Annotated in this window: 55 protein-coding genes (1 of these 55 running past the window's edge); 24 read left to right on the top strand and 31 right to left on the bottom strand. The window is 66.4% G+C overall.

What is annotated here, in order from left to right; genetic code table 11:
* The 3 genes in view from ssuD to EBS11_RS06220 are tightly spaced (at most 21 nt apart) and all read left to right on the top strand, a layout consistent with a single transcriptional unit that may run on beyond the window.
* Positions 1-722, top strand: the 3' portion of a protein-coding gene (gene ssuD, locus EBS11_RS06230) for an FMNH2-dependent alkanesulfonate monooxygenase (protein ID WP_290601353.1). Its footprint begins 439 nt before the window's first position; 722 of the gene's 1,161 nt are visible here — the last part of the coding sequence; the start codon falls outside the window, past its left edge; its stop codon occupies positions 720-722.
* Position 723: 1 nt separating this feature from the next.
* Positions 724-1,515, top strand: coding sequence for an aliphatic sulfonate ABC transporter permease SsuC (gene ssuC, locus EBS11_RS06225; RefSeq protein WP_290601352.1), 792 nt, complete (start codon positions 724-726; stop codon positions 1,513-1,515).
* Between the two features lie 21 nt (positions 1,516-1,536).
* Positions 1,537-2,367 (top strand): ATP-binding cassette domain-containing protein, encoded by an 831-nt coding sequence (locus EBS11_RS06220; RefSeq protein ID WP_290601351.1) that lies wholly within the window; start codon positions 1,537-1,539, stop codon positions 2,365-2,367.
* Here EBS11_RS06220 and EBS11_RS06215 read toward each other — a convergent pair.
* Complete coding sequence (locus EBS11_RS06215; protein WP_290601350.1) at positions 2,324-3,034, bottom strand: HAD-IA family hydrolase; 711 nt, start codon at positions 3,032-3,034, stop codon at positions 2,324-2,326. The genes EBS11_RS06220 and EBS11_RS06215 overlap by 44 nt on opposite strands.
* Positions 3,035-3,101: 67 nt before the next feature.
* Here EBS11_RS06215 and EBS11_RS06210 point away from each other — a divergent pair, with 67 nt between their 5' ends.
* Entirely contained in the window at positions 3,102-3,593 is a 492-nt protein-coding gene (locus tag EBS11_RS06210) for a hypothetical protein (RefSeq protein ID WP_290601349.1), read from the top strand.
* Between the two features lie 19 nt (positions 3,594-3,612).
* Here the strand turns inward: EBS11_RS06210 and EBS11_RS06205 are convergent, their stop codons facing one another.
* Entirely contained in the window at positions 3,613-4,068 is a 456-nt protein-coding gene (locus tag EBS11_RS06205) for an META domain-containing protein (RefSeq protein ID WP_290601347.1), read from the bottom strand.
* Between the two features lie 149 nt (positions 4,069-4,217).
* Here EBS11_RS06205 and EBS11_RS06200 point away from each other — a divergent pair, with 149 nt between their 5' ends.
* The 5 genes from EBS11_RS06200 to EBS11_RS06180 all read left to right on the top strand — a co-directional run bounded on the left by EBS11_RS06200 (position 4,218) and on the right by EBS11_RS06180 (position 9,369).
* Positions 4,218-5,159: a hypothetical protein gene (locus EBS11_RS06200; RefSeq protein WP_290601346.1), complete on the top strand. Its 942-nt coding sequence runs from the start codon at positions 4,218-4,220 to the stop codon at positions 5,157-5,159.
* Positions 5,156-6,631, top strand: a complete 1,476-nt coding sequence (locus EBS11_RS06195) for a PLP-dependent aminotransferase family protein (protein WP_290601344.1) — start codon at positions 5,156-5,158, stop codon at positions 6,629-6,631. Before EBS11_RS06200 ends, EBS11_RS06195 begins: the two co-directional genes overlap by 4 nt.
* 177 nt (positions 6,632-6,808) lie before the next feature.
* The gene (locus tag EBS11_RS06190) at positions 6,809-7,951 is read left to right on the top strand and encodes a benzoate/H(+) symporter BenE family transporter (RefSeq protein ID WP_290601474.1); all 1,143 of its coding nucleotides are present in this window, start codon (positions 6,809-6,811) and stop codon (positions 7,949-7,951) included.
* 96 nt (positions 7,952-8,047) lie between these two features.
* The gene (locus tag EBS11_RS06185; protein ID WP_290601343.1) at positions 8,048-8,794 is read left to right on the top strand and encodes a CPBP family intramembrane glutamic endopeptidase; all 747 of its coding nucleotides are present in this window, start codon (positions 8,048-8,050) and stop codon (positions 8,792-8,794) included.
* A 32-nt stretch (positions 8,795-8,826) separates the two neighbouring features.
* The gene (locus EBS11_RS06180) at positions 8,827-9,369 is read left to right on the top strand and encodes a gamma carbonic anhydrase family protein (protein WP_290601341.1); all 543 of its coding nucleotides are present in this window, start codon (positions 8,827-8,829) and stop codon (positions 9,367-9,369) included.
* A gap of 9 nt (positions 9,370-9,378) precedes the next feature.
* Here EBS11_RS06180 and EBS11_RS06175 read toward each other — a convergent pair whose 3' ends face one another.
* The 9 genes from EBS11_RS06175 to EBS11_RS06135 all read right to left on the bottom strand — a co-directional run bounded on the left by EBS11_RS06175 (position 9,379) and on the right by EBS11_RS06135 (position 16,195).
* The gene (locus EBS11_RS06175) at positions 9,379-9,732 is read right to left on the bottom strand and encodes a hypothetical protein (RefSeq protein ID WP_290601340.1); all 354 of its coding nucleotides are present in this window, start codon (positions 9,730-9,732) and stop codon (positions 9,379-9,381) included.
* Positions 9,714-10,109: a helix-turn-helix domain-containing protein gene (locus EBS11_RS06170; RefSeq protein WP_290601339.1), complete on the bottom strand. Its 396-nt coding sequence runs from the start codon at positions 10,107-10,109 to the stop codon at positions 9,714-9,716. The genes EBS11_RS06175 and EBS11_RS06170 overlap by 19 nt, the downstream gene beginning before the upstream one ends.
* A 72-nt stretch (positions 10,110-10,181) precedes the next feature.
* Positions 10,182-11,102 (bottom strand): fatty acid desaturase, encoded by a 921-nt coding sequence (locus tag EBS11_RS06165; RefSeq protein ID WP_290601338.1) that lies wholly within the window; start codon positions 11,100-11,102, stop codon positions 10,182-10,184.
* Entirely contained in the window at positions 11,102-11,419 is a 318-nt protein-coding gene (locus EBS11_RS06160; protein WP_290601337.1) for a DUF3144 domain-containing protein, read from the bottom strand. The genes EBS11_RS06165 and EBS11_RS06160 overlap by 1 nt, the downstream gene beginning before the upstream one ends.
* A 67-nt stretch (positions 11,420-11,486) precedes the next feature.
* Complete coding sequence (locus EBS11_RS06155) at positions 11,487-11,987, bottom strand: gluconokinase (RefSeq protein ID WP_290601336.1); 501 nt, start codon at positions 11,985-11,987, stop codon at positions 11,487-11,489.
* A gap of 2 nt (positions 11,988-11,989) precedes the next feature.
* Complete coding sequence (locus tag EBS11_RS06150; protein WP_290601335.1) at positions 11,990-12,493, bottom strand: OmpA family protein; 504 nt, start codon at positions 12,491-12,493, stop codon at positions 11,990-11,992.
* A gap of 17 nt (positions 12,494-12,510) precedes the next feature.
* Positions 12,511-13,776 (bottom strand): diguanylate cyclase, encoded by a 1,266-nt coding sequence (locus EBS11_RS06145; RefSeq protein ID WP_290601334.1) that lies wholly within the window; start codon positions 13,774-13,776, stop codon positions 12,511-12,513.
* On the bottom strand, positions 13,773-14,348 hold the full coding sequence (locus EBS11_RS06140) for a YfiR family protein (RefSeq protein WP_290601333.1): 576 nt from the start codon (positions 14,346-14,348) through the stop codon (positions 13,773-13,775). The genes EBS11_RS06145 and EBS11_RS06140 overlap by 4 nt, the downstream gene beginning before the upstream one ends.
* 194 nt (positions 14,349-14,542) lie before the next feature.
* A complete protein-coding gene (locus EBS11_RS06135; RefSeq protein ID WP_290601332.1) occupies positions 14,543-16,195 on the bottom strand; it encodes a Na+/H+ antiporter in 1,653 nt (550 codons plus the stop codon).
* A gap of 190 nt (positions 16,196-16,385) precedes the next feature.
* On the opposite strand from EBS11_RS06135, the gene EBS11_RS06130 reads away from it, so the two are divergent.
* The 4 genes from EBS11_RS06130 (at position 16,386) to EBS11_RS06115 (ending at position 21,353) form a co-directional block, all read left to right on the top strand.
* Complete coding sequence (locus tag EBS11_RS06130) at positions 16,386-17,687, top strand: cytochrome c (protein ID WP_290601330.1); 1,302 nt, start codon at positions 16,386-16,388, stop codon at positions 17,685-17,687.
* A 16-nt stretch (positions 17,688-17,703) separates the two neighbouring features.
* Entirely contained in the window at positions 17,704-18,174 is a 471-nt protein-coding gene (locus EBS11_RS06125) for a (2Fe-2S)-binding protein (RefSeq protein WP_290601328.1), read from the top strand.
* Entirely contained in the window at positions 18,167-20,497 is a 2,331-nt protein-coding gene (locus tag EBS11_RS06120) for a molybdopterin cofactor-binding domain-containing protein (protein ID WP_290601327.1), read from the top strand. The genes EBS11_RS06125 and EBS11_RS06120 overlap by 8 nt, the downstream gene beginning before the upstream one ends.
* Positions 20,498-20,687: 190 nt before the next feature.
* Positions 20,688-21,353, top strand: a complete 666-nt coding sequence (locus EBS11_RS06115) for an alpha/beta hydrolase (RefSeq protein WP_290601326.1) — start codon at positions 20,688-20,690, stop codon at positions 21,351-21,353.
* 7 nt (positions 21,354-21,360) lie between these two features.
* Here the strand turns inward: EBS11_RS06115 and fghA are convergent, their stop codons facing one another.
* The 5 genes from fghA to EBS11_RS06090 all read right to left on the bottom strand — a co-directional run bounded on the left by fghA (position 21,361) and on the right by EBS11_RS06090 (position 24,545).
* On the bottom strand, positions 21,361-22,230 hold the full coding sequence (fghA, locus tag EBS11_RS06110; protein ID WP_290601325.1) for an S-formylglutathione hydrolase: 870 nt from the start codon (positions 22,228-22,230) through the stop codon (positions 21,361-21,363).
* A 56-nt stretch (positions 22,231-22,286) separates the two neighbouring features.
* Positions 22,287-23,150 (bottom strand): NAD-dependent protein deacetylase, encoded by an 864-nt coding sequence (locus EBS11_RS06105; RefSeq protein WP_290601323.1) that lies wholly within the window; start codon positions 23,148-23,150, stop codon positions 22,287-22,289.
* A gap of 50 nt (positions 23,151-23,200) precedes the next feature.
* The gene (lepB, locus tag EBS11_RS06100) at positions 23,201-23,872 is read right to left on the bottom strand and encodes a signal peptidase I (RefSeq protein WP_290601322.1); all 672 of its coding nucleotides are present in this window, start codon (positions 23,870-23,872) and stop codon (positions 23,201-23,203) included.
* A 179-nt stretch (positions 23,873-24,051) separates the two neighbouring features.
* Entirely contained in the window at positions 24,052-24,297 is a 246-nt protein-coding gene (locus EBS11_RS06095) for a hypothetical protein (RefSeq protein WP_290601321.1), read from the bottom strand.
* The gene (locus EBS11_RS06090) at positions 24,294-24,545 is read right to left on the bottom strand and encodes a hypothetical protein (RefSeq protein ID WP_290601320.1); all 252 of its coding nucleotides are present in this window, start codon (positions 24,543-24,545) and stop codon (positions 24,294-24,296) included. The genes EBS11_RS06095 and EBS11_RS06090 overlap by 4 nt, the downstream gene beginning before the upstream one ends.
* Before the next feature lie 242 nt (positions 24,546-24,787).
* Between EBS11_RS06090 and EBS11_RS06085 the strand changes: the two genes are divergently transcribed.
* Positions 24,788-25,180 (top strand): VOC family protein, encoded by a 393-nt coding sequence (locus EBS11_RS06085; RefSeq protein WP_290601319.1) that lies wholly within the window; start codon positions 24,788-24,790, stop codon positions 25,178-25,180.
* 1 nt (position 25,181) lies between these two features.
* Here EBS11_RS06085 and EBS11_RS06080 read toward each other — a convergent pair whose 3' ends face one another.
* Entirely contained in the window at positions 25,182-25,766 is a 585-nt protein-coding gene (locus tag EBS11_RS06080) for a DinB family protein (RefSeq protein ID WP_290601317.1), read from the bottom strand.
* Positions 25,767-25,928: 162 nt separating this feature from the next.
* Here EBS11_RS06080 and EBS11_RS06075 point away from each other — a divergent pair, with 162 nt between their 5' ends.
* Positions 25,929-26,915 carry an HDOD domain-containing protein gene (locus EBS11_RS06075; RefSeq protein ID WP_290601316.1) on the top strand — a complete coding sequence of 329 codons (987 nt, stop codon included), beginning with the start codon at positions 25,929-25,931 and terminating at the stop codon, positions 26,913-26,915.
* 39 nt (positions 26,916-26,954) lie between these two features.
* Here EBS11_RS06075 and EBS11_RS06070 read toward each other — a convergent pair whose 3' ends face one another.
* From EBS11_RS06070 to EBS11_RS06035, 8 genes are all read right to left on the bottom strand, one after another.
* Positions 26,955-27,656, bottom strand: a complete 702-nt coding sequence (locus EBS11_RS06070) for an ABC transporter ATP-binding protein (protein ID WP_290601315.1) — start codon at positions 27,654-27,656, stop codon at positions 26,955-26,957.
* A complete protein-coding gene (locus EBS11_RS06065) occupies positions 27,649-28,362 on the bottom strand; it encodes an ABC transporter ATP-binding protein (RefSeq protein ID WP_290601313.1) in 714 nt (237 codons plus the stop codon). The genes EBS11_RS06070 and EBS11_RS06065 overlap by 8 nt, the downstream gene beginning before the upstream one ends.
* Positions 28,355-29,329, bottom strand: coding sequence for a branched-chain amino acid ABC transporter permease (locus EBS11_RS06060; RefSeq protein ID WP_290601312.1), 975 nt, complete (start codon positions 29,327-29,329; stop codon positions 28,355-28,357). The genes EBS11_RS06065 and EBS11_RS06060 overlap by 8 nt, the downstream gene beginning before the upstream one ends.
* Positions 29,326-30,198 (bottom strand): branched-chain amino acid ABC transporter permease, encoded by an 873-nt coding sequence (locus EBS11_RS06055; protein WP_290601311.1) that lies wholly within the window; start codon positions 30,196-30,198, stop codon positions 29,326-29,328. Before EBS11_RS06055 ends, EBS11_RS06060 begins: the two co-directional genes overlap by 4 nt.
* Before the next feature lie 100 nt (positions 30,199-30,298).
* Entirely contained in the window at positions 30,299-31,465 is a 1,167-nt protein-coding gene (locus EBS11_RS06050; protein WP_290601309.1) for an ABC transporter substrate-binding protein, read from the bottom strand.
* Between the two features lie 103 nt (positions 31,466-31,568).
* A complete protein-coding gene (locus EBS11_RS06045) occupies positions 31,569-33,110 on the bottom strand; it encodes an AMP-binding protein (protein ID WP_290601307.1) in 1,542 nt (513 codons plus the stop codon).
* 11 nt (positions 33,111-33,121) lie between these two features.
* On the bottom strand, positions 33,122-34,276 hold the full coding sequence (locus tag EBS11_RS06040) for an acyl-CoA dehydrogenase family protein (RefSeq protein ID WP_290601306.1): 1,155 nt from the start codon (positions 34,274-34,276) through the stop codon (positions 33,122-33,124).
* A gap of 55 nt (positions 34,277-34,331) precedes the next feature.
* Positions 34,332-35,156, bottom strand: coding sequence for an IclR family transcriptional regulator (locus EBS11_RS06035; protein WP_290601304.1), 825 nt, complete (start codon positions 35,154-35,156; stop codon positions 34,332-34,334).
* 277 nt (positions 35,157-35,433) lie between these two features.
* Here EBS11_RS06035 and EBS11_RS06030 point away from each other — a divergent pair, with 277 nt between their 5' ends.
* Together EBS11_RS06030 and EBS11_RS06025 are read left to right on the top strand one after the other, a co-directional pair.
* Positions 35,434-37,431, top strand: coding sequence for a TonB-dependent receptor (locus tag EBS11_RS06030; protein WP_290601302.1), 1,998 nt, complete (start codon positions 35,434-35,436; stop codon positions 37,429-37,431).
* Positions 37,432-37,464: 33 nt separating this feature from the next.
* On the top strand, positions 37,465-38,004 hold the full coding sequence (locus tag EBS11_RS06025; RefSeq protein WP_290601300.1) for a molybdopterin-dependent oxidoreductase: 540 nt from the start codon (positions 37,465-37,467) through the stop codon (positions 38,002-38,004).
* 53 nt (positions 38,005-38,057) lie between these two features.
* On the opposite strand, the gene EBS11_RS06020 is transcribed toward EBS11_RS06025, so the two are convergent.
* The 3 genes from EBS11_RS06020 to EBS11_RS06010 are packed head-to-tail and all read right to left on the bottom strand — an operon-like array spanning position 38,058 to position 40,947.
* On the bottom strand, positions 38,058-38,987 hold the full coding sequence (locus EBS11_RS06020) for an alpha/beta hydrolase (protein WP_290601298.1): 930 nt from the start codon (positions 38,985-38,987) through the stop codon (positions 38,058-38,060).
* Positions 38,984-39,850, bottom strand: coding sequence for an alpha/beta hydrolase (locus EBS11_RS06015; RefSeq protein ID WP_290601296.1), 867 nt, complete (start codon positions 39,848-39,850; stop codon positions 38,984-38,986). The genes EBS11_RS06020 and EBS11_RS06015 overlap by 4 nt, the downstream gene beginning before the upstream one ends.
* 35 nt (positions 39,851-39,885) lie before the next feature.
* The gene (locus EBS11_RS06010) at positions 39,886-40,947 is read right to left on the bottom strand and encodes a sugar phosphate isomerase/epimerase (protein WP_290601294.1); all 1,062 of its coding nucleotides are present in this window, start codon (positions 40,945-40,947) and stop codon (positions 39,886-39,888) included.
* A 140-nt stretch (positions 40,948-41,087) separates the two neighbouring features.
* Between EBS11_RS06010 and EBS11_RS06005 the strand changes: the two genes are divergently transcribed.
* Entirely contained in the window at positions 41,088-41,687 is a 600-nt protein-coding gene (locus tag EBS11_RS06005) for a TetR/AcrR family transcriptional regulator (protein ID WP_290601293.1), read from the top strand.
* Positions 41,688-41,712: 25 nt separating this feature from the next.
* Here EBS11_RS06005 and EBS11_RS06000 read toward each other — a convergent pair whose 3' ends face one another.
* Positions 41,713-42,084, bottom strand: coding sequence for a flagellar basal body protein (locus tag EBS11_RS06000; protein ID WP_290601292.1), 372 nt, complete (start codon positions 42,082-42,084; stop codon positions 41,713-41,715).
* A gap of 266 nt (positions 42,085-42,350) precedes the next feature.
* Here EBS11_RS06000 and EBS11_RS05995 point away from each other — a divergent pair, with 266 nt between their 5' ends.
* The 6 genes from EBS11_RS05995 to EBS11_RS05970 all read left to right on the top strand — a co-directional run bounded on the left by EBS11_RS05995 (position 42,351) and on the right by EBS11_RS05970 (position 50,989).
* Positions 42,351-43,457: a CocE/NonD family hydrolase gene (locus tag EBS11_RS05995; protein ID WP_290601290.1), complete on the top strand. Its 1,107-nt coding sequence runs from the start codon at positions 42,351-42,353 to the stop codon at positions 43,455-43,457.
* 112 nt (positions 43,458-43,569) lie between these two features.
* Positions 43,570-45,093: an NYN domain-containing protein gene (locus tag EBS11_RS05990; RefSeq protein ID WP_290601289.1), complete on the top strand. Its 1,524-nt coding sequence runs from the start codon at positions 43,570-43,572 to the stop codon at positions 45,091-45,093.
* A gap of 163 nt (positions 45,094-45,256) precedes the next feature.
* Complete coding sequence (locus EBS11_RS05985; RefSeq protein ID WP_290601287.1) at positions 45,257-45,874, top strand: hemolysin III family protein; 618 nt, start codon at positions 45,257-45,259, stop codon at positions 45,872-45,874.
* An 80-nt stretch (positions 45,875-45,954) separates the two neighbouring features.
* Positions 45,955-46,836 carry a LysR family transcriptional regulator gene (locus tag EBS11_RS05980; protein WP_290601286.1) on the top strand — a complete coding sequence of 294 codons (882 nt, stop codon included), beginning with the start codon at positions 45,955-45,957 and terminating at the stop codon, positions 46,834-46,836.
* A 79-nt stretch (positions 46,837-46,915) separates the two neighbouring features.
* A complete protein-coding gene (locus EBS11_RS05975; RefSeq protein WP_290601284.1) occupies positions 46,916-47,980 on the top strand; it encodes a hypothetical protein in 1,065 nt (354 codons plus the stop codon).
* Between the two features lie 567 nt (positions 47,981-48,547).
* Positions 48,548-50,989, top strand: coding sequence for a membrane-bound PQQ-dependent dehydrogenase, glucose/quinate/shikimate family (locus tag EBS11_RS05970; RefSeq protein WP_290601283.1), 2,442 nt, complete (start codon positions 48,548-48,550; stop codon positions 50,987-50,989).
* A 61-nt stretch (positions 50,990-51,050) separates the two neighbouring features.
* Here the strand turns inward: EBS11_RS05970 and EBS11_RS05965 are convergent, their stop codons facing one another.
* Entirely contained in the window at positions 51,051-53,927 is a 2,877-nt protein-coding gene (locus tag EBS11_RS05965; RefSeq protein WP_290601281.1) for an EAL domain-containing protein, read from the bottom strand.
* Positions 53,928-54,079: 152 nt separating this feature from the next.
* Positions 54,080-54,650 (bottom strand): transferase spermidine synthase (locus EBS11_RS05960; RefSeq protein WP_290601279.1); only part of this gene is annotated, 571 nt, incomplete at its 5' end.

Raw genomic sequence — 54,650 nt, 5'->3', positions numbered from 1 at the left:
GCGGCGCGGCCGGCTACGATTTCGAGGGCAAGCATATCCAGGTGAAGGGCGCGAAAACCCTGTATCCGCCCGTGCAGAAGCCGTATCCGCCCCTGTATTTCGGCGGCTCGTCGGAACCGGCGCATGAACTGGCGGCCGAGCAGATGGACGTGTATCTGACGTGGGGCGAGCCGCCCGCCGCCGTGGCGGAAAAGATCGCCGACATCCGCGCGCGCGCGGCGAAACGAGGCCGCACGGTGCGCTTCGGCATCCGCCTGCACGTGATCGTGCGCGAAACCAACGAGGCGGCCTGGCGCGCGGCCGATGAACTGATCAGCCACCTGGACGACGAGGTCATCGCCAAGGCGCAGGCGGCGTTCGGTAAGATGGATTCCGTGGGCCAGCAGCGCATGGCGGCCCTGCACGGCGGACGGCGCGACAAGCTGGAAGTGTCGCCCAACCTGTGGGCCGGCGTGGGCCTGGTGCGCGGCGGCGCGGGCACGGCCCTGGTGGGCGACGGCCCGACGGTGGTGGCGCGCATGCAGGAATATGCGGATCTGGGCATCGATACCTTCATTTTCTCCGGCTATCCGCACCTGGAAGAGTCGTACCGCTTCGCCGAACTGGTATTCCCCCTGCTGGGCAAGGGCAAGGCCGTGGGCGAACAATCCTTGAGCGGGCCCTTCGGCGAAATCATGGCCAGCAATATCGTGCCGGCGGCGCCGCAGAAGAAGGCGGCCTGAGATGGCGGCCAGTTCCATACAAGGGGCCGGTGCCGCGCCCTGGCGCAATGCCCTGGCGCCATGGGCTTTGCCCGTGGCGCTGCTGCTGGCCTGGCAGCTGGCGGCGCAGTGGGGCTGGCTGTCGAGCCGCATCCTGCCCGAGCCGTGGGCCGTGGCGAAAGCCTTCTGGCACCTGGCCGCCTCGGGCGAGCTGTGGCTGCACCTGAAGACGAGCTTGTGGCGCGCCACCGTGGGTTTTGCCGTCGGCGCGGGACTGGGCCTGCTGCTGGGGCTGTTGACGGGCAGCTTCCGCCACGCGGAAACCCTGCTCGACACGACCCTGCAAATGGTGCGCAACATCCCGGCCCTGGCCCTGATCCCGCTGGTGATCCTGTGGTTCGGCATCGACGAGACGGCGAAACTGTTCCTGCTGGCCGTCGGCGTGTTCTTTCCCGTCTACCTGAACACCTTCCACGGCATCCGCTCGGCCGACCAGGGCCTGATCGAGATGGCGAAAAGCTATGGCCTGTCCGGCTGGCCGTTGTACCGCGACGTGATCCTGCCGGCCGCCATGCCATCCATCCTGGTCGGCGTGCGTTTTTCGCTCGGTCTCGTGTGGGTGCTGCTGATCGTCGCCGAAACCATCTCGGCGCAGGCGGGCATCGGCTACATGACCATGAATGCCCGTGAATTCCTGCAAACGGACGTGGTGCTGGTGGGGATTTTGCTGTACGCCCTGCTGGGCAAGCTGGCGGACCTGTTCTCGCGCCGCCTGGAACGCCACTGCCTGCGCTGGAATCCCGCCTACCGATAGTGACTGAAGAAAGAGGACACCATGCTGCTCGCCCCCATCCAGATCGAAACGGACTTTTTGTCGCACTTCGTGCAGTACGACCCGGCCAGCGCGCCGCCGCAGGCGAGGGAAGCGCCACCGGTGCCCTTGGAGCGGCGCGGCGTGCCGCTGGCCCTGACGAAGCTGAGCAAGTCCTATACCAGCCGTCCCGTACTGAAAAACGTCGACCTGCAGCTGGAAGCGGGCGAGTTCGTCGCCATCGTGGGACGCAGCGGCTGCGGCAAGAGTACCTTGCTGCGCTCCATCGCGGGCCTGGAAAGCATCGATGAAGGCAGTCTCACGGTCGGCGCGGGCATCGGCGCGCCCGACATCCGCATCATGTTCCAGGAGCCGCGCCTGCTGCCGTGGAAATCGGTGCTCGATAACGTGGCCCTGGGCCTGCCCCGTTCCGTCGGCGCGGCGGCCGCCTCGCTGTGGACGGTGGGCCTGGCCGAGCGGGCGGACGACTGGCCGGCGGCCCTGTCCGGCGGGCAGAAGCAGCGCGTGGCGCTGGCGCGCGCCCTCGTGCACGAGCCGCAGCTGCTCTTGCTCGATGAGCCGCTGGGCGCGCTCGACGCCCTCACGCGCATCGAGATGCAGCAGCTGATCGAGTCGCTATGGCTGGCGCGGGGTTTTACGGCCGTGCTGGTGACGCATGACGTGGCCGAAGCCGTGGCCCTGGCCGACCGCGTCCTGCTGATCGAGGAGGGGCAGATTACCCTCGATGTGCAGGTGGACCTGCCGCGCCCCCGCCAGCGCGGCACGGCGGCCTTCGCCGCGCTGGAGCAGGCTATCTTGTCGCGGGTGCTGCAGCCGACTCCGACAGCACGATGAAGCCGTCGCCATCGGCCGTTGCGACGATGCTGTCGTAGCTGTCGATGACGGGATGGCGCGTGGCCAGCGGATGCGCGTGCGTGGCCGTGACCACCATGACTTGCGCGCCGGCCGCTTCGCCCGCCTCGATGCCGACGGAGGCATCCTCGAACACCAGGCAATCCCCGGGCGCCACGCCCAGTTTTTCCGCCGCCAGCAAATAGCAATCGGGTTTCGGCTTGCCCGCCTTGACGTCTTCCGCCGTCACCATGACGGCCGGTATGGGCATGCCGGCCGCTTTCAGGCGGGCCGTGGCCAGCGCGCGCGGCGCCGACGTGACGATGGCCCACTGCGCGGGCGGCAGCGACGTCAAAAAGCGCAGCGCGCCCGCGATTTCAATGATTCCCTCCACATCGACGATTTCCGCATCCGTGATGCCCTGCGACTCGCGCTGCGCGTCGACGCCCGGCAAGGCCAGTCTGGCGATGGTGTCGACGGAGCGCGCGCCGTGGATGGTGGGCAGGAAGGCCGCCACGTCGAGGCCCTGGCGCTGCGCCCACGTGCCCCAGATGCGTTCGGCGGCGGCGATGGAATTGATGACGGTGCCGTCCATGTCGAAAAGAAAAGCGCGGTAGCGGCCGGCGGCCGATGGCGGGGGAACTGCAGACGGCGAGGGCAGGGCGGGCATGGATTCCTTCCAGGCGGGTGGGGTGGCGCTTTTTTTGCAAGTGCCCATTGTAGAGTGAAAGTGTAATATGCGTGCGGTGCTGCATTCAACGCATCGGCCATCCTGGCTCGAACGGCAGCGACAAGGACAAGGGTGGATAGTGGCAATCGAATTTTCGTTGGAAGCGGATGCGCAGCTGGAACAGGGAGCATTGACCGATGTTCTGACGCGCTGCGGGGCGCAGGAATTCAAACGGACCGACAGAGGCTTCAATGGCTGGTTCCCCGATTCGGGCCTGAATTTCTATGTCCGCATCAGGAGCGTCGAGCAGGAGCTGGGGAGCGCTAGCCCGGAAGCGGTGCTTGCTGAATTTCTGCCGTCGCCGCAGGACTGGCGGGTGGAATACAGGATCAATTTTCGCTACAACAGCGGCGAGTACGACGCCTGCCGCAATACGTTGCGCGAGGTCGTTGCCTGCCTGGTCGAATCCAGCCCCTGCAAATTCGTCGTCTCATGTCAGTACGAGAATGTGTACTGCCTGCGTAATCAGGGGGGGCTGGAAATCTTCAAGGTCATTTGACCTGCCGCCGGATGACCGCCTACAGGTAGACCGATTCAAACTTGGCCACGGGCGCGCCGTCCTTGAGCAGGATCAGATACTCGCCATCGAAGCGGTAGCCCGTCACGCTGTTCAGATTCGCCAGCACGGCGCTTTCCAGCTGCATCACGGGCGGCGGGCACGCCATGCGCGTGCCTGCCAGCTGCGTGAAGCGCAGGGCCGTGCCGGCCAGGGTGTAGCCGCCCATGACCTGGTTGCAGCCCGTGAAACCGTGCACCTTGCCTTCATCGGTGAGGGTGATGCGCACTTCGCGTTCTTGTTCCGGCGCCATCGTCACGGCGGCGCCATCGAGTTCCGTCAGCTTCCAGTAGGTATTCGTCAGGCTGTAGCTGGGCGTCAGGCCGCTGTCGGGCGGGGCGCTGTCCGGCGTGGCGGCGCAGCCGCCCGCCATGGCGATGGCGGCGGCAAGGGAAAGAGAGGTCAGGCGAGGCAGCATGGAAGGCTCCTGTGAATGAGAACAGCCGCCAGACTAGCAGCTTTCCCGTGCCGGCCCGCGTACGGCAGCGGCGGATGTTTCCATTTTGCCAGTACTGGCATTACACTCATGCTTTCTGCTGTATTCACTTTGATCGGGGAGCCTGGCCGATGCTGCAAGCGCAAGCGCTGGATAATCGACTCGTCGCCACCAGTGCCGACGACGTGCTGGTCGACCGCATCGTGCCCGGCGCGCCGCTGGTGATCGCCTTTGGCTTTGTTTCGTGGACGACGCGCCCCGCCTTCGATTTCTACGGGCGCCTGCGCAAGCTGGAGCAGGCCAGCGGCCAGCACCTGAACAAGATTCTCGTGCGCGATTCGGGCAATGCCTGGTACCACCGCTGCATCGCGGGCCTGGGCGATCACGTGGACGAATCGGCGCAGACCCTGCGCGAGCTGGTACGCAGCATCGCGCCCAGCCAGGTCACCACCATCGGCCAGTCCATGGGCGCGTATGCGGCCGTCATGTATGGCTTGCTGCTCGAGGTGCAGCAGATCGTCGCCTTCGGCCCGCTATCCTTTCTCGACGTGGAGCAGGCGCATTTGTACCATGAGCTGCGCTGGCTGTCCGTGATGGAGTCGCTGGCGCAGGACCCGCCGCCTTCGGGCCATTACGACCTGGCGGCCCTGTGCCGCGCCCGGGCGACGCCGCACACGCACATGCACCTGGTGTTCGGCACGCGGCCGGACGCGGCCAATGCTGGCGCGGGCGCCAGCGAATCGGTGAACCTCGACGCCATGCACGCGCAGCGCCTGGCGCCCTTTGGCCGCTGCACCCTGCATCCGTTTCCCCATTCGGGCCACGCGGTGGTGCAGCACCTGATCGACACGAAGCGGATCAACGGCTTGCTGGCCGCATGCATACTCGGTCTCGCCCTGGCGCCGGAGCCCATGCCGGAAATCAGCCGCGCATGGCAGGACTGGGTGGCGGAAAACCTGCGCCTGGGCTGCGCCGGCGCCCAGCTGGTGGCGGTGCTGCAGCAGCACGGCTTTTCGCACGCCAGCAGCGTGGCCGCCGTGGCAGCCGCCGGCGCCGCGCCGACAGCGCCATGACGCCGCGGTTCGAACTCGAGACCCTGAAAATCCGCCTCGCCGCGCCTGAACTGGCGGCGCTCGACCTGCGCGTGCGCGTGCAGCGCGCGCTGCGCCAGCTGATGCTCGATGGTGTGCTGGCGCCCGGCCTGCGCCTGCCGGCCACGCGCGCGCTGGCGCAGTCGCTGGGCGTGTCGCGCGATACGGTGGAACTGGCCTACGCGCAGCTGCGCCTGGACGGCTATGTGCGGCGGCAGGCGGGATCGGGCAGTTTTGTTTCGGCCTCGATCGGCGCGAGCTTGCTGGGCAAGCCTGCGAACGGGCTGGCGCCCGTGTCCGCGCAGCCGGTGGCGCTCAGCGCGCGCGGCGCGCAGATCCTCGCCAGCGGCGGCGTGACCGACCAGCAGCGCGTGCAGGCGTTCGCCACAGGCTTGCCGGAAACGCGGGCCTTCCCCGTCGACGTGTGGGAGCGGCTGCGACGCCAGGCCGCCGGCGAACACCGTGCCAGCGTGCTGCTGCACGGCGACCCGCAAGGCGCCGAACCTTTGCGCCAGGCCATCGCCGACTATGTCAACCTGGAGCGGGGCGCGCGGGCCACGGCCGGCCAGGTGCTGGTGCTGAGCAGCACGCGCCAGGCCCTGTACCTGTGCGCGCAGGTGCTGGCGGACGCGCACGGCCCCATCCTGATGGAAGATCCCGGCTATTTCGGCGCGCGCAAGGCCTTCGAGCTGGCGCAGCTGCGCGTGGTGCCCGTGCCCGTCGATGCGCAGGGCCTGCGCATGGACCGCCTGCGCGCCGATACGAGCGGCGCCAATACCGTGTACGTCACGCCGTCGCACCAGTACCCGACGGGCGTCACCCTGGCGCTGGAGCGCCGCCTGGACCTGGTCGCCTGGGCCGCCGAACGCCAGGGCTGGATCATCGAGGACGACTACGACAGCCAGTTCCATTACGCGGGCTTGCCGACGGCCTGCGTGCAGGGGCTCGATGCACGCCAGCGCACGATTTACCTGGGCACCTTCGCCAAGTCGCTGTACCCGGGCCTGCGCCTTGGCTACATGGTGCTGCCGCCCGCGCTGGTGAAACCGATGACGCACGCGCGCAGCATCCTCGATGGCCACACGCCGCAGCTGGACCAGCTGACCCTGGCCCGCTTCATCGCGGACGGCCATTTTGCCGCCCATCTGCGCGCCATGCGCAAAATCTACGCCGTGCGCCGCGATGCGATGGCGCAGGCCGTGCAGCGGCACCTGGCCCACGTCGTGACGGCGCAGCTGCCGCCGGGCGGCCTGCAGATGCCGTGCCGGCTGCGCGAGGGCAGGGACGAGCTGGAGACGATCCGCCTGGCGGCGCAGGCGGGCATCGTGCTGCCGGGCCTGAGCCGCCTGTACGCGACGCCGCCGCAGCAGGGCGGCTGGCTGCTGGGCTTTGCGGCCCTGACCCCGCACGACATCGACAGCGGCATCGCCCGCCTGGCACGCGCGCTGGACTGACACCGTCGAAGTGGTCTGCCGTATCTGCTGGAATTGGCCTGCTTGGGCAGGCCATCTGGCCGCTACCATGCTCCCTTTCAATGGCAGGGAGGCATCCGCATGACAACAAACGCAACAAGCACTGCAAGTTCCACCGTGGCGGACGGGCTGCGCTGGCACGATCTCGTTTCGCCGGCCATGGCGGCCTGCATTTCCGTCCTCGTCAACTATGGCGGCACCTTCGTGCTGGTGTTCCAGGCGGCGCAGCTGGCCCAGCTGAGCGCGGCGCAGACGGCATCCTGGGTCTGGTCGCTGAGCATCGGCGTGGGCGTGACGGGCATCTGGCTCAGCTACCGCTACCGCGCACCCATCATCACGGCCTGGTCCACGCCCGGCGTGGCCTTCCTGGCCACCGTCATGCCGCATACGCCGTATGCGGAAGTGATCGGCGCCTACATGCTGTCGGCCATCGCCTTCATCCTGCTGGGCCTGTCCGGCGCCTTCGAGCGCCTGGTGCGGTTGATTCCTGGTGGCATCGCCGCCGGCTTGCTGGCCGGCATACTGCTGCAGTTCGGCGTGAATGCCTTCGGCGGCGCCAGCGCCGATCCCGTGCTGGTGGCCGTGCTGCTGCTGTCGTATGCGCTGCTGCGCCGGTTTACGGCGCGCTATGCCGTGGTGGGCATCATGCTCATCGGGGTGGCCTGGCTGCTGGCGCAGGGGCGCATCGACGTGCAGGGCATCGAGCTGGCGCTGGCCGCGCCCGTGCTGGAGATGCCGCGCTTTTCCCTGTCGGCCCTGCTGGGCGTGGCGCTGCCCCTGTTCCTGATCACCCTGACGGGGCAATACATGCCCGGCATGCTGGTGCTGCGCAACGACGGCTACCGCGTCAGCGCCAATCCCATCCTGGCGGTGACGGGACTCGGCTCGCTGCTCATGGCGCCGTTTGGCGCGCATGCCTTCAACGTGGCCGCCATCACGGCCGCCATCTGCACGGGCAAGGATGCGCATGCGGAGCCATCGAAGCGCTATGTGGCGGGACTGGCCTGCGGCGTGCTGTACATCACGGTGGGCATCTTCGGCGTGACCCTGGCCAGCCTGTTCATGGTCTTGCCGCGCACCTTCATCGCCACCCTGGCGGGACTGGCCCTGCTGGGCGCCATCGGCAACAGCCTGGCGCAGGCCATGGCGGACGCGCGCACGCGCGAGACGGCGCTGATCACCTTTCTCGCCACGGCGGCCAACGTGACCCTGCTGGGCGTGGGCGGCGCCCTGTGGGGCCTGGTAGCGGGGCTGGCGGCGCATGGGCTGATGCATGGCTGGCGCAAGCCGGTGGCGTACTGAGCGGAGAAATCGGCGATTTTTTGTCCATTTTGCCGGCCGCCGCATACAATTGCTGCCGTTCGTGCCGGTTGGCACCTTGCTATCGATTGTATCTGCATGCTGTCCGAATTCACTTCCCTGGCGCCCTACCTGCTGGCGATTGCGCCCGCCGGTCTCGTCTGCGCCGCCTTGCTGCTGGTGTTGCCACGTACTGGGCAACGGCCGGTGCCGCTGCTGCGCGTGATCGTGCACATCCTGTTTTTCGTGCTGGCGCGCGATGCCATGACGGCGCACGGCTACTGGCAGGTGGCGGCGGGCGGCCTGCGCTTCACGGCGCCGCCGCCGATCCTGCTGGCGCTGGGCGCCATGTCGCTGGCCCTGGTGGCAAGTACGTGCTGGCTGGAAAGCGAGGCGCGCCGCCAGATCCGCTGGTGCGGCACGCTGCCGCTCCTGTCCGTGCTGCAGGGTGTGGCGGGCGCCGCCCTGATCGTCGCGCTGGCGACGGGCTTGAAAGCCCTGTTCGGCCTGCCGTCGCTGCCGCCCGTGCCCGCTTCCGCATGGCCCTTGCTGCTGGGCTTTGCGCTGGCGGCCAACTGTTACGAGGAATTGCTGTTTCGGGGCTTGCTGCAGCAGCAATTGCGCGCCTGGCTGCCCGCCTGGCGCGCGGCGCTCGCGTCGGGCCTGCTGTTTGGCCTGTGCCACGCCTTTCTCGCCACCACCGTGACGCAGGTGGGCGCGCCCATCCTCGTGTTTACCGTGATCGAGGGCGTGGTGGCGGGACTGGTATATTGCCGTGCCGGCTTGCTGGGCGCATCCCTGGCCCATGGCCTGGCGATTTTCGCGCTGGCCGCCGGCTGGGTGTGAATGTTTATTTATTAATGAAAAGCGAGAAAGCGATGCCTGTCAGTTCCTACCTGAATACCCGTCCCGTGCTGGGCGAGCGCGTGTACCTGCATGACACGGCGCAAGTGATTGGCGATGTGCAGATCGGCGACGACTGTTCCATCTGGTGCAACAGCGTGCTGCGGGGCGACGTCAACCGCATCGTCATCGGCGAAGGCAGCAATATCCAGGATTTTTCCATGGGCCATGTGTCGCACAGGAATGCGGCCAAGCCGGATGGTTCACCGTTGACCATCGGCAAGTACGTGACCATCGGCCACTCCGTGATCTTGCACGGTTGCACCATCGGCGACGAGTGTCTGATCGGCATGGGCAGCATCGTCATGGATGACGTGGTGGTGGAAAAGCACGTGATGCTGGGCGCGGGCAGCCTCGTGTCGCCGGGCAAGGTGCTGGAAAGCGGCCACCTGTACGTGGGCCGTCCCGCCGTCAAGGTGCGCCCCCTTACCGAGGCCGAGATCGCCTACCTGCGCTATTCGGCCGAGCATTACGTGCGCGTGAAGAACAATTACCTGGCGGGCAGCGAGCCCGCCTGAGGCGCCGTCCTAGCGCGCGGCTGCCGCATTGATGCGCGCGGCCATGGCGCGCGCGTCGGCGACCCCCAGCACCAGGCGGGCCCACTTTTCGTCCTGCAGCTCGATCACCAGCGGCTGCGTGCCGCGCGTCATGAAGACGAACTGGCGGTCGCCGCCCTTGTGGTAGGTGCCCGCTGAAATGACGCCCGGCAAGCCGGTGCCCGGCGCGCGCAAGCCCAGTGCCGTGCCGCGGAAGCCGTCGTCGTCGGTAGCGCCGCGGACATGGCGCAGGGGAATGCGCAGATTGCCCTGGAAGGACGCCAGCTTTTCCCACAGGGCCAGGCGGACGGTCAGTGCATCATCGTTCAATTCGAGGGTGGGCATGGTGTTTCCTTGCTTGGGTGGTTGAGGTGGCTTAACAGGCGTTCGCCCAGCAGGCGGGCCGTATCGGCGCCCGTTTCCTGCACGGCGGCACGGCATTGTTCCGTGATGGCGGCATCCGACGGCGCCAGTTCCTTCAGCGCGATGATCAACAAATCCACCGCTTCTTCCCGCGCGGGCCAGCCGGCTTGCAGCGCCTGGGCCAGCACGCGCTCGAACAGGTGGTGCTTGGAGCCGAATGCCTTGTACAGGCTGCCGCGCAGCAGGCCGGTCGCCTTCACCAGGTCATCGATGGATGCGGCGTTGTAGCCGAGCTGGCCAAACACAGTGGCGGCCTGGGCTACGACGGTTACTTCTTCAAAGTTGCGTGGTCTGGCCATGTTCGGTCCGCAAAGGGGATGGGGCGGCATGCCCTGTCCATGGCCTAACTATAGGCATTGGTGAACGATTGGTCAATAACTATTTTGCTGGTGCCATGGCCGCAGTTCCGGCCGCGGCGCCAGGTCTTGCGGCAGGCGCAGGTCGGACACCAGGCCCATGCGCCGCCACAGCAGCAGCACCCACCAGCCCGGGTCCCACTCGCCCGGCAGCAGGCCCAGGCGGGCCGAGCCGGGATAGGCATGGTGGTTGTTGTGCCAGCATTCGCCCATGGTCAGCAAGGAGGCGAGGCGGATGTTGTGGCCCTGCACGGCGGCGCCGTCGACGTGGAAATGCCGCTGGCCATGGTTGTGCGCGAAGTAGCCGATCAGCCAGTGGCCCAGCACCCCGGCGCTGACCCGGGCGCAGACGCCCCAGCAGGCCAGGCCCCAGCCGCCCCACAGGTACAGCGCGATGGCCCACGGCAGTTGCTGCAGCATCCAGGTTCTTTCCAGAAAACGATAAAAGCGGTCGTGCGCGATGCGCGCTTCGATGCGGATCCGCGGCGAATGGTCGAGTTCCAGGCGGCAGTGAAGTTGCCACCAGGCATCGCGCCAGAAGCCGCCGCCGTGGCGCAGGTAGGGGTGGCAGGCGGGCAGGCGCTGGGCGTAGTCGCGCAGTTCGTGCTGGCGCAGCAGGCCCAGCGGGCCGCCGAGGCCCACCAGCACGCCCAGGTAGACGAGCAGGTATTCCAGCCAGAGGGGACAGCGGTAGCTGTCGTGGATGAGTTTGCGGTGGCTGCCCAGGGAGTGGCCGAACAGCAGGACGGTGGCCGTGCTGGCGAGGAACAGCGCCAGGCCGGTCCAGCTGAAGGCGAGGGTGGCGCCCAGCACGGCACCGGCCAGCATGGCCGCCAGCCACAGCGATGTCACGGGCGCGTAGCGCACGGCACCATGGAGCACGCTGTCGGCGCGGGGCGCGCTGGCGCGGTGGCCCGCCAGGCTGGCCCTCGGCATCAGCCCTTGGGGGCGGCCGACGGTTGCGTGTACTTGTCGAAATTGGCGATGTAGTCGTTGAAGTTATCCGTCAGCATGCGCTTGTACTGTTCCGTGAAGAAGGCCACGGCGTCATCCTTCTCCTGCTGCATCTTGACCACGTCGTTGGTCTTGCTGGCAACGAGGAAGGCGTTGAAGCGGGCTGCCGCGTACAGCAGCGAGGTGGCCACTTCGTTGCCGCGGCTCTGTTCGCACTGCTCGTTGGCAAGGGCGATGATCTGGTCGGCGCGTTCCCAGAATTCCGGGCCTGGGGCTGGTTTGGTGCTGGCTGTGGTCATAACTATCCTTCATGAAAGTGCGCGTCAGTCTACACAGCGGGCCGCTGGCTGTCCAGCGCGCGGCGCGTCAGGGCGTTTGCAGGATCTGCCCGACCAGCACGGCGGGCGGCTGGCGGATGTCGAGCACGATGCCCGCCTCGTCCGGCTGCAGGGGTTGCAGGGTGGCTAGCTGGCTGTCGAGCAGGCTGGGCGGCATGAAGTGGCCGGGCCGCTGCATGCGGCGTTCCAGCACGTCGCGCGGCCCGTCCAGGTGGGCGAAGCGCAGGGCCGGGTCGCCCCGGCGCAGCACGTCGCGGTAGGCCCGCTTCAGGGCCGAGCAGGACACGACGAGGCCGCTGCCCTGGGCGCGGGCCGAGGCGATGCGCTCGCGCAGGGCGTCCAGCCAGCCGGCCCGGTCGGCGTCGTCGAGGGGGATGCCGGCGGCCATTTTCGCCACGTTTTCCGGCGGATGCACGTCGTCGCCTTCCACGTAGGGCACGCCCAGCGCGCCGGCCAGCGCACTGCCGACGGCGCTCTTGCCGCAGCCGGACACGCCCATCACGACCCAGCGCGCGGCGGGTGGCGCCATGCTCACGGCGCCGTGACGATGATGGTGACGCGGCGGTTTTCCGCCTGGCCCGCCTTGGTGGCGTTCGAGGCCACGGGCTTGCTCATGCCCAGTCCCTTGACGATGAGGTTGTTGCGCGGAATGCCTGCCACGCCCATCGCATCGGCCACCACGTTGGCGCGCGCCAGCGACAGCTTGTTGTTCAGCGCTTCGGCGCCCTCGTTGTCCGTATGGCCTTCCACGCGCATGTGCGTGATGCCCACTTTCAGCAGGGCGGCGCTGATTTTCTGGATGGCAACCCGGCTCGGCGCCGTCAGGCTGGAAGCGGCGAAATCGAACAGCAGCTTGTCGGTAAAGCTCAGTTCCCAGCCCTCATCCGTCTGCACGAAGCCTTGCTCCGTCAGGGTGGCGACCTGTTCGGCATTGAACGGCGATTTCTTGGCCGGCGTGCTTTGGCAGGCGGCCAGCAGGCCCAGCATGAGCATGGCGAGGAAGCCGAGGCGGAATTGCTTGAAGAGGAATGGCATGGTGTTGCTCCTTGCGGTCAGGGGTGAGTGTGGGGCAGGCGCGCCACCTGGCGCGTGCCGCGCTGGGCCTGCTTGGCGCGGTACATGGCTTCGTCCGCCGCGCCCACGAGCGAGGCGGCGTCGATGGCGTGGTCGGGAAAGACGGCCACGCCGATGGTGAGGGAACTGACGATGCTGTTGCCCGTGGGCAGTTCGATGGCTTGCGCCATGGCGGCGATGATGTTGTCGGCGATGTGCATGGCATCGCTGCTGTTGCGCAGGGGCTTGAGCAGGATGGCGAACTCGTCGCCGCCCAGGCGCGCCACCAGGTCGCCTTCGCGCAGCTGCTGCTTGATGCGCGCGGCGATCGTCACCAGCACGCGGTCGCCCGAGGCGTGGCCGAAGGTATCGTTGATGTACTTGAAGCGGTCGCTGTCGAGGAACAGCACGGCCACCTTGCCATTGCCGACGCGCGCTTCGATGATGGCGCGTTCCAGCTCCGCTTCCATGAAGGCGCGGTTCGACAGGCCCGTCAGGCTGTCGTGGTTGGCGCGGTGCGACAGCGAGGCGTTTTCCTTCTGTAAATGGCTTTGCCATGCTTCCAGTTCGTCGAGCAGGGCGTTGAAGTCGTCATTGATCTGGTTCAGCTCGGCAATGTTGGCCGGCGGCACGCGCAACTCGAACGAACGGTCGCGCCGCACGCGGTGCGCCGTTTCCGCCAGGTGGCGCAGGGGCGCCGTGATTTCCGTTTCCATGCGGCGCGACAGGCGCACGGCGACGATCAGGCTCAGCGCCAGGCAGGCCAGCAGGCAGGACAGGCCGCTGAGCAGGAAGGGCAGCAGGCTGCGGCTGTGCGGTATCAGCTTGATGCTGCCGATCACCTGTTCATCGTGGGCGATGGGGAAGGTCAGCGAGTCGGGCAGCATCCAGCCCGTCAGGGTGCGTTCGATGAAGTAGCGCGTGCCGTGCTCGCCCCGTTCCCAGCGGGCCAGCACCTTGCCATCCCGGTCGCTGACCTGGGCCTGGTCGATGTCTTCATTGACGCCGATCAAGGCCAGCGCTTCCTTGGCGGCCATGGGGTCGCCGAAGACGACGGCCGCTTCCACCGTGTAGCTCATCGAGCGCGCCACGAGGCGCAGGTTCTGGTCCGAATACACGCGCAGGGCCAGCAGCGCCACGGCCGTCAGGGTCAGGCCGGCCGCCAGCACGGCGATCAGCGACACGCTCAGGTGGGCGCGCCGCAGCACGCTGTCGAGCGTGGGCCGCGGCAGGCGGGCCAGCTTGCCGTTCAGGCGCGCGTTCATGGCTGAGGTCCCTTGCGACGTGCAATTTGCAAGGCGTTCGGATGCACGCGCAGGCCGCTGCGGGCGATGGAGTCGAGGTTGACGTCAAAGCCGATCTGCGCCTCGGTCAGGCGCAGGCAGAACATGGTGCCCACGGGGCAAGCGGCCCCCGGTTCGCTGACGGACAGGATGGGCTTGCCAATGATCTGCGCCAGAAGCTGGTCGCGCTCGCTGTCGGGTAGGCTGCCCATGTAGACGACGTCGCATTCGTTGACGGCGCCGGCCGCCGGCTGGACCTTGACGCGGATGCGCTGGCCCACGCTGGATGCTGGCTTGTCGACGATGGCCGAGCCGTAGTGGGGCGCGCCCACCATGCAGACGCGCACTTCGGGGCGCGCCACGGGCCAGCGCACGTAGCTGATGATGCCGAACAGGACCTGGGCCACTTCGGCAGGGCGCCTGGCGTCGGGCGCCGCGCTGCCCTGGGCCCACGCGGCCTGCGATGCCAGCACGGTGCAGGCAAGCGCCAGCAGCACGGCGGCAAGCAGGGCGGGCGGCGCGGCGCGCTGCCGGTGGCAAGGGGAAGAGGGCACGGCGTCGTGTGTCTTTATTCAGGTCGGGTTGGCTACGCGTATTGCTACTCATCAACACAGACTGTACGGAACTGCGTGCGGAAAGTAAATCGCTGATGCCCTATAACCTTGCATTATAAACACTAATGCAAAAACTTGCATTCTTTGCCATGAGAATGTCCCGGCATCATGAAAAATACCGGGCCGGACTGTCTCTATTCTTCCAATGTCGCTTCCAGCAGGTCGATTTCGCGCAGCAGGCGCAAGTGGATGGTGTCATCCAGCTCGCCCGAGATGCGGCGGCGGAACAGTTCGTCCCGCTCCGCATTCAGCGCTTCCAGGCGCAGCGCCCGTTCGGCCTTGGCCAGTTCCTGCATGCGCGTCGCTTCGTCGTTGCTGCTTTCGCCATACGCGAGGCGGCGCCGGTAGGCTTCGATCAGGCGGTTGGCCGCTTCCGTGACGACTTGCTGCTTGCCATCCTTGTCGATGCCGGCGCAGACTTTTTCCAGCCGCGCGATGGCCGCTTCGGCGGCGGCGGCGCGCGCATTGCGCTCTTCCGTGGAACGCCGCGCGGGCGGGGCGAACACGAGGCCCTTGGTCAGCAGGGGCAGGGTGACGCTGGCCAGCAGCAGCGACAGCAGGATCACGCCCATGGCCAGGAAGATGACGAGGTCGCGCGCGGGGAAACGGTTGCCGTCAGGCAAGAACAGGGGCAGGGTCAGGATGCCGGCCAGCGTCAGCGCGCCGCGCACGCCCGCGAACGAGGCCACCAGCAGCAGGCGCAGGCTGGGACGCGCCAGCAGGGCCGCTTCCTTCGATTCGCCCGCTACTTTCTTGTTGTGTTTGAACAAGGTCAGCTTCATCGAGATGAAGACCCAGACGAAGCGCATGAAGGTCAGTCCCACCGTGATGGCGACGACGAACAGGGGCAGTTTCCAGGCGCTGCCGGCGCCCACTTCGATGGAGGCGGCGGGCAGGCCGGCCACGGTGGCAGGCAATTGCGCGCCCAGCATGACGAAGATGGCGCCATTCAGGACCAGTTGCACGGTATCCCACACGGCCTTGCGCTGCGTGCGCGTGGCGGCCAGGGGACGGCCGATCAGGTCGGCGTAATGCATGGACACGCCCGCCGTGGCGGCGGCGAGGATGCCGGAACCGTGGATCTGCTCGGCGCCCAGGTAGGCGGCAAACGGGATCAGGATGCTGATGAGGATCTGCAGGCCCGGCTCTTCGCCAACCTTGCTCACCAGCCATTTATTCGCCAGGCCCACGCCCCAGGAGATGGCCAGGCCGATGACGATGCCGCCGCCCGCTTCCTGCAGGAAACTCAGCGAGGCGGCGCCGATGGAAAAGCCGCCCGTCATCATGGCGCCCACGGCAAACGTGAAGCAGACGAGGCCGGAAGCGTCGTTCAGCAGCGATTCGCCTTCCAGGATATGCATCAGGCGCGGCGGGATCGGGTTGCCGGCCGCGATGGCCGACACGGCCACGGGGTCCGTCGGCGACAGGATGGCGCCCAGGGCGAAGGCGACGGCCAGGGGCACGCTGGGGATGAGCCAGTCGATGAAGAAGCCCATGCCCAGCACGGTAAACAGCACCAGGCCGATGGCCAGCATCAGGATGGAGCGCGCATCGGAAAAGAAGGCGCCCTTGGGAATGCGCCAGCCGTCGAGAAACAGCAGGGGCGGAATGAAGAGCAGGAAGAAGATGTCGGGATCGAGCGGCACTTGCACGCCGAACATGGCCAGGCCCGTGCCGCCGGCGATCTGGATCAGGGGCAGGGGCAGCTTGACCCAGCGCGAACGGGCGATGAAGCCGCACAGGACGACGGTCAGGACCAGGATGAGGATGATGGTAACGGTATGCATGGGGGGCAGGAAGGCGGGGAGCGTGCTGAAAAGGTGATTATAAGGGGCAGCCCGCTGATGGGGCCGCCTGCGTGTCATTGCGTACATACAACAAGTCACAATCGCGGTAAGATTGTCATTGTGGCCCTGTTGCCGCCGCCAGCCGCTGGCGGCAGGGTCCGCCTTGCTTTCACTCTGACGGGTCCCTGTTTTGTTCAAAAAGATTTTCACCGGCCTGCTGCTCCTGCTCGCCCTGCTCATTGCCGCGGCGCTGGCCGCATATTTATATTACTGGCGTCCCGCGCTGGCACCCATCGACCCGCCCGCCGCCACGGCGTTTTCGCCGCAGGTGGTGGACAAGGGCCGCATCCTGGCCGGCATGGGCAATTGCGCCGCCTGCCATACGGCCACGGGCGGCGCAGCATTTGCGGGCGGCCACGGCCTGGCCACGCCGTTTGGCACGATTTATGCCACGAATATCACGCCCGACCCGCAGACGGGCATCGGCCGCTGGTCGCTTGCCGCCTTCCAGCGGGCCATGCGCGAAGGCGTGGGCCGCGACGGGGGCCACCTGTATCCCGTCTTTCCCTACACGCATTTCAACGGCGTCTCGGACGGGGACCTGACGGCCCTGTACGCCTACTTCATGACGCGTCCGCCCGTGTACGCCGTGGCGCCAGCCAATACCGTGCCCTTTCCCCTCAACCTGCGGCCCCTGCAGGCGGGCTGGAAGTTGCTTTACTTCAAGCCTGCCAGCTACCGGCTGGACCCTGCGCAAGGGCTGGACTGGAACCGGGGCCGCTACCTGGCCGAGGGCCTGGCCCATTGCGCCGCCTGCCACACCCCGCGCAATGCGCTGGGCGCCGAGATCGCCGGCGCGTCCTACCTGGGCGCGGCCATCGACCACTGGTATGCGCCGCCCCTGACCAGCGCCAATACGGCGCCGCTGCCGTGGACGCGCGAGGAACTGTATGCCTTCCTGCGCACGGGCGCGACGGCACTGCACGGCGTGGCGGCAGGACCCATGTCGGCCGTCGTGCACGAGGGCATGGGCGCGTCGCCGGACAGCGACATCCGCGCCCTGTCCGTGTATTTTGCCGGCGTGGCCGGCGCTGACGGGCGCAAGGTGGATGCCGATGCCGTGATCGAGGCCGGCATCACCCGCTCGCAGCGCGTCAGCCTCGTCGACAACGACCGCGGCGCCAGCCTGTACGTGGCCGCCTGCGCATCGTGCCACTCGAACAGCAACGGCCAGCCCGTGGCATGGCGCCCGGAACTGAGCCTGAACAGCGCCGTCAGCGCGCCCGACCCTGCCAACCTGGTGCAGGTGATCCTGCACGGCATCGGCAAGGACGCGGGCATGCCCGGCGTGCTGATGCCCGGTTTTGCCGCCTCGCTGACGGACAACGACGTGGCCCAGCTGGCGGCCTATTTGCGCCGCAGCCGCAGCCACCAGCCGGCCTGGACGAACCTGGAAGCGGCCGTGGCGCGCGCGCGTGCCGCGGGCCAGTAATTATTGAAAGTTTCTTATGTATACAATTACCGTGAATGGCCAGCCTTTCGGCACTGAGGTCGATGGCGAGACGCCCCTGCTGTGGGTGCTGCGTGACGAAGCCCATTTGAAAGGCACCAAGTTTGGCTGCGGCATCGGCATGTGCGGCGCCTGCACCGTGCACGTGGATGGCCGCGCCATGCGCTCGTGCATCACGCCCATTTCCGCCGTGGCCGGTTCGGCCATCACCACCATCGAAGGCCTGTCGCCGGACGGCACGCACCCGCTGCAAAAGGCGTGGATCGCCACGCAGGCGCCCCAGTGCGGCTATTGCCAGTCGGGCCAGATCATGCAGGCGGCCACCTTGCTGAAAGACTATCCGCAGCCGACGGACGCGAACATCGATGCCGTCATGAGCGGCAACCTGTGCCGTTGCATGGCGTACGTGCGCATCCGCAAGGCCATCAAGCTGGCGGCCGGCATGCAGGCGGAGGCGCCGCATGCTTGAGTTTCCAGGCAAACTGCCGAAAGAGGGCGGCGCCGGCCGTTCGCCCTCGCCGGGCCGGCGCGGCTTCCTGATCGCCGCCGCCGGCACGGGCTTTACGCTCGCCTTCCTGCGCGCCGACAGCTCCCTGGCGGCCGGCAAGGGGGCGCAGGCGCCGCAGGCCAGGGCGACCGCGCCCGTGTTCGATCCCAGTATCTGGTTCCAGATCGACCGCGACGGCATGATCACCGTCAATATCGCCAAGGCGGAAATGGGCCAGCATATCGGCACGGCCCTGGCGCGCATCGTGGCCGACGAGCTGGAAGCGGACTGGAGCAAGGTGCGCCTGCATTACGTCGACACGGACCCGAAATGGGGCTTGATGGTGACGGGCGGCAGCTGGTCCGTCTGGCAGAATTTCGATCCGCTCAGCCGTGCCGGCGCGGCCGGACGCATCGCGCTGGTCGAGGAGGGCGCGCGGCTGCTGCGCGTGCCCGTGTCCGCCTGCCATGCGAAACTGGGCGTGGTACATGGCCGCGGGCGCTCGATCAGCTATGGCGAGATCGTGCGCCGAGGCAAGCTGGCGCGCCAGTACACGCCCGCGCAACTGAAGGCCATCGTGCTCAAGACGCCGCAGCAGCGCAGCCTGATCGGCCAGCCCGTGCAGGCGCTGGACATCCCGGCCAAGACGAATGGCACGGCCGTGTACGGCATCGATGCGCACGTGGACGGCATGCTGTACGCGAGGCCGAAGATCCCGCCCACGCGCTACGGTTCGAAAGTGGTGTCCATCGACGACTCGGCCGCGAAAAAGGTGCCGGGCTACCTGCACTCGGCTGCCCTGCAGGACCCCAGCGGCACCGTGCCCGGCTGGGTCATGGTGTATGCGCAGTCGTACGCCGCCGCCCTGCGCGCGGCCGACCTGGTGCAGGTGAAATGGCGGGCCGGTGCGGCGTCGCACGTGTCGGAGCAGGATATCCTCGGCTATGCGGGCAAGCAGCTGGCCGATGCCACCCTGGGCGCCCGCGTCGTCGACGATGACGGCGTGGAGCAGGCGTTCAAGGATGCCAGCCTGAAGCTGGAACGCCACTACACGACGAGTACGGTACTGCATTTCCAGCTGGAACCGGTGAATGCGCTGGCGCAGGAAATCGACGGCGTCTGGCACATTCACGCGGGTAACCAGTGGCAGTCGCTTATTTTGCCCGTGCTGGCCCAGGCCTTGAAGGTGCCGGAAGACAAGGTCATGCTGCATACCTATCTGCTGGGCGGCGGCTTCGGCCGGCGTTTGAACGGCGACTATTGCGTGCCGGCCGCGCTGGCCGCGCAAGCCGTGGGGCGGCCCGTCAAGATGATCTGCACGCGCGCCGACGATGCGCGCTTCGATTCGCCCCGTTCGCCCTCGGTGCAGCATGTGCGCATGGCGTTCGATGCCGCCGGCAAGGTGTCGGCCATGGTGCACGAGGCGAGCGCGGGCTGGCCCACCCAGGCGATGATCCCCGCCTTCCTGGCCAAGGACAAGGACGGCCACCCGTATGACCCGTTCGCCATCGCCGGTGCCGACCACTGGTACACGGTGGGCGCGCAGCGCGTGCGGGCCGTGTCGAACGACCTGGCCAACAGCAGTTTCCGCCCCGGCTGGCTGCGTTCCGTGGGGCCGGGCTGGACGAATTGGGCTGTGGAAAGTTTCATGGACGAGGCGGCGCAGGCGGCGAAGGTCGATCCCCTGGCCTTCCGCCTGTCCTTGCTGCAGGCCACGGGACGCAACGCGGGCAGTGCGCCGAATGCCGTCGGCGGCGCCGCGCGCCTGGCCCACGTGCTGCGGCGGGCGGCGGAAAAGGCGGGCTGGGGCACGGCCATGCCGCCCGACACGGGCCTGGGCATCGCCGCCACGTTCGGCCAGGAACGCGACATGCCCACCTGGACGGCCTGCGTCGCCAGGGTCAAAGTGGACCGCAGCACTTGCATGGTGAAAGTCGAAAAACTCACGATGGTGATCGACGCGGGCACCATCGTTGATCCGGACGGCGCGCTGGCGCAGGCGGAAGGGGGCGCCCTGTGGGGCGTGAGCATGGCCCTGCATGAAGGCACGGCCTTCCTGAACGGGCAGGTGAAGGATACCAACCTGAATACCTACACACCCCTGCGCATGGCCGACGTGCCCGAACTCGATATCGAGTTTGTTGTCAGTACGGCAACGGCGACGGGCCTGGGCGAGCCGCCCACCACGGCCGTGGCGCCCGCCATCGGCAATGCCATCTTTGCCGCCGTGGCGTCGCGCGTGCGGCATCTGCCGATCCGCCCGGAAGCCGTGCTGAAGGGGCTCGACCGGCACGGCGCCGTCTGACCTCGCCGCGTGGCCTGCCATGCGCGAACGGCCGCATACGGGGCCGCGCAGGAACGGCCGCAGGCTGCTACACTGAGGACTGCCGCTGCGGGCATGCATTCATGCCCGTCCCGGCAAGATCAGCTGGACCACCAGCCCGATAGCCGGCGCGACAGCGCGGCTACAGACCAGCCCGATAGCGGAGGCAGCCATGCAAGAACAATTTGTCAGCATTACGGCGGATGAACTTCAGATGGACGGCGTGCTTGAATTGCCGGAACGCCCGGTGGGCATCGTCCTGTTTGCCCATGGCGCCGGCGCCGATAGCGACTATCTGGGCGCTTCCAGCCATGCCACGTCCCAGGATTTCCTGCGGGCAGGCATCGCCACCTTGCGCTTTGACCAGGCCGGCGTCGGCCCTGGCGGCGGCAGCAATGGCCATGCCTACTTCGTGCGCAGCGATATCGTCCTGCTGGCGCGCCAGCTGGAAAAGGCCCTGGGCTGGCTGCAGGTGGACCCGTCCACGCGGCGCCTGCCCTGCGGCCTGTACGGCTACGGTACCAGCGCGGCCGTCGTGATGCAGCTGGCGGCCTGGCGCAGCGCGGACATCGCCGCGCTGGCCGTCTGCGATGGCCAGGTGGAAATGGCAGGCAAGGCGGCGCTGGAAAACGTGCGCGTGCCTTCCCTGCTCATCGTGGGCGGGCGCGATCCCGACGTGGCGGGACTGAACCGCATGGCCTTTGCCACCTTGCGCTGCGACAAACAACTGGAACAGATCGCCGCGCCCGGCGGCCCCGACACGCGGCACCAGGCGGCCGTGCTGGCCACGGACTGGTACACGCGCCACTTCAACGGGCATACCAGCACGGCGCTGTAGGCACCGTTCAGGGAAGGGTGCGCAGATTGTGCGCATGGAAGCGCAGATGCTCTTCCATGAAAGTGGCGATGAAGTAATAGCCATGGTCGTAGCCGGCCTGGCGGCGCAGCTGCAAGGGCTGGCCCGCGTCGCGGCATGCCGCCTCGAACACTTCCGGATACAGTTGATCTGGCAGGAATTTGTCGGCCAGGCCCTGGTCGATCAAGATGCCGTTAGGAAATAGCGCCGGCTTGCCCGACAGGCTGCGCATCAGCGCGCTGGCGTCGTACTGCTGCCAGCTGGCAGCGTCGCTGCCCAGGTAGCCCGTGAATGCTTTCTTGCCCCACGGACATTGGCTTGGCGCGGCGATGGGGGCAAAGGCGGACACGGAACGGAACAGTTGCGGATTGCGCAAGGCCAGCACCAGGGCGCCATGGCCGCCCATCGAATGGCCGAAAATACCCGTGCGCTGCGCGTCGATCGCCAGTTCCTGCTCCAGCAGGGCGCGCAATTCCAGGATGTAGCTGTACATGCGGTAGTGGCTGCTCCATGGCGCCTCGGTGGCATCGACGTAAAAGCCGGCGCCCGCGCCGAAATCCCAGGCATCCGTCTCGCCCGCGATACCCGCGCCGCGGGGGCTGGTGTCGGGCGCGATCAGGATCAGGCCTTCCTCGGCCGCCACGCGCTGGGCGCCGCCCTTGATCATGAAAGTTTCTTCGGTGCAAGTCAGTCCCGCCAGGTAGAACAGGGCGGGGCGCCTGGCGGTAGCCACGGCACCGGGGACGGTGTCCGGAATGAAGGCCGAAAAACGCATGGGCAAGCCGATGGTTTGCGCGTCGTGGCGATAAAAACGTTGTACGCCGCCAAAACAGGCGTGTTCACTCAACAGTTCCAGCATGAATTCTCCTCGTCAATCCCACAGTATAGCCAGAGCGGCATGCCGCCGGGCGCGGATCAGCCCAGCATGGCCGCTAACGCTGGCAAGATGTCCTGTGCCGGCGCTTCCGTCTTGAACGCGAGCAAATGATCGGCGCGCGTCATGCCCAGGTTGATGGCGGCCACGGGTTTGCCCGTTTCGGCCGCCATGCGGCACAGGCGAAAGCTGGAATACACCATGACGGACGAGCCGATCACCAGCAGGGCGCCGGCTTCGCGCATCTTGCGTTCGGCCTCGGCGGCCCGCGCGGCCGGCACGCCGTCGCCGAAGAACACCACGTCCGGCTGCAGGGTGCCGCCGCAGTGCGGGCAGCGTGGTACATGGAAAGTGGCCAGCTGCGACGGCTCCAGCAGCGCGTCGCCATCGGGCGCCGGCGTGGCCGTGGCGCCCAGCAGTTGCGGATTGTCGTGTTCCAGCATGTCCTGGATCGTGCTGCGTGGAAAGTCGGCGCGGCAAGCGAGGCAGACGACGGCATGGATGCTGCCGTGCAGCTCCGTCACGGCCGTGCTGCCCGCCTGCTGGTGCAGGCCATCCACGTTTTGCGTGACGAGGCTGCCAATTTGCCGGCGCTGCGCCAGCCGGGCGATGGCCAGGTGGCCGGGATTCGGCGCGGCGCGCGCCAGGACCGGCCAGCCCACCATGCTGCGGGCCCAGTAGCGGCGCTGCACGGTTTCCTGGCGGCGAAAATCGGGTCCCTGCACGGGCGCATTGCCGCGCCGCACGCCGTCCGGGTCGCGGTAGTCGGGGATGCCCGACGCCGTGCTGATGCCGGCGCCCGTCAGCAGCAGCGCATCCGGGTGGCGCTGCAGGAATTGGGCCAGCTGGTCGAGGGCATGGTGCGTGCTGGCGGGCCGCTGGCTGGCGAGGGAAAAGGTGGACATGATGCGCCATGCTAACCGAAAAGCACGGCGCCGTTGCGAGGCGACGGTTTTTATTCCAGCTTCATGCCGAAGCGCTGCAGGCGGGGCTGCCAATGCTCCTGGATGTTGGCCGACACGAGGATGCGTTCAGCCTTGCCGATCAGCAATTCACGGGGCACGAAGCCGAAATAGCGCGAATCGGCGCTGTTGTCGCGGTTGTCTCCCAACATGAGGAAATGGTCGGCCGGCACCGTCACGGGGCCGAAGCTGCGCGCCGCGCCGGTGAGCTGCGGCAAGACCTGGATGCGGTGCTGCTCGGTACTGTTGCGTTCGCTGATGCGCTGCGCCGTCAACTGGCCCAGCTGGGCGATGGTTTCGGGCGCCGTGTCGAGCGCCGTGTACAGGGCGGGCTGGCCGTTGATGACCAGCTGTTCGTTGCGCATTTCCACCGTATCGCCGGGCAGCGCGATGATGCGCTTGATCAAACGCGTACCATCTTTCGGCGAAGAAAAAGTGACGATGTCGCCCCGCTGCGGCTCGCCCAGGCGCTGCAGCACGATATCGGTCAGCGGCACTTTCAGGTTGAAGGCCAGGCGGTTGACGAAGACCACGTCGCCTTCGAGCAGGTTGGGGCGCATGGACGCCGACGGGATCGGATTCCAGTCCGCCACGGCCGTGCGGAACACGCCGAACAGCAGCAGAAACATCAAAAAGCCTTTGTTGGCGCGCATCCAAGTTTTCATCGTGTCTCGCTTTCGGCCTGTGCCTGTGATCGTTGGGAAAGGCGCCAGCGGTGCTGGCGTCCTGTTCACGATGCACGGCGAGGCTGAAGCCAGTCTTAAATGGGGCGGCAGCGCAGGCAAAAGGCAGGCATGGCGTGCGCGATGGCGTGACTGCTGTTGCGTGAACGCATCATCCTGCCTCAGGGGGGCTGGCATGGCGCATGCGTGTCGTCGCTGCCGTTCTGCAGGCGCTTGCCGTGCATGTCATCCCACAGCTCGCCCAGCGCCACCAGCAAGCCGCCGGCGACCAGGGGGATGGCCACCAGCCAGGGAAGGCTGTCGAGCCAGGGACCCAGCAGGATGGCCGAGGCCACGGCGATGACGATGGCGCTGCTCCAGAAGCGGCGCGGATGCTGGAGCGTGAACAGGTAGCGAAGATCGTTCATAAATCCTCCTTGGTGAGCAGGCGGAACAGCCGGGCGGCCAGGATGCTGCTGACGGCAACGACGATGCAGCCATCCAGGAAAAACCACACCTTGCCGACCAGGTGCATGCCCTGCACGAGATAGGCGGGCAGTGCCTGCGCTTCCGCCCACTGCGTCATGCGTGCCAGCACGATAGCGGCGAGAAAGATGGCGACGGCCAATGTCAGCACCAGCAGCACATGTTCGAACAGGCGTCGCCGCAATTTCATGTTGGACTTGGCAAGGTTTGGAAGATTCCCGAACCTTGACGTTAGCAGTCCACTATCGTCCGGCTTTGCGCTGGCACAAAGTCGCGGCCGATAGGGTAGCAGTCGCGTGGGTGCCGGGAAATGCGGCTTTTCAGCCCGTGGCGTTGCCGTTGCGCCGCATGGCGGCTGCTCTGAAGGAGGGGCGCCTTATAATCAGGCGGCGCACCCTGGCGCGTACCCGATCGAACTCACGAAGGAGCGGCATGCTGTCCCATATTTGCCTCGGCACCAACGACTTTCCCCGCGCCTACGCGTTCTACACGGCCCTGCTGGCGGAGCTGGAGCTGGTCGAAAAATTTCATGACCCTAGCAAGCCCTGGGCCGGCTGGATGAAGCAGGACGCGCCGCGGCCCCTGTTCGTGCTGGGCGCGCCCCATGACGGCTTGCCGGCGACTCCCGGCAATGGGCAGATGACGGCCTTGCTGGCGGCCAGCCGCGCCCAGGTGGACCGCTGTTACCAGGCCGCGCTGGCGCAAGGCGCCGCCTGCGAGGGGCCGCCGGGCCTGCGGCCCCATTATCACGCCCATTATTATGGCGCCTACTTCCGCGACCTCGATGGCAACAAGCTGTGCGTCTGCTGCCACGGCGAGGAATAGGTCAGCGCAGGCCCCAGATGTCGTCTTCCGTCCAGCCCAGTTCCGCAAAATCCTGTGCCCGTTCGTCCGCTTCGCCGGCGCAGAAGAATTCATCGAGCTGCGGCGGCGCCACGCGGGTGCCGGCCAGCATGGCGTGCACCTGGCCCCGGTGATGGATCTGGTGCTGGAACAGGTGCGCCAGCAGGCGCAGGCGCGTGTCGACTTGCGGCGTGTCGCGCAGGATCGTCACGGGCCGCGCCAGGTCCGCATCGCACAGGCTGCGGCAATGCGCGATGAGGCGCGCATCCGAGGCGCGCTGCGCCGCATGCAGTGCGGCGCAATCGCTGAACGGTTCGTCCTGTGCAAAGAAGACATAGCAGTCCGGATGCGGCGCGTCGCCGCGCAGCTCGCGCTCGAGCGCATCGAGATAGAACCAGTCGCAGGTGAGGATGTGATTCAGGGTGAACTGGATGGTGGGGAAGAAGCTGACCCGCGTGGCCTGGAATTCGGCGCCGGTCAGCTGCCCGCACGCTGCCAGCAGGCGGTGGTTGGCCCAGGCGTTGTTATATGCCTGGCTGGTGACGTAGCGGGCCAGCATGTTGCTCATGATTTTCCTTGCAAAAGCAGGGGGACCTGCGGGAGCACTACTGTAGCAGCTTGCGGGCGGAGGACGAGGCTGCTCACGCCTGCCGCGCCGGTGCGGCCGGCATCAAGTAAAATCGCGGGGCGGATGTCGCGATAATGATGCATATAAGGCAGTATTGGCAAAATGGGCTGGATAGGAAAACTACTCAACGGCGGCGACGCAAAAAACAAGCCGGCGCCAGCCACCACGGCGGCGCAGCCCGAGGCGGCGCGGCAGCCCGCCACCAGCGCTGAAATCGATGCCGTCTATTACCGCTGGCTGGCGGCCGCGGGGGCGACGCAGGCTGCGCCACAGGAGGAACAGCAGATTCTGGACGCATTGATGCGCCTGGCCAGTGAACCGGTCGCCGGCGCTGCGCTGGTGCCGCGCATTCCGGCCATCATCCCGCAGCTGATGCGGACCTTGCAGGACGAAAACATGAGCGCGGCCGAGCTGTCGCGCCAGCTGGCCCAGGACGTGCCGCTGGTGGCCGAGGTCTACCGTGAAGCAAACCGGCCCTGCTACCATTCGCGCTACAACGCCAGCCCGTCGATCAACAACATGGAAGGCGCCATCATGCTGCTGGGGCAGAACGGCATGCGCATGCTGCTGGCCCGCGTCGCCTTCCGCCCCATCGTCAGCATGCAGAGCGGCGGGCTGACCATCCGCACGGCGCCGCTGATCTGGCGCCAGTCCGAGAAATGCGCGCTGGCGGCCAACCTGCTCGCGCCTGCGCTGCAGGCCAACGCCTTCGACGCCTATCTGGCGGGACTGATGGCCAATGTGGGCCTGGTGGTGGCGTTCCGCCTGATCGACCAGATGCATGCGCCCGATGCCTTGCCGCAGTCGGACGCCTTCATTGCCCAGGTGTTTGCGCAAGCGCGCATCCTGTCGGCACGGATCGCCGAATTGTGGGAGTTCCCGGAGTCCGTCACCCGCGCGATTGGCCAGGCCGATGCCCACGCCGATGCCGATCCGCAGGCGCTAGCGCTGGCGCAGGGCGAGCGCTTGAGCAAGCTGCGCATACTCGTTGATACGGGCCGCTTCCCCGCCGACGATCCCTTCGTGACGGCAGGACTGGGCAGGGGCGACCTGCAGGTGTTCGACAAACTGGCCGACGACGGGGATTGACGGCCGCCGGCCAGTCAGGCCCCGCGCCGGGCGAGCCGCTCAGCGCGCGAAATACAGGGCGTGCAGGTGCTCCAGGTCGACGTCGGCGGCGGCCTGCGACAGCGCCACCTTGCCGCTTTGCATCAGGTAGACGTGATCGGCCACGCCGACGGCGCGCGCCGTGTTCTGCTCCACTAGAATGATGGTGCGCCGGCCGTCGTTCAGGCGCGCGAGGATCTCGAACAGCTCGTTGACCACCAGCGGCGCCAGGCCCAGCGACGGCTCGTCGATGATCAGCAGCGACGGGTCCGACATCAGCCCCCGCGCCATCGCCAGCATCTGCGCCTCGCCGCCGGAGAGGGAGCCGGCCAGCTGGCGGCGCCGCTCGTGCAGGCGGGGAAACATGGCGTAGGCTTCGGCCAGGCGGGCCGGCATGTGGCTGCGGTGTTCCTTGGGGAAGGCGCCCATGATCAGGTTTTCTTCCACGCTCATGTCGCGGAAGGTCATGCGCCCCTCGGGGATCATGGTGACCCTCGCGTCGCTCATCTTCCACGTGGGCGTGCCGTTGATGGGCGTGCCATCGAGCGTGATGCTGCCCGCGCCCACGGGCAGCAAGCCCATGATGGCGCGCAGCAGGGTCGTCTTGCCGGCGCCGTTCGGGCCGATGATGGTGGTCAGCTTGCCCTGCGGGATGGACAGCGACACGTCCCACAGCACGTTGATGGCGCCGTAGCCGGCGCGCAGTTTATTGACTTCAAGCATGCGCGGCTCCCGTATAGCTTTCGATGACGGCCGGGTCGCGGAACACGCAATCGGGCGTGCCGTCGGCGATCAGCTGGCCAAAATTGAGCACGGCCACGCGCTGGCACAGATTGCTGATGGTTTCGATATCGTGCTCGATCATGACGATGCCCACGCCAAACTGCGCATGCAAATCCTTCAGCATGCCCATGAAGCGGCGCTTGCCGTTCGTTTCCAGGCCCGCCAGCACTTCGTCGAGCAGCAGCAGTTTGGGGTTGGTCGCCAGCGCCTTGGCCACTTCCAGCGCCTTCAGTTCCGTCAGCGCCAGTTCGCTGGCCGCGTCGCGCTGCGCCTTGTCCAGCAGGCTCGTAAATTCCAGGATGGTGTCGATCTTGTGCATGTCCACCTTGCCCGTGCCGAAGCGCTGCGCCACGACGAGGTTTTCGCGCACCGTCAGTTCATGCATGGGTTGCGGAATCTGGAAGGTGCGGCCCAGTCCCAGGCGGGCGCGCTGGTACATGGGCGTGGCCATGATGTCGCGCCCCTCGAAGCGGATGCTGCCGCCGGTGGGGCGCACCAGGCCGGAAATGGCGTTGAACAGGGTGGTCTTGCCGGCGCCGTTCGCGCCCACCAGGCCGATCACGTCGTGGCTGCCCACCTTCAGGGTGACGGAATCGACGGCCGTCAGGCCGCCAAAGCGCACGGAGACATTATCGAGTTCAAGCATGTGCTTTCTCCTTGGCGTTGAACGCGTTTTTCAGCCATTTCTGCAGCAGCGGCAGCAGGCCGTTCGGGCTGAAGACGATCATCGCCACCAGCAGCACGCCCAGCACCAGCTGGTGCCCGGTGGGGATCAGCGACTTGAAAATGAGTTGGTCGACGAGGTAGACCACCACGGCGCCCAGCACGGGGCCGAGGATGGTGCGGTAGCCGCCGAAGATGGCCGCCACGATGGGCAAGGTCACCCACAGGCTGTTGAAGGCGTAGTCCGGTTCGAGGAAATTGATGTAATGGGCGTTGAAGGCGCCGAACAGGCCCGCCATGAAGGCCGACACGAGCAGCATGGCGCCCTTCAGCAAGGTGCTGTTGACGCCGACGACGCGCGTGGCGTCTTCGCTGTCGTGCATGGCGCGCAGGGCGATGCCGTAGTGGCTGGCGCGGATGCGGCTGTAGGCGAAGGCGCATGCCACCACCAGGGTCAGCACCACCAGGTAGGCGCCCGTCTTGCTGGCCAGGTCGAAGCCGAGGACGGCGGGCAGGGCCGGGATGTTGTTGATGCCGCCGGCGCCGCCCGTGACGGAACTCCATTCCGTGGCGAGGATGCGGAAGATATGCGCGTAGGCGAGGATGGCCAGGGCAAAATACGGTCCGCGCAGGCGCAGCACGGGCAGCATGATGACGGCGGCGATGGCCGCGCCCGCGCCGCCCAGCAGCATGGCGGCAAACACGGGCACGCCCAGTTTGACGGTGGTCAAGGCGGAGACGTAGGCGCCCACGCCGAAGAAGGCCGCATGGCCGAAGCTGACCATGCCGCCCAGGTTCCCCAGCAGGGCCCAGGACATGGCCACGCCGCCGATGATCAGGGCCGCCACCACCATGCTCATGACATACTGGTTGGCGCCCAGCGCCAGCGGCACGGCGACATACGCGGCCAGCAGCAGGCCCGCCGTTGCAATGACTGTCGAACGCTTCATCCGCGCCTCCGTTGTGCGCCGAACAGACCGTTCGGCATGATGAACAGGACCAGCAGGAACAGCACCATGCCGGACAATTCCTGCAGGGCGGAGCTGGCCAGGGTGACGGTCAGCGCTTCGGCCACGCCCAGCAGCACGGCGGCGATCAGCACGCCGGGGATGGAGCCGATGCCGGCCAGTACCGTGATGATGAAGGCTTTCACCGTCAGCGCGCCGCCGTAGGCCGGCTGGATCACGCCATAGCTGAACAGGGCCACGCCGGCGAAGGCGGCCAGGATGCCGGCGACGAGAAACGACACCAGTTCCGTGCGGCCCGGGTCGATGCCCATCAGCTTGGCCGCGTCGCGGTTGCTGGAGACGGCGCGCACGGCGCGGCCATACCAGCTGGTGGACAGCCAGCGCCACAGGGCCGCCATCAGCACCAGGCTGACGCCAAAGAAGATCACTTCGCTGCGCATGCTGAAGAAAGGGCCGATTTCAAAGCCTTCCTGCAGCCAGCTCGACGACGTGGAGCGGATGTCGGCCTTCCATACCAGCAAAATGAAATTGGTGAGGATGACGCCGATGCCGTAGGTGAGGATCAGCGAATTGATTTCACGGTCTTTCCTGATGCGGCTGACGATCAGGTAGACGCCCACGGACGTCAGGCTGACGATCACCAGCGCGATGGGAATGGCGAACATGGGACCCAGGCCCAGGCCGGATTCCACGCTGTAGGCGATGTAGGCGGCCAGCAGCACCAGTTCGCCGTGCGCCAGGTTGATCACTTTCATGGTGCCGAACACCAGCGCCAGACCCAGCGCGATGAGGGCATAGGAGCCGCCCTGCAGCAGGCCCGAATACAGGGCCTGCAAGATTAATTCTGTCATGTCGTCATCCCGTCAGGCAGGCCGGCGCATCGCGCGCGACGCGTGGCGCTGCCGTTCATCGGTGCGTGCCGTGGCACGCGCGTGTGCAGCGGGAGGCTGCTTACCAGGGCACGGCGGGGTAGTTCAGCTTGCCCGTGGCGTGTTCCTTCGGCCAGACGATCACCACCTTCTTGTCCTGGTGCTGCGCCATGCGGTGCACGAAGTTCTGGTTGTCGCCATTGGCGGCGAACTGCACCCGGCCGATCAGGGTTTCGCGGTCCGTCTTGCGCATTTCCTCGGCCACGCCGCCCTTCTTGAGCGTGCCCTTGTCGGCCGCGCGCGCGATGGCCTCGAACAGCAGCATCGACTGCACATAGCCGAACTGGCCCAGGTAATCCGGTTCCTTCTTGTACAGCTGCTTGTAGGCGTCGCTGAAGGCCTTGCCGTCGGCCGTCTTGAATTCCGTGGGGAAGGGCAGCAGGGCCGTGCCGAAGACGTTCGGCATCAGGTCGGGGAAGTCGGCCGCCATCTTCGGCGTGGCCAGCGACCACACGCCCACCATGGCCTTGATCTTCGGCTTGAGCACGCGGGCGGCGCGGATGATGCCCACGTAGTCGTTTTCATAGCCGACCATGGCCACCACTTCGGACTTGTCCTGCAGCTTGATCTTGTTGATGATGGGCTTGAAATCGGTAATGGCCGGGTCGAACGAGTGCGTCGTCACCTTCACGCCCCTGGCGGCCAGGGCCTTTTCCACATCCTTCGCCAGGCCCGTGGTGGCATCCTTGGTCGAATACACGATGGAGACGGACTTGGCACCCACGTCGGCAAGCAGGCCCAGCATGGCTTTTTCGTAGCCGGCCGTGTTATTGATGCGGAAAAAATTCTTGCGCCCGCTGGCCACCAGGCTGTCGTCCACGCCGCCCGAGGTGATGTAGACGAGGCCCAGCTTGTTCGCCGTGTCCGAGGCGGGCGAGATATTGTTCGAGCCGTAGCCGCCCGTGATGGCCACCACGCCCTGGCTGGCCAGCTTTTCCACGGCGGCGATGGCCTTGGCCGGCGCCGATTCGTCATCGACGGTGACGATCTTGATCTTGTGCTTGCCGTTGGTCTTGTTGAACACTTCGGCCGCGACCATGATCCCTTCCTGCATGCCGGCGCCGACGCGCGCCAGGTTGCCCGTCAGGGGGATTTCCGCGCCGACGAGGAATTCGTCGGCGCTGGCCTGCGTCATCCAGGCGCCGGCAATCAGTGCTGCCATGGCGATGCGTGTGTATGTGCGTTTCATCGTGTCTCCTCCGGTGATGTGGCCGGCGCCAGGATCGGCGCCGGCGAAGCTGCCCGCGTGGGTTTTATTGTCGGGTCTCTTGAAACCAACTGCAATGCTGAATTTACTGCCTTTCCTGGGCCATCTGCCGCAGTTGTCCTTTTAATATCTTGCCGGTGGCCGCCGCCGGCAGGGCTTCCATGACGATGATGGCCGACGGACATTTGTAGGGCGACAGGGTGTGCGCCAGCCAGGCTTGCAGGGCTTCCACCGTGGCGGGCTGGCGCTGGTCGATTTCGACGTAGGCGATGACGTCTTCGTTGCCGTCGGCCAGGCTGCGCCCCACGACGGCCGACTGCACCACGGACGGGTGGGCGTTCAGGGCCGTTTCCACTTCCAGCGGATACACATTGAAGCCGGAGCGGATGATCAGTTCCTTGGTGCGTCCCACGATGAACAGGGCGCCATCGCGCTCCTGGCGCGCCATGTCGCCCGTGTTGAGCCAGCCGCCGTCGCGCATGGTGGCCGCCGTCATGGCCGGTTCGCGGTAGTAGCCGGCCATGACGTTCGGCCCGCGTATCCACAGTTCGCCCGCCTCGCCCGGCGCCACGTCGACGCCGTCGAGGCTGACGACGCGCACTTCCACGCCGGGAATCGGCGTGCCGACGGAATCGTCCATGCGCGGCGCTTCCAGGCGCGTCTGGCTGATGGTGGGCGCGCTTTCCGTCATGCCGTAGCCATTGTGCAGCGCGGTGCCCAGCAGCTTTTCCACGTCGTGCTTGAGCGACGGCGCCAGCGGCGAGCCGCCCGCATACGCAAAGCGCAGCCGCGTGGGCAGCGGCGTATCGGCGCCGCCCAGCGTTTGCAGCAGCTTGGCGTACATGGCGGGCACGCCCTGCACGATGGTCAGCTCGTCGTCCTTCAGGGCCGAGAGCAGGCCGTCGACGGAAAAGCGCGGCACCAGGTACAGGGCGGCGCCCGCATACAGGGTACCCAGGGCCACGGAAGCGAGGCCATATACGTGCGAAATGGGCAGCACGCCATAGGCGCGGTCGCTGCGCGTCAAGCCCCGCAAGGTGCTGGAGACGGCGGCGATGAACAGCAGGTTGCGGTGCGTCAGCATCACGCCCTTGGACTGACCCGTGGTGCCCGTCGTGTAGATCAGCGCGGCCACCTGCTCGTTGCCGGGGACGCAGGCTTCCGCGATGGCAGCGTCGTTCAATTCGCCCGCCAGCAGCTCGCCCATGCCTTCGACGGTGACGGCGCTGGCCGCGCCCAGACGTGCGGCGTGCGCGGCCGCTTCCGGCGAAGCGCCGGCCAGGAACAGCACGCGCCGGGCGCTGGAATGCCCGGCGATGGTGTCGATCTCGCGCGCCGACAGGCGGGCATTGACGTTGACGATCCAGGCGTCGATGCTGGCGGCCGCGAAGATCAGCGCCACCTGCAGCGCGCCATTCTCGCCCACCACCATCAGGCGGTCGCCGGCGCGCACGTCCAGCTCGCGCAGCAGCCGTGCCGCATTTTCCACACCGTGCTGCAGCTGGGCGTAGGTCCAGCTGCGGCCGTTTTCATGCAGCGCCGGCGCGTGGGGCGTGCGCGCGGCCCAGTGGGCGGGAATGGCCGACAGGCGCGCCGGCAAGCCGGCCAGCAGGGCGGGAATGTCCATCGCGGCCTCCTTCACTTTTGCGCTGCCTTGATCATGTTGCGGGCGATGACGATCTGCTGGATCTGCGTCGTGCCTTCGTAGATGCGGAACAGGCGCACGTCGCGGTAGAAGCGCTCGGCCGCGTATTCGCTGATGTAGCCGGCGCCGCCGTGGATCTGCACGGAGCGGTCGGCCACGCGGCCGCACATTTCGGAGGCGAACAGCTTGCAGCACGACGCTTCCGTCGAAATGTCTTCCTTGTTGTCGCGCCGGCGCGCGGCGTCGAGCACCATGCTGCGCGCCGCGTAGATTTCCGCCTTGCTGTCGGCCAGCATGGCCTGGATCAGCTGGAATTCCGCGATGGGTTGGCCGAACTGCTGGCGCTCCATGGCGTAGGCCAGGGCGTCGGCCAGCATGCGTTCGGCCGCGCCCACGCAGACGGCGGCGATGTGCAGGCGGCCTTTGTCGAGCACCTTCATGGCCGTCTTGAAGCCCACGCCTTCCTTGCCGCCGATGAGGTTCGCGGCCGGGACCCGGCAATTTTCGAAGATGACGTCGCAGGTGTGCGCCCCTTGCTGGCCCATCTTTTTATCGATTTTTCCCAGCGAGAGGCCGGGCGTGTCCTTTTCCACGATGAAGGCGGAAATGGCCGAGGCGCCCCGCTTGACGGGGTCCGTGCGGGCCATGACGGTGAAGATGCTCGCTTCGGGCGCATTGGTGATGTAGCGCTTGCTGCCGTTGAGGATATAGAAGTCGCCGTCGCGCACGGCCGTCGTGCGCAGGGAGGCCGCGTCGGAGCCGGAACCGGCTTCCGTCAGCGCGAACGAGCCGATGATCTCGCCCGCCGCCAGCTTGGGCAGGTAGTACTGCTTTTGCGCTTCCGTGCCGTCGATGACGATGCCTTGCGAGCCGATGCCGTTGTTCGTGCCGATCAGCGAGCGGAAGGCGGGCGAGGTGCGGGCGATTTCAAAGGCCACGCGCACTTCCTCTTCCATGCTCAGTTCCAGGCCGCCGTAGGCTTCCGGGATGGACAGGCCGAACAAGCCCAGTTCGCGCATCTGCGCCACGATGGCGGGCGGGATGGTGTCCGTTTCGGCCACCAGCGCCTCGTTCGGCACCAGCACGTCGCGCACGAAGCGGGCAATGCTGTCGAGCAGGATGTTCAGGGTTTCTTCGTCGCGTATCATCGGATTGATTCCTTGGCGCTGTGATTGGAGCTGTGATTGAGAGGGGGCGCGCAGTCTACCCGCGGCCCAGGTTTTTTTCCACTGTCTTGACGAGGGCCACCAGGCGCGGTCCCAGGTCGGTTTCGAGTTTTTCGCGCGACAGCAGGAAGGCGGGGCCGCCGCAATTGAAGGCCATCACCTGTTCGCCATCGGCACCCAGCATGGGCACGCCCACGGCATGTACGTCGTTCTGCCATTCGCCGGCCGAGATGCAAAAGCCCCGGTCCTGGTAATCCTTGAAGCCTTGCTCGATGCCGGCCTTGATGCGCGGCCAGCGCTCCGTCTCGTGCACGCGCGCATGGTCCATCAGGTAGTCGCGCTCGGCCTGCGGCAGGATGCACAGCAGGGCCTTGCCCATGGCCGTCGTCATCAGGGGGATGCGCGAGCCGACGTCGAGGCGCAGGGTGACGTTGGCGCTGCTGCGGCACGTCTCCACGTAGACCATGCTGAGGCGGTCGCGCGTGCCCAGCGAGACGGAGGCCTGCGCATGCTCGGCCAGTTCTTCCATCAGGGGGCGCGCCATCTTGCGCACGTCCAGGTTCGACAGCATGCGGTAGCCCAGGGCCAGCACGCCGGCGCCCAGCTGATACTTGCCCAGGCTGTCCGAGTAATTCAGGTAGCCCAGTTTCGTGAGGGTATAGGTCAGGCGGGAGATGGTCGGTTTCGGGATGGCCGTGCGCTTGGCCATGTCGGCGTTCGACAGGAACACTTCGCCGGGACGGAAGCAGCGCAGCACTTCCAGGCCCCGCGCCAGCGCGTTGACGAACTGGCGGTCCTTGCCTTCCTCGTCGTCGCTGAAGACGATGAGTTCCGGATCCGCTGCGGCTTGAATATTTGTCATATTTGCATTCATTTTCAGGCTCCCTGGAAATCAGTTTGCCTAGCCCTCATCCGGCTGTCAATCGTTTTGTGAAACATTCGTTCGCACAGCGAAATGCTGCGATGCGGGAAAAATGCGGGAAAAATTGACTTGCGCGCGCACTTTCGGCCTTGTCGCTTGAGCATCGCTATATACGTCTGTATATTGCGCTGTTGGGTGACGGCCGCCGCACGGGTGGCCGCTTTTCTGAATATCGCTATATAAGACGATATACAACGAGAGTGGAAAGATCTAGACGATGTTGAAACAGGTAATGGCAGGCGCCGTGATGCTGGCGCTGGCGCAGATGGCGCATGCGCAGCAAACAGGGAGCCGGGAGGACGCGGAGGCGGCTGCGCCGTTCGTGCTGGGCACGATCACGGTGATCGGCCAGCGCGAGCAGGCAGGCCAGGCGGAACCGCAGGTGGGCACGCAGGTGAGCCGCGCCGAGATGCGCCGCTTCAACCGCGACAACGTGGGTGACGCCCTCAATTTGCTGTCCGGCGTGTCGCTGTCGACCAATTCGCGCAACGAGAAGACCGTGGCCATCCGCGGCTTCGATGCGCGCCAGGTGCCCCTGTACATCGACGGCATTCCCGTCTACGTGCCGTATGACGGCTACGTCGATTTCAACCGCTTCACGACAGCCGACCTGGCGGCCATCCAGGTGGCCAAGGGTTTCAGTTCCGTGGCCTATGGCGCCAATACCCTGGGCGGCGCCATCAACCTGGTGTCGCGCAAACCCGTGGCGCGCCTGGAAGGCGACACTTCCATCGGCTTCGGCTCTGGCAGCGAGCGCCAGGCGTCGGCCAACGTGGGCACCAACCAGGGCCTATGGTATCTGCAGGCGGGCGTGTCGTACATCGACAGCGACGGCTTTCCCCTGTCGTCCGACTTGCGCGCGACGGCCACGGAAGACGGCGGCATGCGCAACAACGCGTATCGCAAGGACCATAAACTGTCGTTCAAGGTGGGCCTGACGCCCGACGGCGCACGGGCGGGCGACGAATATGCGCTCAGCTACTACAAGCAGCATGGCGAAAAGGGCCAGCCGCCGTCGACCAATCCCGTCGGCGCGCGCTACTGGCAATGGCCGTACTGGAACAAGGAAAGCGTGTATTTCGTCTCGCAGACGCGCCTGGGCGAAGTGGAACGCCTGAAACTGCGCCTGTACCACGACAGCTACGACAATGAAATCACCTCGTACACGAACGGCAGCTACACGACCCTGAAGACCAGCGGCCAGGGCAGCGTCAGCGGCGGGCGCAGCATCTACAACGACCGCACGAATGGCGGGGCGGTGGAACTCGAGTCGTTCCGCCTGGCCGCGCACAGCCTGCGCTTCGTTGCCAGCTACAAGGCCGACGAACACCAGGAACTCGACGCCAAGGGCGTGCGCACCACCTGGTACAAGGATGCCCTGTGGACGCTGGGTGCCGAAGACAGCATCGCCCTGAGCGGAGCGACGGAACTGTCGCTGGGGGTGTCGCGCAACGAACTGCGCCCGGATACCGTCTACAGCTCCGGCAATGCCTACACCTTGCCGGGCAATCAGGCGGCCACCGACCTGCAGGCGGGTGTGTTCCACACGATGAGTCCCGAAGCGAAGGTGTACGCCACCGTGGCGCGCAAGTCGCGCCTGCCGACCCTGAAGGACCGCTATTCGCAGCGCCTGGGCACGTATATCGAAAACCCGTCCCTGCGCGCCGAGGAGGCGCTCAACTATGAAGTGGGCTACCAGGCCCGCGTGCGCGGACTGGCGCTGGACGCCGCCCTGTTCTACAGCGACGTGAAGGACAAGATACAGAGCGTGGCGAATGTGGCGGGCGTGCGCGCGCAGATGCAGAACGCGGGCAGGGCGCACATTAGCGGCGTGGAACTGGGCGCGCGCGGCAGCGCCGGCGCCTGGCTGGACTTCGGCGGCAACTACACCTACACGGACATGAAAAACGTCAGCGACCGCGCCATCCGCCTGACGGACGTGCCGCGCCACAAGCTGACGGCGCACGCCGTGCTGCACGCGGCGCGCCAGTTCGACGTGGTGGCCATCGCCGAGACGAACAGCGGCCGCTGGGTCTCGAACACGCTGGAGCTGGGCGGCTTTACCACCGTGAACCTGAAAGCCGTGTACCGCCCCATGCCGTCCCTGAGCCTGGAAGCGGGCGTGAGCAACCTGGCTGACCGCAACTACGCGCTGGCCGACGGTTTCCCCAGCGCGGGACGCACGTGGCTGGCCAATGCGCAGGTCCAGTTCTGATTTTTTGACTTTTATTGAAAGAGAGGACATGGCATGATCAAGACACTATTCGCAGCCTGCACGGCCGCTTCGCTGCTGGCCGCGGCACCCGCGTGGTCGGCCGCTCCCCCGCCGGCGCGCGACAACATGAGCCACGCGCTCGCCGTGACGGGCGTGGTGGAGACGCCGTTGACCTTGAAGGTGGCCGACCTGCGCCAGTTGCCGCCGGCCAACGGCGGGGAGATCGCCGTCACGCGCCAGAACGGCGACAAGGCCGAAACCATCACCAGCTATCGCGGCGTGCGCCTGCGCGACATCCTCGACAAGGCGGTGCTCGACGCGCCGGGCCACAACGACGTCAAGAAGCTTGCCATCATCGCCACGGCCACCGATGGCTATGCCGTGGTGTTTTCCTGGGGCGAGCTGTATAACGCGCCGGCTGGCGAGGGCGTGATCGTCTACTACGAGAAAAACGGCAAGGCCCTCGACGAGAACGATGGCGAGATCGCGCTGATCTCGGCGAAGGATATCCGCACGGGTCCGCGCCACGTGAAGTGGCTGAATGGCATCGAGGTGCGCAAGCTGGTGGAGTGACGCGCAGCTGATGGACAAAAAACGCGCCGTGGAGCCATCCCCGGCGCGTTTTTTTATGCCGCCAGCGCCGTGCGCATGGCGGGGCCGGCCACGTCGAACAGGCCGCGCGCCTTTGGTGCCAATCCCAGCATGTGGATGGACGCATGGATCATGCCGTCGAGCCGCACGCATTGCGCCGCCACGCCATCGTCGCGCAGGCGCTGCGCATATGCCACGCCCTCGTCATGCAGCGGGTCGTACTCGCATACCAGCACGGTGGCCGGCGGCAGATCCTTCAGCGAGCCTGCCCGCATGGGCGCCGCATGGGCGTTCGCGCCGTCGGCCGGGTCGTTCAGGTAGGCCGACCAGCAAAAGCGCATGGCTTCCCGCGTCAGCGAATGGCCTTCCGCATAGCGCTGGTAGGATGCCGTGTCGAAGGCAAAATCCAGGGCCGGGTACAGCAGCAGCTGGTGCGCCAGGGCGGGACCGGCCTGGTCGCGCGCCATCAGTGCTGCCGCCGCCGCCAGATTGCCGCCCGCGCTGTCGCCGCCCACGGCCAGGCGCTTCGCGTCGATGCCCAGCGCCGGTGCCTTGTCCGCGACCCAGCACAGGGCCCGGTAAAAGTCCTCCAGCGGCACGGGGAACTTGTGCTCGGGCGCCAGCCGGTAGTCGACGGAAAAGATCACGCTGCCGGTGGCATTGGCCAGTGCGCGGCATGGGTTGTCGTACAGGTCCAGAGAACACAGGCACCAGCCGCCGCCATGGGCGAAGACGATGGCCGGCAGGAGCTGGCCCGCATCCGCGCCGGCCGGCACGTAGGCGCGCACGGTGAGCGGATGCTCGCCCGGCACGATGTAGTCGCGCACCGACGCGACCTCTTCCAGTGGCCCGTGCAGCTGGCGCAGGCCCGTTTCCGTGGCGGCGCGCAGGTCCGCCAGCGAGGCGGGCGGCGGCGCATCCCTTGTCTGTTCCAGCCAGGCGGCGATCAGCGGATCGAGGCTCATGCCGGCTCTCCCGCCAGGAAGGGCAGCAGGTGGGCGATGAACGCTTCCGGCTGTTCTTCCATGATGAAGTGGCCGCATTCGGCGACGATGGCGCCTTGCAGGTTCCTCGCCTTGCCCTGCATGGTCAGCAGCGGCGCGTCATTCGTCGCGTGGTCGGCGCCGATGGCCAGCACGGGCATGGCCAGGCTGCGCTTGGCGCGCTCGAGGTTTTGCCGGATGGTTTCGGGAATGGCCCGGTAGTAGGCGAAACCGGCGCGCAGCGCGCCCGGCGTGGCGTAGGCATCCGCATACACGTCGACGGCCACCTTGTCGCGGCGGTAGGACCAGCGGTCCAGGATGAAGCGGATGTATTCGCGCTCCTTGCCCGCCGTGAGCATTTCCGGCAGATCGAGCACCTGGTTGAACATGAAGTGCCACAGGAAGATGTTGTCCGATGGCGCGACAAAAATCGGCGGCGCCGGTGCCAGGCCTGGAATCACGGCTTCCGTCAGCGCCAGTTTCGTCACTGCCTGCGGGAAGTCGCTGGCCAGCGCATAGCCGACCCACATGCCGATGTCGTGGCCGACGACGTCGTACTGCGCATGGCCCAGGGCCAGCATGGCGCGGTGCAGGGTGGCGGCAACGGCGCCCGTGTCGTAGCCGCCGGCCGGGCGTTCCGAGTGGCCGCTGCCGGGCGGATCGATGGCGATGGCCTGGTAGCCCTGGGCCGCCAGCGCCGCCATCACATGGCGCCACGCGTACCAGGTCTGCGGCCAGCCGGGGATCAGCAGCACGGGTTTGCCTTCGCCGGCGATGACGCAATGCAGGCGCTGGCCGTCGATGCGCACGTAGTCGTGGGTGTAGCTGTTGTCATTCTGATGCATGGCAAGTCCTTGTATTGATACAGTTAATTCGTTGATTAGTCGTGCGTGATGCCGAGCAGGGTATTGATCTGCTGCGCGCTGACGGGGGCGCCGGCGAAGTCGTCGAAGATCTTGTCGGTCACGGGAATGATGTGGGCGTTGATGAACGCCACGCCTTCGCGCGCGCCCACCTCCTGGTCCTTCAGGCAGCATTCCCATTCCAGCGTGGCCCAGCCCGCGTAGTCGTTCTGCGCCATCTTCGAGAAGATGGCCTTGAAGTCGACCTGGCCATCGCCCAGCGAACGGAAACGCCCGGCGCGGTTTTCCCACGACTGGTAGCCGCCGTAGATGCCTTGCCGTCCCGTGGGATTGAACTCGGCATCCTTCACATGGAACATGCGGATATGGTCCTTGTAGATGTCGATGAATTCCAGGTAGTTCAGCTGCTGCAGCACGAAGTGGCTGGGATCGAACAGCATCTTGCAGCGCGGGTGGCGGCCCACGCGCTCGTGGAACATCTCGAAGCTGATGCCGTCATGCAGGTCTTCGCTGGGGTGGATTTCGTAGCACAGATTGACGCCCTGTTCCTCGCACACGTCGAGGATGGGCAGCCAGCGGCGCGCCAGTTCGTCGAAGGCCGCCTCGATCAGGCCGGGCGGGCGCTGCGGGAACGGGAACAGGTAAGGCCAGGCGAACGAGCCGGAGAACGTGCCCATGTCCGTCAGGCCCAGGCGTTTCGAGGCCATGGCCGCCAGTTTCACCTGTTCGATGGCCCACTCGGTGCGCGCGGCCGGCTGACCTTGCAGGTGGGCCGGGGCGAAGCTGTCGCACAGCGCGTCGTAGGCCGGGTGCACGGCCACCAGCTGGCCGAGGATGTGCGTCGTCAGTTCGCTGATGACGAGGCCATGGCCCGCCAGCATGGCGACCAGGTCGTCGCAGTATTGCTGGCTGTGCGCCGCTTGCGCCACGTCGAACAGGCGCGCATCCCAGGCGGGAATCTGCAGGGCCTTGAAGCCCATGCCGGCCGCCCACTCGGCGATGGCGGGCAGGGTGTTGAAGGGCGCCGTATCGGCGGCGAATTGTGCCAGGTGCAGGCTTGGTCCTTGGATGGTTTTCATATCGGCTCCTATTGTTTGTCGATCGACAAAGAATAGGCGAAATTTTCAGCGCGGTCAAGGCCGTGATGCAAAATAAATGCGGGACGCGCCATGGCGTGCAGGCGTTATACTGGCCGCCAGTTTGCAAGCAGAGGATGAAAATGGCAGGAAGACCGAGGGAATTTGACCGTGCGCTGGCGCTGGAAAAGGCGCGCGATGCGTTCTGGACGCGCGGCTACGAAGGCGTATCGATGGCTGACCTGGTGGCGGCGCTGGGCATCGCCTCGGCGCGCATCTATGCGGCGTTCGGCTCGAAGGAGCAGCTGTTCCGCGAAGCCGTGGAATTGTATGAAACGGGCGAGGGCGCCTTTGCCGTGCATGCGCTGGCCGCCAGCCTGAACGTGCGCGACGCCGTGGCGCGCATGCTGGAGGAAGCCGTGCTGCTATATACGCGCAGCGGCCAGCCGCAAGGCTGCATGGTGGTGACGGCCGCCACGAACACGAGCGCGGAAAACGCCGGCATCGCCGACTGGCTGGCGCAGCATCGCCGCGCGCGCACGCAGGCCGTCATCGAGCGCCTGCGCGCGGCGCAGCTGGCGGGGGAGTTGAAAGAGGAGGCGGACGTGCAGGCGCTGGGCGACTACTATGCGGCGCTGCTGCATGGCCTGTCGGTGCAGGCGCGCGACGGCATTCCCGCCGCACGGCTGCTGGCCTTGATCACGCCGGCCATGGCGCCGCTGGCGCAGGCAATGCAGCGCTAGACTATCTTGCCGATAGCCGCACTAGTCAGGTCTTGACGTCGATCAGGCTGCCCAGCGCCTGGTCGGCCGCCTTGACGACGTTCGCCGACAGGTTGAAGCCCGCCTTGTAGACGAGGTTATCCGTCAGTTCGGAGGCGAGGCCCACGCCGTTCGGCCGGCTTTCGGCCGCCTTGGCGGCAGTCGCATTGGCGCCGCTGACGCTCTCGCTGGCGGCCAGCTTGCGCCCCTCGACGGAGAGGGTGACACCCGTGCCGGCCGGACTGGCTTCCTGGAAATCGGCCTGCTGCGGCTGGAAGCCCGGCGTATTCGCATTCGCGACGTTGTTGGCGGCCACATCCAGGGCGCGCTGGTTGGCGACCAGGCCCGACGTGCCGGTGGTAAGGGCGGATATGGACATGACAACTCCTTCTGTATGCCGCCAGTCTACTCCGATGCGCAGGAGAAGTGGTTGGTGCAAGGCAACAATTTTCCCACCTGCGGGGCTGCCGGCCGCTTCCTCAAAAAATAGTGACGTGTCGTAACTTTTTAATATTGTCCTGCTGCATGGCACTGCCTAGACTGGCTGGGAAATCATCCCCGGAGTCCGCCATTTCCTGCCTTGCCCGCCTGTTGTTGCCCGCTTTGCTGCTGGGCTCGTTTTGCCTTCCCGCGCCGGCCCAGCTTGTGCAACTGCCGCTCGACGCACGCCTGAACGAGCAAATCATCATGGTGCCGGCCGGCGACGGCATGCGCGAAGTGCTGGAAACGACGCTCTTTCGCCCCAGCGGCCCCGGGCCGTTTCCCTTGCTCTTGATGAATCACGGCAAGCAGGCCGGGCCGGCCAGGCTGCAGCAGCGCGAGCGCTTCATTTACATGGCGACCGAGTTCGTGCGCCGTGGCTATGCCGTGATGTTGCCTATGCGCACAGGATTTGCCCGCTCCACGGGCACCTACCGCGATTTCGGCTGCGACATGCTGGCCAATGCCCAGGGCCAGGCCCGCGACGTGCTCGATGCGCTGGCCTATGCGCGGCGCCAGGACTGGGTCGATGCGGATCATATCGTCGTGGCCGGCCAGTCGTACGGCGGCATGGCGGCGCTGGCGCTGGCCACGCGGGCGGAGCCGGGCGTGCGCGGCGTGCTCAATTTCGCCGGCGGCCTGCGCGTCGATGCGCCGGGCTGCGACTGGCCATCGGCCCTGGCCAAGGCCTTTGCCACGTTTGGCGCCTACAGCCGCATCCCCAGCCTGTGGCTGTATGGCGCGAATGACGCATATTTCGCGCCGCCGCTGGTGCAGCGCCTGTTCCACTCGTTTGCGGGGTCGGGCGGCAAGGGGGAACTGTACGCCTACGGAACATTCAAGCGCGATGCCCACCTGACCCTGGGCAGCCGCGATGGCGTGGCCGTCTGGCTGCCCGCCACCGAGCGCTTCCTGGAGAAAATCGGCATGCCGGTGCGCCAGGTCTACCGCGTGGCCGACCCGCTGCCGCCGCCCGACACGCATTTTGCCCTGCAGGGCGACATCGCCGCCGTGCCTTACCTGGCCGAGCAGGGGCGCGCCGCCTACCGCAGCTTCCTCGGCAAGGCCACGCCGCGCGCCTTTGCCGTGTCGGCCAGCGGCGCCTGGGGCTGGGCGGAAGAGGGCGAAAGCCCCGACGTGCGGGCGCTGGCGTCGTGCCAGCGCGGCAGCAGCGCGCCGTGCCGCCTGTATTTGGTCGATGAAAGCGTGGTCTGGCCTGGGGACAGCGGCATGGGCAGCGGCAGCGCGGGCGCCGCCGGCGGGGCGGAATAAGCCCCCGCGCACGATAGTTGTCGCCGAAACGGGCGGCGGGCGAATATACTAGGGGAAAAGGGAGGCCTTGCGCTTCCCGTCCGCCCTTATCATCCAGCGAGAATTCACCCTTATGGCGTCATCCCCAGAAAACCTCAGCATGGCCGTGTTTTGCGACTTTGAAAACGTCGCGCTCGGCGTGCGAGATGCAAATTACGAAAAATTCGATATCAAGCCTATCCTCGAACGCCTGCTGCTCAAGGGCAGCATCGTCGTCAAGAAGGCGTATTGCGACTGGGACCGCTATAAAAGCTTCAAGGGCACCATGCACGAAGCGAACTTCGAGCTGATCGAAATTCCCCACGTGCGCCAGTCGGGCAAGAATTCGGCCGACATCCGCCTCGTCGTCGATGCGCTCGACCTGTGCTACACCAAGGCGCACGTCAACACCTTCGTCATCATCAGCGGCGACTCCGACTTCTCGCCGCTGGTGTCGAAACTGCGCGAAAACGCCAAGCAGGTGATCGGCGTGGGCGTCAAGCAGTCCACTTCCGACCTGCTGGTGGCCAACTGCGACGAATTCATCTTCTACGACGACCTGGTGCGCGAAAGCCGCCGCACGGCCGCCAAGCGCGATGCGCGCGACACGCCGGTGGCCAAGCGGTCGCCGGACGAAGAAGTGCGCCGCAAGGAAAAATACGAGTCGCGCAAGACGGAAGCGATCGAGATGGCCGTCGAGACCTTCGACGCGCTGGTCTCCGAGCGCGGCGACAGCGGCAAGATCTGGGCTTCGATGCTGAAGGAAGCAATCAAGCGCCGCAAGCCCGACTTCAGCGAGTCGTACTACGGTTTCCGCACCTTCGGCAACCTGCTGGAAGAAGCGCAGACGCGCGGCTTGCTGGAATTTGGCCGCGATGAAAAATCGGGCGCCTATGTCTACCGCAGCAGCGGCCTGGTGCCCGTGGCTGCGCCCGTGAGCGGGGAAGTGGCCAGCGACGCCGTCGCCAGCGGCGAAGCCGTCGTGACGGCGGAAGAGGGCAATCGCGAAGGCGGCAGCCGCCGCGATTCGCGCCGCAACGGCCGTGGCGGCCGCAAGCAGAACGAGCATCGCCGCAACGACGCGCCGCAGGCCTTCGTGCCCGTGGCCGACGCGGAAACGGTCGCCGTGGAACAGTATGCGCCGGCACCGCAGCCGGAAGTGCTGCATGAAGTGGCCGAGGCGGCAGTCGAAGCGGCAGCAGACGAGGGCAATGCCAAGCGCGGTGCGCGCCGCAATGGCCGTGGCGGACGCAAGAATGATGGCGCCCGCGACGCGCGCGCCGAGGCCGTCGAGGCAGCGCCGGTGGTCGAAGCCGTGCCTGCGCCTGTCCCGGCAAGCGAGCCCGAGCCTGAGCCGGTAATCGCAGCGGTAGTCGAAGCTGTAGTCGAAGCGACGGCCGAAGCGAAGCCGAAGGCCAAGCCGCGCACGCCGGCCCGCAAGGCGGCCGCAGCGAAAAAGCCGGCCAGGAAGGCGGCGGAAGCCGTTGTGGAAGCGGCGCCCGTGGTGGTCGAAGCGGTCGCGGCGGAAGTCGCCCCCGTCGCCGACGACAAGCCGGCCAAGGCGCCGCGCAAGACGCCGGCCCGCCGTCCCGCGCGCAAGAAGGCGGAAGTTGATTGATTGACGCCCCAAAGCAAGAACCGGGGTCAGACGGGGACGCCGAGTCCCGTCGGGTCTGACCCCGGAACTTTGCTGCGTATCAATACGTTCGGTGCATGCGCACCACCACCATTCCCCCAAGCGTGTACGATGAGCCTGTCTTTAACGCGGCGGGCGGTGGTGCATGTATCACGGTGAACGGTTCAACAGCATTTCCCATACGGTGGGCGCCGCACTGGCGGCCATCGGCGGCGTCCTCCTGATCGTCGTGGCGGCCCGCACGGGCGACCCATGGAAGATCGTCAGCTGCAGCGTCTACGCGGCCATGCTGCTGACCTTGTATCTCACATCCACCCTCTACCACAGCGTGCGCGGCAAGGCCAAGGCTGTGCTGCAGCGGCTCGACCATTGCGCCATCTACCTGCTCATCGCGGGCACCTACACGCCCTTCATGCTGGTGACCCTGCGCGGGCCGTGGGGCTGGTCGCTGTTCGGCGTCGTCTGGGGCCTGGCCGTCATCGGCATCGTGCAGGAATACGTCTACGCCAGGGGCGCGCGCATTCTGTCGCTGGTGATCTACGTGGCCATGGGCTGGCTCATCGTCATCGGCCTCAAGCCCCTGCTGGCGGCGCTGGAATGGAACGGTTTCCTGTGGCTGGTGGCGGGCGGCCTGTGCTACACGGGTGGCATCGTCTTTTATGCCACCGACCACAAGCTGCGCCATGGCCACGGCATCTGGCACCTGTTCGTGCTGGCCGGCAGTTGCTGCCACTTTGTCGCCATTTTGTTCTACGTTGCCTGACGTTGGCTGCTCCCTTCACTGTTGCTTTCAATCCATTATAATGGCGCGATATGTGAAGCAAAAGCAAGAATAAGGCATCAATGGACATCAATTCGGACGACCTGAAAATCTTCGTCACCGTCATCGACAGCGGCACCCTGAGCGCCGCCGCCGTGCACCTGGGACAAACCACCTCGGGCGTGAGCCGCGCCCTGTCGCGCCTGGAAGACAAGCTGGCCACCTCGCTGCTGACGCGCACCACGCGGCGCATGGAGCTGACGGAAGAGGGGCAGCTGTTCCTGGACAAGGCGCGCGCCATCCTCGCCTCGATGGAAGACGTGGAGGAGTCGATCCGCATCCGCCGCCAGAAACCGGCCGGCCGCCTGTCCGTCGACGCCGCCTCGCCCTTCATGCTGCACTGCGTGGTGCCCCACGTGGCGGAATTTCGCGCCATGTACCCGGAGATCCGCCTGGAGCTGACCAGCAACGACCAGATCGCCGACCTGCTCGAGCACCGCACGGATATCGCCATCCGCATCGGCGCCCTGGTCGACTCGACCCTGCATGCGCGCGCCCTCAGTGCCAGCCCCCTGCACGTGCTGGCCACGCCCGCCTACCTGGCGCGCCATGGCACGCCCGCCACGCCGGAAGAGCTGTCCGGCCACGCGCTGCTGGGCTTTGCGCAGTACGAACTGGGCAACAACTGGCCGCTGCGCCACGAGGCGGGCAACAGCCTGCAGATCGTGCCCGCGCTGGCCGCCTCCAGCGGCGAAACCCTGCGCCAGCTGGCCCTGCACGACCAGGGCATCGTCTGCCTGTCCGACTTCATGACGAGGGACGACATCGCCGCGGGCCGCCTGGTGCAGGTGCTGCAGCCGTTCTATACGGGCTACCGCCAGCAGATCCACGCCGTGTATTACCGCAACACGCAGCTGGCGCAGCGCATCAGCTGTTTCCTCGAATTCCTGCAGCAGAAGCTGTAACGTTCGCCGTGTGACAAAGCACGTATATTTCCTCGAAGGAAGAATGTTAAGGTTGTAATTTTAACTATTCGGATATCGCATGAAAACATACCTTGCCCTCGTTGTGCTGCTGTGCAGCGGATTCGCCGGTGCTGCCGAGCCCGTCTATGCGGGCAAGGAGGGCTGCCGCGTCGTCCAGCCTCCCCGGGTGGCAGGGCATACGCCCGACTGGAACGGCGCTTGCAAGGATGGCTATGCCAGCGGTCCCGGCGCTTTGCAATGGAGCAAGGCCGGCAAGGAGACGGAACGCTACGAGGGCAATCTGAACAAGGGCATGCCGGACGGCGCCGGCATCGCGCAATGGGCCGACGGCAGCCTGCATGACGGCACCTACCGCAATGGCCAGCTGCATGGCGCGGGCGTCATCGTGTTTGCGGACCAGGGCAAGCTGGCAGGGACCTTCGAGCATGGCCGCGTGGTGGGCGATGTCAAGTTCTTCGCCCCCGGTGGCGACCGCTACGAAGGCGGCTGGCAAGACAGCGGGAACCATGCAGGCGGACCGGAAGGCAGCGGTACCAAGGTATTCGTACTGGGCGGCAGCTACAGGGGCCAGTGGCACCACGGCAAGCCAGATGGCGACGGGGAAATCCTGTATCCCAACGGACAGGTGCTGAAAGGCCGTTTCAACGGCAGTTTCCTGTTGACAGGGAAAGAAGCCGCGCCATCATCGGCGCAGCAATACCAGGTGAAACATGCGGAACCGCCGGTGGGATCGCACCTGGCCGAGGTGGCCGCAACCGGCCATTTCGTGCCGCCTGAAAAATCCTATGCCGCGCTGACGCCGGATCAGCAGCGGCTGGTGAAACACGCCTATCCCTTGCTGCAGGAGGATGACGTGCCGCCCTATCCGGCACTCGGCCATGGCGAGCTGTCACGCAACCTGAGCAACCTGATCCGGCAGATGGACCGGCTCGGCGAAGTGCTTGCGATAGTCAGCATCGACGAGCAGGGCGTGCCGCAAAGCGTCGCGCTGCTGAAAATGCCGAGCAGCCAGGTGGGGAAACTGGTGGCATCCATGCTCATGCTGGCCAAATATACGCCGGGCCGTTGCGGCGGGCAGCCGTGCGCGATGGCGGTGGCTTTCAGCTATGTCTTCACCGGCTGACGGACAGCGGGGGTCTGCGGGATCGGCACGCGCCTGCCGTCCGGGCGGCCGCATGCGCACCGCGGACCGCGTTGCCCGCGCCATGGCGCGGCCACGGCGCTTCCCGCATTTCCGGTAGTACTACGTAAATACAAATGAATAGTTCAGGAGTATAGTGTTCATTCGTACAGCATTTATCGGACCCACACAGTGACGACCGTACTGTGCCGTCGCGGGGCGTCATGTCCCCCGCGTGGCGGCGCAGTCGCCGGCTCGGGCGCGATGGTGCCGCACGGCGTGCTTCATGCCGTGCCGCGGGCGTCGACGCGCTTGTTCGCCGGCGCCGCAGCGACGGCGATGGAGCGCATGACGGTGGTGCTGATCCGATGATGAGCGACTCCCCGACCCCGAGCCGTTTTTTTGTGCTCCTTCTCCTGGACCCACGCGCCGTTCCCACGCGCCGCGCCGATCCGCTGATCCCACAAAAACAGTCGATCATGCCGGCACTGCCGTTATCTCTCTTGTCACCTTGAGCCTGTTGCACAGGGCTCGGATGGCTGTGTATAGACTAACGGAGTACAAAATAAAATGATGAATGATCTTCATTCAAAACCAGGGAACTCTTCAGCGGCAAATCTGGGCAGGATACTGTTTTCCCTCGTTGTCCTGCTGGTGGCGCTGGCGCTCGTGTACGGCGGCGGCAAGCTGGTGGCCCTGGGCGGGTCAAGCTATTACCTGATCGCCGGCCTCGCCTATCTGCTTCTGGCCGTGCTCTTCTTCCTGAAAAAACGCAGCGGCACGACGCTGTCCGTCGTCTTCTTCGTCGCCACCTGCGCGTGGGCCCTGTACGAGGTCGGCCAGCTCAGCTACTGGGAACTGCTGCCGCGGGTGGTCGTCCCGGCCGTGATCCTGATGTTCAGCCTGTGGGTGGGGGCCGCCTTGCCGGGCAGTTCCCTGCGCCAGAAGCGCGTGGCCAACTGGTGCGGATTCGGCCTCTTCGCGGCCTTGCTCGCCACCCTCGTCGCCGCGTTCTTCCCGCACGGCGTGATCGCCAACCCTGGCGCCACGGCGGGCGCGCTTGCCGGCACGCAGGCGGCAGACGGCGCGCCTGAGAACTGGGAATTCTTTGGCCGCAGCGCCTCGGGCACCCGCTTTGCTCCCTACTCGCAAATCACGCCGGACAACGTCAAGGACTTGCAGGTGGCCTGGACTTACCGGACGGGCCGCCGCACGACGGGCGCCGGCGCCGGCGTCGACGAAAACACGCCTTTGCAAATTGGCAATGTCCTCTACTCGTGCACGCCGGAAAACCTGGTGACGGCCCTGGACGCCGACACGGGCAAGCCGCTGTGGAAATTCGACCCGCACGCCAAGAGCGCGGAACACGTGACGTGCCGCGGCGTCGGCTACCATGACATCGACCAGGACGCCAGCCTGGGCGCGGCCGTGAAGGCCTCGTATGCGCCACAGGCGCAATGCCGCCAGCGCATCCTCGTGTCGTCCGTCGATGCCCGCCTGTTCGCCCTCGATGCGCACACGGGCGCCCTGTGCCAGGATTTCGGCGACAAGGGCTACGTCGACCTGAAGAAAGGCATGGGTCCGACGGAAAACAGCAAGCGCTACCACCCCACCTCGCTGCCGGTCGTCATGGGCCACCTGACGGTGGTGGGCGGCTGGGTGCGCGATATCGTGGCCGGCGAGCCGTCCGGCGCCGTGCGCGCGTTCGACGTGCTGACGGGTAAATTGGCCTGGGCCTGGGACGTGGGCGCGCCCGAGAGCGCCGATGCCACGGCGCCGGAGCACCAGTTTGCCCTGGAAACGCCGAACGTGTGGACCGTGCCGACCTACGACAAGGCCCTGAACCTGCTGTACCTGCCGACCGGCAACGGCCCGCCCGACTACTGGGGCGGCGACCGCAACGCCGTCAAGGAAAAATTCGGCACGGCCATCGTCGCCGTCGACGCCTCGACGGGCAAGGCCAAATGGGTCTACCAGATGGTGCACCACGACGTGTGGGACTATGACCTGCCGTCGCAGCCGGTGCTGTACGATATGAAGAATGCCCAGGGCGAGAAGACGCCCGTGCTGATCCAGACCACCAAGACGGGCCATATCTTCGTGCTGGACCGCCGCACCGGCAAGCCGTTTACGGAAGTGCAGGAGCGCGCCGTGGCCACCGCGCCGGCAGCGCAGGGCGAACACCTGTCGCCCACGCAGCCATATTCGGTCGGCATGCCCGTCATCGGCGCCGATCCCCTGACGGAAAAATCCATGTGGGGCATGACCACCTTCGACCAGCTGTACTGCCGCATCCTGTTCAAGGATTCCGTCTACGTGGGGCCGTTCACGCCGCCGAGCGAAAAACCGTACATCGAATGGCCAAGCCTGCTGGGCGGCATGAACTGGGGCGGCATCTCCATCGATGAAAACACGGGCATGATGTTTGTCAACGACATGCGCATGCCGCTGCGCATGTCCCTGGTGACGCAGGAAAACACGAAAAAGTTCAAGGTCTCGACCGACGAGGTGCCGGGCTTCATGGGCACCATCCGTCCGCAAGTGGCCGGTATCTATGGCGGCGTGAAGATCGACATCATGCAGTCGCCGCTGGGCGTGCCGTGCAACAATCCGCCGTTCGGCAGCATGAGCGCCATCGACCTCAATACGCAGAAACTGGTGTGGCAGGTGCCGCTGGGCACGGTCAAGGATACGGGCCCGCTGGGCATCAAGACGCACTTGCCGATCCCGCTGGGCATGCCGACTCTCGGCGGCCCGACGTCGACGGCGTCCGGCCTCGTCTTCTTCGCCGGCACGCAGGATTACTATCTGCGGGCGCTCGATTCGGCCACGGGGAAAGAGGTGTGGAAGGCGCGCCTGCCCGTGGGTGCCGTCGCGGCGCCGCTGATCTACAAGTCGCCGGCGACCGGCAAGCAGTATGTCGTCATCTCGGCTGGCGGCATGAGCCATTCGCCTGACGTGGGCGACTACATCATCGCCTACGCCTTGCCCGATAGCATCACGAAGAAATAAGCCCTTGCTGTAGGCCGTCCCCCCAATAATCCCCACGCGCTGGGGATTATTTTTGTCCGCTCTACGCGGCGGTGACGGTTTCGCTGCCCAGCAGCAGCTCCACTTCCTGCGCCGGCAGCGGGTGGCTGAAATAATAACCCTGCGCCTCGTCGCAGCCATGCTGGCGCAGGTAATCGAGCTGCTGCGCCGTTTCCACGCCCTCGGCCACCACGCGCAGCTTTAAATTGTGCGCCAGCGCGATGATGGAAACGACAATGGCCGCATCGTCCGCGTCGCGCGCCACGTCGCCGACGAAACTGCGGTCGATCTTCAGCACGTCGATGGGGAAGGTGCGCAGGTAGGCGAAGCTGGAATAGCCGGTGCCGAAATCGTCGATCGACAGCTGCACCCCCAGCGCCTTCATGTCGTGCAGCTGGCTGACGGCCAGCGCCACGTCGTGCATGAACAGGCTTTCCGTCAGTTCCAGCTCCAGGCAGGCCGGCGCCAGGCCCGTCGCGGTCAGCACCTCGGCGATCGAGGCCACCAGGTTCGGTTCGTTGAACTGGCGTGCCGACAGGTTTACGGCCAGGCGCAGCGGTCCCAGTCCCGCCGCATGCCAGGCCTGCATCTGCGCGCAGGCCTGGCGCATGACCCAGGCGCCGATCGGCACGATCAGGCCCGTATCCTCGGCCAGCGCGATGAAGCGCTGCGGCGCCACCATGCCCAGGTCCGGGTGCTGCCAGCGCAGCAGCGCTTCCACGCCGACGATGCGGCCGCTGGCCAGGTCCACCTGCGGCTGGTAATGCAGCACGAACTGTTCCCGTTCGAGCGCGTTGCGCAGCGCCGTTTCGATGCGCAGGCGCTCCAGGGTAGCCTGGTTCATGGCCGTCGTGTAGAACTTGATGTTGTTGCGTCCCTGCTTCTTGGCGCAGTACATGGCGATGTCCGCCTGTTCGATCAGGTTCTGCGTCTCGCCGTGCAGGGTCACGTCGCCGGGGGCGTCGTAGCGCGACATGTCGTAGACGGCCACGCCGATGCTGCAGGTGACGAAAAATTCCTTGCCGTCGAGCAATACCGGCTGGGCCACGGCGTCCATCACGCGCTGCACGATGGCGCCGCTGAGGGTTTCATCGGCCTGTTCGCACAGGATGGCGACGAATTCGTCGCCCGACAGGCGCGCCACGGTATCGCTTTCGCGCAGGCTGGCCTGCAGGCGCGTGGCGATGGTTTTCAGCAGCAGGTCGCCCGCCTTGTGGCCCAGGCTGTCGTTGACGAACTTGAAACGGTCGAGGTCGATCAACAGCACCCACAGGGCGCGGTTCTTGCGGCGCGACAGGGCCATGGCCTGCGTCAGGCGGTCGCGCAGCAGGGCGCGGTTGGGCAGGCCCGTCAGCACGTCATGGTGGGCGATATGCTGGATCTGCTGCTCGGCCAGCTTGCGTTCCGTGATTTCCGAGCCCGTGCCCCGGTAGCCGCGGAACTCGCCCAGCTCGTTGAACAGCGGCTCGCCATTGATGCTGAACCAGCGCAGCTTGCCGTCGCGGTCGTGCATCGCGTATTCGAGGTTGGCGAAGGGCAGGTGCGCTTCCAGGTTGGCGATATGCTGCTTGCCCCAGCGCGAGTTGCGCATGTCCGGGTTGTTGTCCCAGCGCGTCATGCCGATGAAGCGTTCCAGCGGCATGTTCGACTTGTCCGTAAAGCCGCTGGTGATGTGGGTGAAGCAGAAGTTGACGTCCTGCTCCCAGTACCAGTCCGAGGACAGGGCCAGCAGGCGGCGGAAGCGCTTTTCGCTTTCCTGCAGCGCCCGCTCGGTGCGCTGGCGCGCGCGCACGTCGGCGCTGAGCAGCTCATTGCTGCGCTTGAGGTCGGCCGTGCGCTGCTCCACCAGCAGCTGCACGCGGCGCGAGCGCTGCGTCAGCGATTGCACGAAGGCGGCCGTCAGTAAGCTGAACAGCAAGCCGGCGATGAGGGTGAACAGCGAGCCCATGTGATCGGCCAGGAAAGGGCGGGGATGGGCCACCACGCGCACGTGCCATGGCCGGCCAGCCGATGAAAAGGCCCGGTTGTAGTGGCTGTGGTAGGCAAATTGCAGCCACGGCGGCAGCGATTCCCAGACGCTGTCGGGCTGTTTGCCCGCCGCCAGGCCGTGCTGGAAGATCAGCTGGCGGGGATCGGCGCCCGCGTCCGCATACACGCTCACTTCCAGCTGCGGGTCGCCCAGCAGGTCGGCGCCGGCCAGGATTTTTTCCACCAGTTCGCTGGCGCGGATGATGGCGGCCGTGTCGCCCACCAGCGCCGCGCGCCGCTGCGCCACCGTCTGCAAGGGCAGGCCGTGGCGGTACACGGGGCGCAGGATGACGAAGCCCCGCTGCGGTCCCTGCGCCAGGGCCAGCAGGCCGGTGGCGGTGGTCTGGCCGCTGACGATGGCCTGCTCCAGCGCGCCGGCCAGCAAGCCGTCCGGGCGCACGTTCAGGCCGAAGGCGGGACGGTTGCCCTGCAGCGGCTCAAGGTAGTCAACCACCAGGTAGCTGGCATGCGTGGCCGCCGGCACGACGACGCCGTCGCGCATTTCCGTCATGACGTAGTCGGGCACGACGCTGCGCAGTTCCGCTTCGAGGGCGGCGCGCTGCGCGTGCGGCACGAAGCGGTGGAAATTGAAGGCCTGGATGAAGGGGTGGCGCTGCAGCAGCGGCGTGGTGAAATCGTGGAACTGCGCGCGCGTGACGGGCACGACGGCGGCAAACAGCTGGTTGGTGGTGGTCAGCACTTCCACCGCGTCATCGAGTCCCTGCTCGATGGCCGCCACGCGGGCGCCGGCACGCTGCTGCAGGCTCAGGCTCATCTTGTCGTATTCGAGCTGGCTGATGGCCGCGAACAGCACGGCCGTCACGCTGACGCCGCAGGCAAGGGTCAATGCGGCCGCGGCGGAAATCGACAATGGCAGGCGGCCACGCAACATGGGGTTTCCTATTTCACTTCATGGATATCATCGTTCGGCGCACCTGCCGGCCCGCGCAGGCCGTAGTTTGTCATAAATCATATCAATCATGCTGATTTTGCACCAGGAGGCTGCTAATAAGCAACAATATAGTTGCCCACGGAGAATGCCTGTCAGCCGCGGGCGGCGCCGGACAGGCGGCGCAGGCGCCATAGCTGCCATGCGGGCAGCAGGCGGTTCAGGAAGGCCAGCCCGGCCGCGCGGCGCCAGCGCACCAGGCGCACGGTGCGCATGGCACGGCCGTCGCCGCGCCGCTCCGGCTTGGCGGCGAAGATGATGCGGTTGTTGCCGGCGATGCCGTCGAAGCTGCACACGGCGCCGCGGAAGGTCAGCATCAGGCGCTCCAGCATGGCGGGGTAGTGCTCGTCATAGCTGAACAGGTTGGCGACGAGCACGCCGCCGGGCAGCAGGGCGCGCAGGCAGTCCGCATAGAAGCGCGCGCTGCCCAGGGCGGGCGGCAAGCCCGTCTCGTCGTAGCCGTCGAGCAGCAGCACGTCGGCGCAGCCCGGATGCTGGCGGATGTAGCTGACGGCGTCCGTCTCGATGATGCGCAGGCGCGCGTCGTCGGGCGGCAGCATGAACTGGCCGCGCAGGGCAATCACGTCGGCGCGCAGTTCCAGCACGGTGATGCGCGCATCGGGCAGGTGGCGATGGCAGAATTTCAGCAGCGAGCCGCCGCCCAGT

The sequence above is a fragment of the Janthinobacterium sp. genome (assembly GCF_009923995.1).
Classification (GTDB): domain Bacteria; phylum Pseudomonadota; class Gammaproteobacteria; order Burkholderiales; family Burkholderiaceae_D; genus Janthinobacterium.
This window is presented reverse-complemented; position numbering and strand designations above follow the sequence as displayed.

What these genes read in the sequence shown, in the direction of transcription:
- EBS11_RS06090 (WP_290601320.1), bottom strand. Translation starts at nt 24,545, where the DNA reads ATGAAATTGCGGCGACGCCTGTTCGAACATGTGCTGCTGGTGCTGACA.
- EBS11_RS06220 (WP_290601351.1), top strand. Translation starts at nt 1,537, where the DNA reads ATGCTGCTCGCCCCCATCCAGATCGAAACGGACTTTTTGTCGCACTTC.
- EBS11_RS06010 (WP_290601294.1), bottom strand. Translation starts at nt 40,947, where the DNA reads ATGAAAACCATCCAAGGACCAAGCCTGCACCTGGCACAATTCGCCGCC.
- EBS11_RS05970 (WP_290601283.1), top strand. Translation starts at nt 48,548, where the DNA reads ATGATGAATGATCTTCATTCAAAACCAGGGAACTCTTCAGCGGCAAAT.
- EBS11_RS06150 (WP_290601335.1), bottom strand. Translation starts at nt 12,493, where the DNA reads ATGCCATTCCTCTTCAAGCAATTCCGCCTCGGCTTCCTCGCCATGCTC.
- EBS11_RS06005 (WP_290601293.1), top strand. Translation starts at nt 41,088, where the DNA reads ATGGCAGGAAGACCGAGGGAATTTGACCGTGCGCTGGCGCTGGAAAAG.
- EBS11_RS06200 (WP_290601346.1), top strand. Translation starts at nt 4,218, where the DNA reads ATGCTGCAAGCGCAAGCGCTGGATAATCGACTCGTCGCCACCAGTGCC.
- EBS11_RS06115 (WP_290601326.1), top strand. Translation starts at nt 20,688, where the DNA reads ATGCAAGAACAATTTGTCAGCATTACGGCGGATGAACTTCAGATGGAC.
- EBS11_RS06030 (WP_290601302.1), top strand. Translation starts at nt 35,434, where the DNA reads ATGTTGAAACAGGTAATGGCAGGCGCCGTGATGCTGGCGCTGGCGCAG.
- EBS11_RS06000 (WP_290601292.1), bottom strand. Translation starts at nt 42,084, where the DNA reads ATGTCCATATCCGCCCTTACCACCGGCACGTCGGGCCTGGTCGCCAAC.
- EBS11_RS05980 (WP_290601286.1), top strand. Translation starts at nt 45,955, where the DNA reads ATGGACATCAATTCGGACGACCTGAAAATCTTCGTCACCGTCATCGAC.
- EBS11_RS06040 (WP_290601306.1), bottom strand. Translation starts at nt 34,276, where the DNA reads ATGATACGCGACGAAGAAACCCTGAACATCCTGCTCGACAGCATTGCC.
- EBS11_RS06060 (WP_290601312.1), bottom strand. Translation starts at nt 29,329, where the DNA reads ATGAAGCGTTCGACAGTCATTGCAACGGCGGGCCTGCTGCTGGCCGCG.
- EBS11_RS06175 (WP_290601340.1), bottom strand. Translation starts at nt 9,732, where the DNA reads ATGCCCACCCTCGAATTGAACGATGATGCACTGACCGTCCGCCTGGCC.
- EBS11_RS06050 (WP_290601309.1), bottom strand. Translation starts at nt 31,465, where the DNA reads ATGAAACGCACATACACACGCATCGCCATGGCAGCACTGATTGCCGGC.
- fghA (WP_290601325.1), bottom strand. Translation starts at nt 22,230, where the DNA reads ATGCTGGAACTGTTGAGTGAACACGCCTGTTTTGGCGGCGTACAACGT.
- ssuC (WP_290601352.1), top strand. Translation starts at nt 724, where the DNA reads ATGGCGGCCAGTTCCATACAAGGGGCCGGTGCCGCGCCCTGGCGCAAT.
- EBS11_RS05990 (WP_290601289.1), top strand. Translation starts at nt 43,570, where the DNA reads ATGGCGTCATCCCCAGAAAACCTCAGCATGGCCGTGTTTTGCGACTTT.
- EBS11_RS06015 (WP_290601296.1), bottom strand. Translation starts at nt 39,850, where the DNA reads ATGCATCAGAATGACAACAGCTACACCCACGACTACGTGCGCATCGAC.
- EBS11_RS06085 (WP_290601319.1), top strand. Translation starts at nt 24,788, where the DNA reads ATGCTGTCCCATATTTGCCTCGGCACCAACGACTTTCCCCGCGCCTAC.
- EBS11_RS06075 (WP_290601316.1), top strand. Translation starts at nt 25,929, where the DNA reads ATGGGCTGGATAGGAAAACTACTCAACGGCGGCGACGCAAAAAACAAG.
- EBS11_RS06120 (WP_290601327.1), top strand. Translation starts at nt 18,167, where the DNA reads ATGCTTGAGTTTCCAGGCAAACTGCCGAAAGAGGGCGGCGCCGGCCGT.
- EBS11_RS06185 (WP_290601343.1), top strand. Translation starts at nt 8,048, where the DNA reads ATGCTGTCCGAATTCACTTCCCTGGCGCCCTACCTGCTGGCGATTGCG.
- EBS11_RS06170 (WP_290601339.1), bottom strand. Translation starts at nt 10,109, where the DNA reads ATGGCCAGACCACGCAACTTTGAAGAAGTAACCGTCGTAGCCCAGGCC.
- EBS11_RS06195 (WP_290601344.1), top strand. Translation starts at nt 5,156, where the DNA reads ATGACGCCGCGGTTCGAACTCGAGACCCTGAAAATCCGCCTCGCCGCG.
- EBS11_RS06145 (WP_290601334.1), bottom strand. Translation starts at nt 13,776, where the DNA reads ATGAACGCGCGCCTGAACGGCAAGCTGGCCCGCCTGCCGCGGCCCACG.
- EBS11_RS05985 (WP_290601287.1), top strand. Translation starts at nt 45,257, where the DNA reads ATGTATCACGGTGAACGGTTCAACAGCATTTCCCATACGGTGGGCGCC.
- EBS11_RS06035 (WP_290601304.1), bottom strand. Translation starts at nt 35,156, where the DNA reads ATGACAAATATTCAAGCCGCAGCGGATCCGGAACTCATCGTCTTCAGC.
- EBS11_RS06080 (WP_290601317.1), bottom strand. Translation starts at nt 25,766, where the DNA reads ATGAGCAACATGCTGGCCCGCTACGTCACCAGCCAGGCATATAACAAC.
- EBS11_RS06055 (WP_290601311.1), bottom strand. Translation starts at nt 30,198, where the DNA reads ATGACAGAATTAATCTTGCAGGCCCTGTATTCGGGCCTGCTGCAGGGC.
- EBS11_RS06135 (WP_290601332.1), bottom strand. Translation starts at nt 16,195, where the DNA reads ATGCATACCGTTACCATCATCCTCATCCTGGTCCTGACCGTCGTCCTG.
- EBS11_RS05975 (WP_290601284.1), top strand. Translation starts at nt 46,916, where the DNA reads ATGAAAACATACCTTGCCCTCGTTGTGCTGCTGTGCAGCGGATTCGCC.
- EBS11_RS06095 (WP_290601321.1), bottom strand. Translation starts at nt 24,297, where the DNA reads ATGAACGATCTTCGCTACCTGTTCACGCTCCAGCATCCGCGCCGCTTC.
- EBS11_RS06180 (WP_290601341.1), top strand. Translation starts at nt 8,827, where the DNA reads ATGCCTGTCAGTTCCTACCTGAATACCCGTCCCGTGCTGGGCGAGCGC.
- EBS11_RS06160 (WP_290601337.1), bottom strand. Translation starts at nt 11,419, where the DNA reads ATGACCACAGCCAGCACCAAACCAGCCCCAGGCCCGGAATTCTGGGAA.
- lepB (WP_290601322.1), bottom strand. Translation starts at nt 23,872, where the DNA reads ATGAAAACTTGGATGCGCGCCAACAAAGGCTTTTTGATGTTTCTGCTG.
- EBS11_RS06215 (WP_290601350.1), bottom strand. Translation starts at nt 3,034, where the DNA reads ATGCCCGCCCTGCCCTCGCCGTCTGCAGTTCCCCCGCCATCGGCCGCC.
- EBS11_RS06105 (WP_290601323.1), bottom strand. Translation starts at nt 23,150, where the DNA reads ATGTCCACCTTTTCCCTCGCCAGCCAGCGGCCCGCCAGCACGCACCAT.
- EBS11_RS06210 (WP_290601349.1), top strand. Translation starts at nt 3,102, where the DNA reads ATGCGTGCGGTGCTGCATTCAACGCATCGGCCATCCTGGCTCGAACGG.
- EBS11_RS06190 (WP_290601474.1), top strand. Translation starts at nt 6,809, where the DNA reads ATGGCGGCCTGCATTTCCGTCCTCGTCAACTATGGCGGCACCTTCGTG.
- EBS11_RS06020 (WP_290601298.1), bottom strand. Translation starts at nt 38,987, where the DNA reads ATGAGCCTCGATCCGCTGATCGCCGCCTGGCTGGAACAGACAAGGGAT.
- EBS11_RS06155 (WP_290601336.1), bottom strand. Translation starts at nt 11,987, where the DNA reads ATGGCGCCACCCGCCGCGCGCTGGGTCGTGATGGGCGTGTCCGGCTGC.
- EBS11_RS06045 (WP_290601307.1), bottom strand. Translation starts at nt 33,110, where the DNA reads ATGGACATTCCCGCCCTGCTGGCCGGCTTGCCGGCGCGCCTGTCGGCC.
- EBS11_RS06070 (WP_290601315.1), bottom strand. Translation starts at nt 27,656, where the DNA reads ATGCTTGAAGTCAATAAACTGCGCGCCGGCTACGGCGCCATCAACGTG.
- EBS11_RS06065 (WP_290601313.1), bottom strand. Translation starts at nt 28,362, where the DNA reads ATGCTTGAACTCGATAATGTCTCCGTGCGCTTTGGCGGCCTGACGGCC.
- EBS11_RS06025 (WP_290601300.1), top strand. Translation starts at nt 37,465, where the DNA reads ATGATCAAGACACTATTCGCAGCCTGCACGGCCGCTTCGCTGCTGGCC.
- EBS11_RS06165 (WP_290601338.1), bottom strand. Translation starts at nt 11,102, where the DNA reads ATGCCGAGGGCCAGCCTGGCGGGCCACCGCGCCAGCGCGCCCCGCGCC.
- EBS11_RS06125 (WP_290601328.1), top strand. Translation starts at nt 17,704, where the DNA reads ATGTATACAATTACCGTGAATGGCCAGCCTTTCGGCACTGAGGTCGAT.
- EBS11_RS06205 (WP_290601347.1), bottom strand. Translation starts at nt 4,068, where the DNA reads ATGCTGCCTCGCCTGACCTCTCTTTCCCTTGCCGCCGCCATCGCCATG.
- EBS11_RS05965 (WP_290601281.1), bottom strand. Translation starts at nt 53,927, where the DNA reads ATGTTGCGTGGCCGCCTGCCATTGTCGATTTCCGCCGCGGCCGCATTG.